Below are 56,236 nucleotides of genomic sequence, written 5' to 3'. Positions count from 1 at the left end.
AGTTGACGACCGTCATCAGCGGGACGACGGCGGTGAAGGCCACCAGCACAAGCACCGGCAGCACCAGGAACCAGGCCTTGTTATTCCAGGTCTTGTCCATCTATGCCCCCATCTCGACACGCCAGGAATCGGCATAGATGTTGATGCCGGCCGGATCGAACCGCACCTTCGGTTCGGCCGGAACGGTTTCGTCCTCCCCGATGACGGCCGCGATCTCGCGGCCCTCCAGCTTGGCGCGCACCACCTTGTGGCGGCCTACATCCTCGACCTTGGTGATTGAAACGGCCATGCCGTCGCGGCCGAGCCGTACATATTCCGGGCGGATGCCAAGCTCGACGGCCCCGGCGCTGGCCTTGGGCACTCCAGGCAATTCGATCCGTTGCGAGCCGAGCGTCGCCGTCCTGCCTTCGATTGCCACCGGCACGACATTCATGCCTGGCGAGCCGATGAAATAGCCGACAAAAGTGTGACGCGGCCGCTCGAACAGTTCCGCCGGCGTGCCGATCTGCACGATGCCGCCATCATACATGACGACCACCTGGTCGGCGAAGGTCAGCGCCTCGGTCTGGTCGTGCGTGACATAGACCATCGTGTAGCCGAAGCGGCGATGAAGCTGCTTCAACTGCGAGCGCAGCACCCATTTCATGTGCGGATCGATGACGGTCAGCGGTTCGTCGAACAGGATGGCGTTGACGTCCGAGCGCACCAGGCCACGGCCGAGCGAGATTTTCTGCTTCTGGTCGGCGGTCAGGCCCCTCGCCTTCTTCTTCGCCCATGAGGCCAGGTCGATCATCTCCAGCGTCTCGCGCACCTTGCGGTCGACGTCGGCCTCCGGCACGCCGCGATTGCGCAGCGGGAACGCCAGATTGTCGTAGACCGTCATGGTGTCGTAGATGACCGGGAACTGGAACACCTGCGCGATGTTGCGCTCCTGCGTCGACAAATTGGTCACGTCCCTGCCGTTGAACAGCAACTGGCCATGCGAGGGATGAAGCAGCCCTGAAATGATGTTGAGCAGCGTGGTCTTGCCGCAGCCGGACGGCCCAAGCAGCGCATAGGCGCCGCCATCCTCGAACGTGTGATGCACTTCGCGCAACGCGAAATCGGCATCCGTGCGCGGGTTCTGCAGATAGGAATGCCTGACATGGTTGACGTCGATGCGTGCCATATCGCCCCTCCTAAGCCGCCAGCTTCGGCGCGGTCATAGCCCGGCCGTGCTCGTCGAAGACCATGATGTGACGCGGATCGATGAACACTTCGACCACCGCATCTGTCTCGAAATCCCTGATGCCGTGGGTCAACATCACCCAGCGGGCATCGGCAAAGTCGAGATGGATGAAGCTCTCGGACCCGGTGATTTCGGTGATGGTGACCTTTGCCCGTACCGGCACCGCGGCGGCATTGGGCCGGTCGAGCGAAAGATGGTGCGGCTGAAAGCCGATCGTATAGTTCGTATCGGCGATGCCGACGAGTTCCGCGGGCACCGGCAGCTTGACGCCGCCCTCGAGCAGAAAGTCCGCGCCCTTCTTGGCCAGCACGATGCTGTTGAGCGGCGGATCGGCGAAGGTCCTGGCCGTCACCAGATCAACCGGCTTGCGGAATACGTCGATGGTCGGCCCGAACTGGGTGATGCGGCCTTCCGACAGCGTTGCCGTGTTGCCGCCGAGCAGCAGGGCCTCATGCGGCTCGGTGGTGGCGTAGACGAAGATGGTGCCGGCAGCGGCAAAGATCCTCGGCAGTTCGGCCCGCAATTCCTCGCGCAGCTTGTAGTCGAGGTTGGCAAGCGGCTCGTCGAGCAGCACCAGGCTGGCATTCTTGACGATGGCGCGCGCCAGCGCGGTGCGCTGCTGCTGGCCGCCCGACAGGCTGAGCGGGGTGCGGTCGAGATAGGGTGTCAGCTTGAGGAGAGCTGCCGCCTCGCGCACCTGGCTGTCGATCTTGCCTTGCTCGACACCAGCCACCCTTAGCGGCGAGGCGATGTTGTCATAGACCGTCATCGCCGGATAGTTGATGAACTGCTGGTAGACCATGGCGATCTTGCGCTTCTGCACCGGCGTGCCGGTGACATTCTGGCCGTCGAACCAGACCGAGCCGGATGTCGGCACATCGAGGCCGGCCATCAGCCGCATCAAGCTGGTCTTGCCGGAAAGCGTGGGCCCGAGCAAAACGTTGAGCGAGCCGTGCTGAAGCGTCAGCGACACGTCGCGGATGTGTTCGACCGCACCGACCGTCTTGGTGACGTTCCTCAGTTCCAGCATGACGCCTCCTCCCAGGCTTTCCGCATCAGCTCAAAACCTCTTCATTCGGCGGCCGCGACATGCTGCCGGCTTATGCCACGCATGAATTCATCGAGTACCGAGACCTGCTCGCGGCTAAGATGCAGGCCGCGCTTGGTCCGTCGCCACAGCACATCTTCCGCCGTGACGGCCCATTCGTTTTCAACGAGATAGCGCACCTCGGCCTCGTGCAGATCGCCACCGAAATTGCGGCCGAGATCGGCAATCGACTTGGCCAAGCCGAGCAGAACCTGCGCACGCGTCCCGTAAAGCCTGGTCAACCGGCGCGCCAAACGCTGGTCGAGGAAAGGGTAGGCGCTTTTCAGCTTCGCCACCTGCGCATCGAAACCGGTGGCCGGAAAATCGCCGCCAGGCAGCGGCGCATCCGATGTCCACGGCTTGCCGCGCTTGCCGAGAAAACCTTCGATCTTCTCCAGCATTGATTCCGCCAGCCGGCGGTAGGTGGTGATCTTGCCGCCAAACGCGTTGACCAGCGGTGCGGCGCCCTCGCCGCCATCGGCCTTCAGCACATAGTCGCGCGTCGCTTCCTGCGCCTTGGAGGCGCCGTCATCATAGAGCGGACGCACGGCCGAATAGGTCCAGACAATGTCCGAACGCTTGACGGGAACCGCGAAATACTCGCTCGCCGCGGCACAGAGATAGTCGATTTCGGTGTCGCTGATCTTCACATCGTGCGGATCGCCGGGATAATCCCGGTCGGTGGTGCCGATCAGCGTGAACTCGTCCTCGTAGGGAATAGCGAAGATGATGCGGCCATCCCTGTTCTGGAAGAAATAGGCGCGCGGATCGTCGAACTTCTTGGCGATGACGATGTGGCTGCCCTGCACGAGGCGGACGTTGTGAACGTCATTCTGCCCGACGACGCCGGACAGCACGTGGTCTACCCAGGGCCCCGCCGCATTGACCAGCAACCGTGCCTTGACCTCTTCGGTCTCGCCGGTTTGCAGGTTCTCGATCTTTATCGTCCAGATCCCGCCTTCGCGGCGGGCTCCAACCACTTTCGTGCGGGTCCGGATGGTTGCGCCCCGGTCAGCAGCGTCACGTGCATTCAGCGCCACCAGCCGCGCATCGTTGACCCAGCCATCGGAATATTCGAAGGCCTTTTTGAACAGCGGCTTCAAAGGCTTGCCCGCCGGGTCGCTTGCCATGTCGAGCGTCCTGGTCGCCGGCAGCAATTTGCGCCCGCCAATGTGATCGTAAAGGAACAGGCCAAGCCGGATCAGCCAGGCGGGTCGCAGGCCCCTGGCGTAGGGCAGCACGAAGCGCATCGGCCAGATAATGTGCGGTGCGTTCTTCCACAGAACCTCGCGCTCCATGAGCGCCTCGCGCACCAGGCGGAATTCGTAGAATTCGAGATAGCGCAGCCCGCCATGGATCAGCTTGGTCGAACCGGACGAGGTTCCGCTGGCGAGGTCATTCATCTCGGCGAGAAAGACCGAAAACCCGCGGCCAACGGCATCACGAGCGATTCCGCAGCCGTTAATACCGCCGCCTATGACGAAAATGTCCCGGACTGAAGATGGGTCCACTTAATTCCTCCACGATTTCGCACTGCACCATTTTGGGTCTTTTGCGAAACCGTAGCGGAATTATTTCGAACTCATAACGAATGTCAAACGAAATATCACAAGCCGGTGAACAAGCCGGCGAGAAGACGATAAAAGACCTCAGGCGGGCGACGTCTCGATCAGCTGAACCTCGGCCTCCTGGCAGATCTTGCGCACCGAAGCGATCTCGCAGCGATCGGTGATGAAGGTGTTGACCTGCGACAGATGACCGATGCGTACCGGCGCCGTACGCTCGAATTTGGTCTGGTCGGATACCAGGATGACATGCCTGGCATTGGCGATGATCGCTTGCGCCACCTTCACCTCGCGAAAATCGAAGTCGAGCAGCGCTCCATCATGATCGATCGCGGAGGCACCGATGACAGCATAATCGACCTTGAACTGCCTGATGAAATCGACCGCCGCCTCACCGACGACACCCCCGTCCGAGCCGCGGACCACACCACCGGCAATCACCACCTCGATCGAAGGATAGATGCGCATCCTATTGGCAACATTGATGTTATTGGTGATGACCATCAGGCCGTTATGATCGAGCAACGCCTTGCTGACCGCCTCCGTCGTGGTGCCGATGTTGATGAACAGCGAGGCGTTGTCGGGGATCAGCCTCGCCGCCGCACGGCCAATCGCTTCCTTCTCGTCGGCCGCGATCTTGCGCCTGGCTTCATACTCCATGTTCTCGATGCCCGACGGGAACAAGGCGCCGCCATGGATGCGCGAAAGCAGCCGCTGGTCGCACAAATCGTTGAGGTCCTTGCGTATGGTCTGCGGCGTCACATTGAAATGCGTGGCCAGATCGTCGACCAGCACGCGGCCGTTGTCCTTAGCCATCTGGATGATCTCGGCATGGCGCGGCGACAGATACATCAAGCAAGCTCCCGTTTTCGTTTTTCTTGCTTATAGTCGAAAACGAAACCGATGAAAAGGCACAAGCCGGCTAACGAAATCCGATGATTGTACGAGGGAACCTCGGCGCGACCTTGATCCAGCCTTTTTCAGGCCACGGCGCGTGCAATTTCGGTAATGGCGGTGAAAGCCGCGTCGACGTCTTCCGCCGTCGCATCGAACTGGCCCACCTGGAAGCGGATCGCCACCCTTCCATCGACTTTCGTTTGCGTCAGGTAGATGCGGCCATCGTCGTTGATCGCATTGACCAGCCGCAGATTGTGCTCGTCGGCATCGGTGTCCGAAGCCGCCTTGTGCCGGAACGAAAACAGCGACAGCATCGGCTCGCTGACGATCTCGAAATCCACCTCCCTTGCCAGACGCGTGGCGAGGCCTTCGCTCCAGGCGACATGGTTGCGGATCATGGTTCGCAGGTTTTCCAGTCCATGGGCGCGCAGTAGGAACCACAGTTTCAGCGCGCGGAAGCGCCGGCCGAGCGGCACCGACCATTCCGAGTAGTTGATGATGCCGTCATGGCCGTGCGTCTTGAGATAGTCGGGCTTGATGGCCAGCGTCCTGACATGGCTCGAGGGGTCGCGCAGGAACTGGATCGAACAATCGAACTGCGCGCCCAGCCATTTGTGCGGATTGAAGACGATCGAATCGGCGCCTTCGACGCCAGACCAGAAATGCCGGTATTCCGGGCAGATCATCGCCGACCCGGCCCAGGCGGCATCGACATGCAGGTAGAGCCCGTGCCGCCTGGCAACCTCCGCAACCGCTGCAATATCGTCCGTGCCACCGGTGCTGGTGCCGCCGACACAGGCGATAATACCAGCAGGCAGCATGCCGGCTTTCCGGTCGGCGATGATGGCTGCTTCCAGGGCTGCCGTGTCCATGGCGCGAAAACGGCCGGTGACCGGAACGCGCACGAGATTGTCCTCGCCGATGCCCGAGACCCAGATCGCCCGGTCGATCGATGTGTGCACCTGGTCGGAAGAATAGATGCGCAACCGCCCCTGCCCGGCCAAACCCTTTTTGTTGCCTTGCCAGCCGAGCGCCCGCTCGCGCATGGTCAGCACGGCGTTGAGTGTCGCCGACGAGGCCGAATCCTGGATCACGCCGGAAAAGCCCTCTGGCAGGCCGAGCGCCTGGCGCATCCAGTCGACGGTGCGGGTTTCAAGCTCGGTCGCCGCCGGTGACGTTTGCCAAAGCATGCATTGCGCGGCCATCGCCGACACCAAGTATTCCGCCACCACCGAAACCGGCGCCGCGTTGGCCGGGAAATAGGCGAAGAAGCGGGGGTGCTGCCAATGTGTCATCCCCGGTACGATCTTGGCTTCGAAATCGGCGAAGATTCTGTCCATCGGTTCGGCGTCTTCGGGCGGCGACGCCTCGATGCTCCTGAAAATGTCGCCCGGCTCGACCAATGGCCGCACCGGCCGCTCACGCAAATTGTTGCGATAGTCGGCACCCCAGTCGGCGGCGCGTTGCGACCATTGCCGGAAATCGTCATTGTTCATCTTGTTCCTCCCGACATGATCTTTCGTGGCCGGCGGCAGCCGCCCGCTCTTCAAGATCATATTAATTAACATGTGAAATATTTGCAACCGCCGTCGAATGGCGAGATAGGCAAAACTAGCCGGGGAAATCCGGCAGGCTGGCGAACGCCGTCTTCAGGGCATTCGACCATCCATCGGAGATTGTGCGGTAATACTGATCGTCCTGGCCGATCCGCTTTTTCAGGCCGACCTGAAAGGCGTCCCGTTCCAGGAAAAGCAAGTCGAGCGGCAAGCCGACCGACAGGTTCGATTTCAACGTCGAATCGAACGACACCAGCAAGAGTTTAACCGTCTCGGCGAGGCTCATCGTCTTTTCATAGGCGCGGATGATGATCGGCTTGCCGTATTTGGTCTCGCCGATCTGGAAGAACGGCGTGTCGTCGGTCGACTCGATGAAATTGCCTTCGGGATAGATCATGAACAGGCGTGGCGGGCTGCCCTTGATCTGCCCACCGAGGATGAAGGAGGCATTGAAATAGGAATCGGCCTTCTCGCCGGCGGGCGACGATTGCGCGATCACCTCTTTCACCGTGTCGCCGACCAGCCGCACCGTCTGGTACATGGATGGCGTTTCGAGCAGCTTCTCGTGGCGGTCGGTCACCGCCTTGGTGCGCTCGTCGAGCAGGCTGACCACGGCCTGTGTCGTCGCCAGATTGCCGGCCGACATCAAGACGATGACGCGCTCGCCCGGCTGCTCCCACACATGCATCTTCTTGAAGGTCGAGATCGAATCCATGCCGGCATTGGTGCGCGTGTCCGACATGAACACGAGCCCGCGATCGATCTTGAGGCCGACGCAATAGGTCATAGAATCTCTTGAGGCAGCAATCCTGGGGGGATTACTGCTCTACCGTGACGGTGACCGCAAGCAGTTCTTCCGCCTGTCCCATCCGAATTCCCGACACCGGCGAAGCGTCACGGTAGTCGCGGCCGGTAGCCACCTTCACATAGCGTTCATCGGGAGAAATACCGTTGGCGGGATCGAAGGCAACCCAGCCGAGGCCCGCGACATGGGCTTCGGCCCAGGCGTGGCTCGCCGCCTGCTCCACCGCCGCATCCATCATCAGATAGCCACTGACATAGCGGGCCGGAAATCCCATGGCGCGCGCGGCGGCGGCAAAGATGTGGCTATGGTCCTGGCAAACGCCGGTCTTCAGCGCCAAGGCTTCCTCGGCCGCGGTCGTCGCATTGGTGGCGCCGGGCGTGTAGGCGACGCGCTCACCGATGGCGGCCATCAACCTGTGCAGCCTTTCGAGGTCGGTGCCCTTGCCGACCGCCTCGGTAAGATCACGAATGCCGCCGCCTATGGTGGTCAAGGCAGTCTCCTGCGCGAACAACCAGAGCGGCGCGAAGCCTTGATGCGGCCCGCAAACGCCTGATGTATCGCGCGTCACCACCTCGCCCAAGGCCTCGACGGTGATGAAATCGTGGTCACCTTCGACGCTCAACAGCCTGTTATCGTTGCCGTAATGGTCGGTAAATCGCACTTCCTCGCGCGCGCCTTCGACCTTCAGCGCCCAGGACAGCACTGTCTGTGTCGGCCCGCTCATGGGAAGCAGCCGCAGCCTCTGAAGTAGATATTGCACCGGCGCGTCATAGCGATATTCGGTCCGGTGAGTGATTTTCAGCCGCATGGCTTCCTCAATAAAACCTGTAGTCCTGCGCGATCTCGTCGCCGAGCCTGGTGTTGTCGCGAATGAACCCGGCCAGGAACTCGTGCAGGCCCGCGTCGAATATGTCCTTGATCGATCCCGCGCGCAGCATCGTCTGGGTCTTCTCCGCGGTCGCGTGGCAGGCATGACGCTCGCCATAGTCGTCGCCGAGGAACTTAAGATGCTCGGCCAGGAAGCGATAGCAGAAGGTCAGCGACCTCGGCATGCGCACATTGAGGATCAGGTAGTCGGCGATGTTGGTGGGCTTGTAGTCGGCATCGTAGACCCAGCGATAGGAGCGATGCGCCGACACCGAACGCAGGATCGATTCCCACTGATAGTTGTCCAGGCTCGATCCGACCCATGAAATCGACGGCAACAGCACGTAGTATTTCACGTCGAGAATGCGCGCCGTGTTGTCGGCGCGCTCGACATAGGTGCCGAGCTGCGAGAAGTCGAAAATCTCGTTGCGCAGCATGGTGCCGTAGAACGAGCCACGGATCAGCGCTGTCTCGCGCTTGATCGCATCGAGCACATTGGGCAGGTCGCGCTCGTCGATCGGCCTCGCCAGCATCCGTTTCAGCGCCATCCAGGCTTCGTTGATGCTCTCCCAGGTCTCGCGCGTCAGCGCGGTGCGCACCATGCGCGCATTGTTGCGGGCGGTCTCGATCGACGACATCGTGCTTGAAGGGTTCGACGTGTCGCGCAGCAGGAAATCAGCGACATTCGCCGCCGAATAGTCCGAATACTTCTGCGTGAAGGCAGCGTCGGAGCCGGCGCTGAGCAGCACGGAGTTCCACTCCTCCGAGGCGCTTTGAGTGCGGGTCAGCGCCATGCGCAGGCCGGCATCGACCAACCGCGCCATGTTTTCGGCCCGCTCGATATAGCGGTTCATCCAGTAGAGCCCGTTGGCGGTGCGGCCGAGAAGCATGGAATGGCCCTTCGGGCTAGTGCGCAGGGAATAGCGAGTAGGGAATGGCAAGCGACTGAATCTCAACGGAATATGGCATTTCCCTGTCCCCTCTGCTTCCACTATTCACGACTGACTATCCCCTACTCACCCATCTCAATCATCCAGCACCCAGGTGTCCTTGGTGCCGCCGCCTTGCGAGGAATTCACCACCAGCGAGCCTTCCTTCAGCGCAACGCGCGTCAGCCCACCAGGCACGATCTGGATGCGATCGGAAACCAGCACATAAGGCCGCAAGTCGACGTGGCGCGGCGCCAGGCCCTTGTCAGTCAGGATCGGACAGGTCGAGAGCGCTAGCGTCGGTTGGGCGATGTAATTAGACGGCTTGGCCTGCAGCTTCTTGGCAAAATCCTGGCATTCCTTCTTGGTTGCAGCCGGGCCGACCAGCATGCCGTAGCCGCCGGAACCGTGCACTTCCTTGATGACGAGCTCATCAATGTGTTCGAGCACATATTTCAGGCTGTCCGGTTCCGAACAGCGCCAGGTCGGGATGTTGCCGAGGATCGCCTTGCGGCCGGTGTAGAATTCGACGATCTCCGGCATGTAGGAATAGATCGCCTTGTCGTCGGCAATGCCGGTTCCCGGCGCATTGGCGATGGTGATGTTCCCGGCGCGGTAGACATCCATGATGCCGGGTATGCCAAGAGCTGATTCCGGCCTGAAGGTCAGCGGGTCCAGGAAAGAATCATCCACGCGGCGGTAGAGAACGTCGATCTGCTTGTAGCCTTCGGTCGTACGCATCGCGACATGGCCGTCGACGACGCGCAGATCCTGTCCCTCCACAAGCTGCACCCCCATCTGGTCGGCAAGGAAGGCGTGTTCGAAATAGGCAGAATTGAAACTGCCGGGCGTCAGCACCGCGATGGTCGGGGCGCCCTTGGTGCCTTGCGGCCGCACCGCCGCCAGCGACTGGCGCAGCAGCTGCGGGTAGTTCTCCACCGGCCGCACCTTGATCTTCTGGAACAGCTCGGGGAACAGTTGCATCATCGTTTCGCGGTTCTCCAACATGTAGGAGACACCGGACGGCGTGCGTGCATTGTCTTCCAGCACGTAGAACTCGTCCTCGCTGATGCGCACGATGTCGACGCCGATAATGTGGGTGTAGACGCCGGCCGGTGGCCGCACGCCGATCATTTCCGGCAGGAAAGCCTCGTTCTTGGCAATCAAATCCCTTGGGACGCGGCCGGCGCGAAGGATTTCCTGGCGATGGTAGATGTCGTCGAGGAAGGCGTTCAGCGCCTGTACGCGCTGCTCGATGCCTTGCGTCAGGCGGCGCCACTCATTGCCTGAAATGATGCGGGGAACGATGTCGAACGGGATCAATCGCTCGGATGCTTCCTGCTCGCCGTAGACGGCAAAAGTGATGCCGGTCTTGCGAAAAACGCGTTCGGCGTCCTGCATCTTTTCGGTAAGTCTGGCTGGATCCTGCTCCTTCAGCCAGCGATCGTAAGCCGAATACGGTCTTCTAAGTCCGGAGACCTCCGGAAGCATTTCATCGAACGCTGCCAATCGCATACTCCCCTGTGACGCCATTTCACTGGCGTCGCCGGAGAAAATCAAGCGCAATCGGCGATTTGGGAGAACCTGACGATGAGTATGTCGCGGCTGCCTAAAATTGAGGCAGCTGAAATATGCGCTTGATCAGGCTTTGCCTCGTGCCCGGGCAAATCCGCTTCGCGACTAGAAGGCGCGGAAGGTGACGACGGTGAAGGTGTCCTTGATGCCGGGAAGAATCTGCACCTTCTCGTTGACGAAATGGCCGACGTCTTCCTCATCATCGACATAGAATTTGGCGAGCAGATCGTAATTGCCGGCGGTGGAGTAGATTTCCGAAGCGATCTCGGCGTCGGCAAGCGCGCTGGCAACCTCGTAGGATTTGCCCAGCTCGCATTTGATCTGCACGAAAAACGCCTTCATGGCTTCGTCCCGCTAAACGTCCACGTTCAAGCGGCCCTTCTGGCAGACTGGAGGCGGGCTTTCAAGCGCTGGAATGCGCACTTAGCCGGCGCGGGCCTTGGCCACGGCCTCGCGCATCTTCGCAACCGGCATGCCGCGCTCGAGGAATCCGCCTAGCCGGGACGAATATTGGCGGCCGCTGAAACCGTGAAGCGCCGTCACCCGTATGTTAGGATGCCTCCTCAACAGCTTTTCTGGAGGCGGCTTTTCGAGGGACGGTGGAGACAGGCCATGCGCCGCGGCTTTTTCGCATTCGCGTTCGTTTCGCTCATGCTGGCTTCCCAGGCGTTTGCCGGCGATGCCGAGATCAAGGCTGGCCAAACCGTCATCGACGGTCAATTGAAGGCCCTCATCGCCGATGACGGCGCCAAGGCCTACAGCTTCGCCGCTCCGAACGTGAAGCAGGTATTCCCGACCGTCGATGCTTTCATGAACATGGTGACCAACGGCTACCCGCCTGTGCGCAAGCCACGGTCCTACTCTTTCGGCAAGGTCGAGCAGACGGGCCCGGGTTCGATCGTCCAGCAGGTGCTGATCATTGGCCCCGACGGCAAGGACTATGAGGCGGTCTACACGCTTCAGCAGCAGCCCGACGGCACATTCCAGATCACCGGCTGCAGCCTGCGCGCCTCGAATTCGCTGAGCACCTGAACCAGTTCGCTCACTTCAATCCTGGCGCTGATAGAGCGTCCAGCCCTGCCCCGACAGTCCCCAACTCGTCGAGGCATCGACGCGATCATAGGTCAACAGGCAGCCGGACGGGGCCGCGACATGCTCCGGCTGCTGGTCCACGGCGCCCTCGAGGATCAGCCAGGACGGACGCTCGTCACATATCTTGTCGGCCGCGACGAGCAATGACTGGCGTCCCAGCCGTTTGGCAAAATAGTTGACAATCACGGCGATCCGAAAATCTTGATTGCTGGCGTAGCTCGTTGCGCCATTGCGTGTCATCTCCTCAACGATGACGGCATAGGATCCGCGTCCCTTTTCGTAGAATGGCAACAGAAACGTCATCGTGCCGGCTAGGATTGCCACCAGCCCCCCGACGGCAACAAGCCGATATATGCCAGCGGCGGCGAACCCGAGCGCAAGCAACTCGCCCGCGCAAAGCAACAGCAATGTTGCACTGACCAGAAAGTAGCGCGGGAAATCGAGGGTCGGCAGCTGTGCTGCCGCCATCAGAACAGGCAGTCCGATAATCCCGATGACATAGAGACTGGCCCGCCGATCGCGCCGAATACCGGCAAAGACGCAGACAAGGCCGCAGGCCAAGGCAATACAGGCCAAGTCGCTTATCCAAGGCGGCAAGCCGAACAGACAGCGGATCATTCCGCCGTAGCCTTGGACGAAGGCCTGGAGCGAGAACGGCGAAACGCCGCCAACCTTGAAGCCAAACGTCTGGCTGCCGATCGTTACGCAGGCGGCTAGCGGCAGCAAAGCAAGGAATGCCGGCGTGAAAATCTGCCCCAGTTCGACATTGACGCGACCCAGACTGCCGGTGCGCCGCCAGATGAGCCAGGCGCTCCAGGCCACCAGAACCACCACCGTTTCTACCATCGTGAGGTGGGACAAAAACCCGAGAAGGACGATGACCGCGAATGCGATGCCTGAACGGCCTGTGTCGAACCGGCGTTCCAGGAACACGACTGAGAGGAGCGTGAACAGCACCAGCCCGGCATAGCCTCTCGCCTCGGAGCCGTAATGGACCATCGGATAGCTCACCGCAAACAGCATGCTTGTGATGACACCAGCCCATCGGCCTTGCGCAGCCACGGCTGCGGCAATGATTGTGCCGACGCCGAGCGCAATCGACAAGCCGCGCTGAAGCAATGGCGAGGCATAAGGACCGATCAGGTACAGGTAGATCGAATTGAGGAAATGATTGTTGTCGTGGTTTACGCGCCAGAATATCTGATCGATCGAGGTAAGAGGCTCGAGCAGCAAGAAGCTCCAGATCTCGTCCAGCCAGAGATCGCCGCGCGCACCCAGCAATCGCAAGACAAGGCCGATTGCTGCGATCGCGGCAATCGCCAGGCCGACACCCCGATGCTTGCGCGTTGCCGAACGCAGGACACTAGCATGCAAATTAGGCAGTGCTAATTTAGAATTGTCGACAGATGCATCTGCTGTTGTGGACAGTTTCTTGCCCCTTGCCTGAATATAGCTCGGAACAATTACTCTTGGTTATGTTTAGAAAGAGTGTGTTCGGATCCCAATTCAAAGTACGGGCAGGTCGCCTTTGGCCCAACCCTCGGATATCTCGCCCGAGCGCAGTTCGAAGACACCGATTTCGATCGCGGCCCGGATGTCCTGCATCAGCTTCTGGTAGTAGGAAAGATTGTTCCAGGTCAGCAGCATCGCCCCGAGCGCCTCCTGCGAACGCACCAGATGGTGCAGATAGGCGCGCGAATAGTCGCGCGCAGCGGGGCAATCACTCTCTTCGTCGAGCGGGCGCGGATCGTCAGCGTGACGGGCGTTGCGCAGATTGACCTTGCCGCGCCTGGTATAGGCAAGACCATGCCGGCCGGCTCGCGTCGGCATCACGCAGTCGAACATGTCGATGCCGCGCGCCACCGATTTCAGGATATCGTCCGGCGTGCCCACGCCCATCAGGTAGCGCGGCTTGTTGTCAGGCAGTTCCGGGCACGTGATGTCGAGCATGTCGAGCATCACCGCTTGCGGCTCGCCGACAGCCAGGCCGCCGACGGCATAACCCTTGAGGTTCATCGCGCTCAGCGCCTGCGCCGAACGCACCCTGAGCGCGGCGTTGTCGCCACCTTGCACGATGCCGAACATCGCCTTGCCAGGCTGGTCGCCGAACGCTGTCTTGCAGCGCTCCGCCCAGCGCAGCGACAGGTCCATAGCGCGCTCGATCTCTTTCAACTCGGCCGGCAGCGCCGTGCATTCGTCGAGCTGCATCTGGATGTCGGAATCGAGCAGTCCCTGAATCTCGATCGAGCGCTCCGGCGACATCTCGTAGGGCGCACCGTCGATGTGGGAGCGGAAGGTGACGCCTTTCTCTGTCAGCTTCCTCAGCTTCGATAGCGACATCACCTGGAATCCGCCGCTGTCGGTCAGGATCGGGTGCGGCCAGCGGGCGAATTCGTGCAGACCGCCAAGCCGCGCGACACGCTCGGCGCCAGGGCGAAGCATCAGGTGATAGGTGTTGCCCAGGATGATGTCGGCGCCGACGCCGCGCACCTGGTCCATGTACATGGCCTTGACGGTGCCACCGGTGCCGACCGGCATGAAGGCCGGCGTGCGGATTTCGCCGCGCGGCATGTCGATCAGGCCCCGCCGCGCCTTGCCATCGGTCGCCAGCACCTTGAAGGTGAACGTCTCAGCCATTGAATTCCTTGTCGTGCACCGGCGCATCCGGCGCCTGCCTGTCGAGCGACTGGCGGTATTGGATGCAGCCGCGCATGAATTTGGGCCAGGGTGGCACGGCGATCGCCGGCTCGGTCTTTTCAGGCAGCAGGTCCCACAGATCGGGGTGATGCCAGCACAGATCATGGCCTGATGTATCGCGGTGCGCGCGAATACCGGCGCGCAGCTTTTTCACTTCCGCGACAAGGCTTTCGCGATCGAGGGTTTGCAGATCATCGTCCATCGCTCATCTCCGCTCGGTAAAGCAGGCTTGCGTCGCCATAGGAGTAGAACCTGTAGCGGTTCGCGATGGCATGCGCATAGGCGGCATGCATCGTATCGAGACCGCTGAAGGCCGAAACCAGCATGAACAGTGTCGAGCGCGGCAGATGGAAATTGGTCATCAGCATGTCGGCGGTGCGAAAGCGGTAGCCGGGCGTGATGAAGATGTCGGTCGGTCCGGACCATGGCGCCACCGTACCGTCGTCACGCGCCGCGCTTTCCAGCAGACGCAGCGAGGTGGTGCCGACGGCAATGATGCGCCCACCCCTCGCCTTCGCGGCGTTGAGCGCGCTGGCGGTCGCCTCGCTGACCGAGCCGATCTCGGCATGCATCTTGTGGTCGGCGGTGTCGTCCGCCTTCACCGGCAGGAACGTGCCGGCGCCGACATGCAGCGTGACGAAGCGGCGCTCGATCCCCTTGGCGTCCAACGCCGCAAAAAGCTCCGGCGTGAAATGCAGGCCAGCGGTGGGCGCCGCTACCGCACCTTCTTCCCGGGCATAGATGGTCTGGTAATCGGCATGGTCGCGCTCGTCGTCATCGCGCTTCGAGGCGATGTAGGGCGGCAACGGAATGTGGCCGACCGCGTGCAGCGCCTCGTCGAGGAAGGGCCCGGATAGATCAAAGCCGAGCAACGCTTCGCCGCCCTCGCCCTTTTCGATCACCGTGGCATCGAGCTGGCCAAGGAAACAGGAATTGCCGTCATGACCGAAATGGATGCGGTCACCGGCGGCGATGCGCTTTCCCGGCCGCATGAACGCCAGCCAGCGGTCTGGAGCCATGCGCATGTGCAGCGTGGCCTCGACCTGCGCAGCCGCTTCACCGCGCCGCCTGATGCCTTTCAGTTGCGCTGGAATGACCTTGGTGTCGTTGAAGACCAGCACGTCGCCGGCGCGGAGCAACGACGGCAGATCGCCAACCGTCCGGTCCTCCAGCCGCTTGCCCGGCTTGACGACGAGCATTTTGGCGCTGTCGCGCGGCTCTGCCGGGCGAAGCGCGATGCGCTCTTCCGGCAGGTCGAAATCAAAGAGGTCGACGCGCATCGGGAATCAAAACAGCCGAACGAGCAGCGCTCCGGCCAGCAGAAGCACGGCGCCGGCCACGCGGCCGACCGAGATTTCACGCACCGCGACACCGAGGAAGCCGACGCGGTCGATGAGCATGCCGGCGAGCAACTGACCCGCCACCAGGAACGCCATAAGGGCGGCGGCGCCGATGCGTGGCGTCAGGATGGTGGAGAGCGTAACATAGAAGCCGCCGAGCATGCCGCCGGCGACGAACAGCCACGGCGCCGGCGCCTTCCAGTCGAGCGAAATGCCTTGCAGCTTCACCACCGTGAAGGAGATGATGCCCAGCACGACCGCGCCAGACAGGAACGAAAACGCTGCCGCCGCGACCGGGAGACCCAGGCCGCGCGCCAGCTGCGAATTGATCGGCGCCTGAATCGCAATGAAGGCGCCGGACAGGATGCCGAGAAGCGACCAGACGACGCCCATCATTGTCGTTTCGCCTTACTTGACGTCTGCCGCGACCTTCAGCGACACGATCTTGTCGGGATCCTGCACCGGCTCGCCGCGCTTGATCTTGTCGACATTCTCCATGCCTTCGATGACCTGGCCCCAGACCGTGTACTGGCGGTTGAGGAAGGCGGCATCGTCGAAGCAGATGAAGAACTGCGAGTTGGCCGAGTTCGGGTTCTGCGAACGGGCCATCGAGCAGGTGCCGCGGCCGTGGTTCGCGTTGGAGAACTCTGCCTTCAGGTCAGGCTTTTCCGAGCCGCCCATGCCCGCGCGGGAAGGCGCGAACGAGGGCTTGCTCGAGTTGCCGAACTTGACGTCGCCGGTCTGCGCCATGAAGCCTTCGATGACGCGGTGGAAGACGACGCCATCATAGGCGCCTTCGCGCGCCAGTTCCTTGATGCGGGCGACGTGGCCGGGGGCCAAATCGGGAAACAGTTCGATGACGACCTCGCCCTTGGTCGTTTCCATGATGAGCGCGTTCTCGCGGTCCTTGATCTCAGCCATGTCAGCTATCCTTTTGTAAAATGGAACTATTTGTCGGCGGCAATGCGCACTTTGATCATCCGGTCGGGATCGGCGACCGTGCCATTGTCCGCCTCGTCGCCCTTCTTGATCTTGTCCACCAGCTCCATGCCGCTGACGACATTGCCGACGATGGTATATTGGCCGTCGAGCGGCGGTGCCGGCGCGAACATGATGAAGAACTGCGAGTTGGCGGAATTCGGATCCTGCGAGCGGGCCATGCCGACCACGCCACGCTTGTAGTGCTCGGTCTGAGAGAATTCGGCCGGCAGGTCGGGCAGGTCCGAGCCGCCGGTGCCGACGGCCTGGGCGTTAAATCCCTTTTCCATGTTGCCGAACTTGACGTCGCCGGTCTGCGCCATGAAGCCGTCGATCACGCGATGGAAAGCCACATTGTCATAGGCATGATCGCGCACCAGCTTCTTGATCTGCGCGACATGCTTGGGTGCCAGATCGGGGCGCAACGCTATGGTGACGTCGCCACCCCTGAGCGTGATGATCATGGTGTTTTCCGGGTCTGCAGCATAGGCGGAAACGGACGCGGTCACCAGACCGGCGAGCACAACAAGGAATGAGGCGAGCCTTTGGAGCTGCATGAGGATTTTCTCCGAGCTTATTTCGCGAATTTTGCGGTGAGCGCACCGGCCACGGCCGCCGGCACGAAGGGACGGATGTCGCCGCCCATCGAGGCTATCTGGCGCACAAGTGTGGCGGTAATGGTTCGCACCGACGGGCTGGCGGGCAGGAAAACCGTCTGCAACTCCGGCGCCATGGTTTCGTTCATGCCCGCCATCTGCATTTCGTAGTCGAGGTCGGTGCCATCGCGCAGACCGCGGATCATGATCGAGGCGCCTTCCCTTCTGGCGGCATCGATCACCAGCCCATCGAAAGCGACCACTTTGATGCGGGCGCCATCGCGGCCGAATTCGGCTTTCGTGGCGGCTTCAATCAACCGCACCCGCTCCTCGAAGGAGAACAGCGGCTTCTTGCCCGGATGAATGCCTATCGCCGCATAGACAGTGTCGGCAACCGCCAGTGACGCTTTCAGCACATCGAGATGGCCGTTGGTCAGCGGGTCGAAGGAGCCGGCGTAAAGGGCGATGCGTTCGGTCATGCCGGAGCTTCTAGCGAGCCTCTCTCACAAAGGCAAATCCGATCGGCAGGCGGCCCGTGAACCTTTTCCGGCACATGAACGACAGATGAATACGCTGATCACGAAGCCTTCACGCAGCGTTCACTAGGTTGCACCCTTAATAAGATGAAACCAAAGCCCCATATATCCGTTGTAAGGCGCAGGAGAACACGCACATGCTGATCTACATGCTCGCCACCGCAATGACCGTCGCCATGCTGATCGCCACAGTATTCGGGCTGCATCAGGAGGCGCAGCGCATTCGCGTCAAGGCAACCACCAAACGCTTCGAAGGCTTCGGCCTGCGCAAGCCGTATCGCCACTACTAAGCTATTGTCGACTTGCTGCCGCGCCGGCCACAGGCCGGCGTTACTATGCTAACCAACGACTATTCGCTGTTATCCGGACTGCCGTCAGGCGTCGAACCGGGCTCCGCGCCACCCTCGACCTCTTCCGCTTCCTCGTCCGATTGTGGCTCCGAAATCCGTTCGACCGAAACCACCTTTTCACCTTCAGCCGTGTTGAAGATGGTCACGCCCTTGGTGGCGCGGCTAGCGAAACGGATGCCATTGACGGGCACACGAATGACGGTGCCGCCGTCCGACACCAGCATGATCTGATCGTCATTGCCGACCGGGAAAGTTGCCACCAGACGGCCGATTTCGGCCGTCTTCGACACGTCTGTGGCGCGGATGCCCTTGCCGCCGCGTCCAGTCAGGCGGAAATCATAGGACGAAGAGCGCTTACCGTAACCGTATTCGGTGACCGTGAGCACGTACTGCTCATGCGCCTTGAGGAACTCGTAGCGCTCGTCGGAAAGCTCCGTCTCCTCGCCGACCTCTTCATTGGTCAGCGCGATCTCTTCCTCTTCACCGGCGGCGATGCCCGCGGCAAGCCGCCGTTCGGCCGCGGCACGCTTAAGGTAGGCGGCGCGTTCAGCCGGCGGCGCATCGACATTCTCGATCACCGACATTGAGATGATGCGGTCGGTGTCAGCCATGGTGATGCCGCGCACGCCGACCGAGTTTCGGCTCTGGAAGACGCGCACGTCACCGACCGAGAAGCGGATGCACTGTCCCGAGCTGGCGGTCAAAAGCACGTCGTCATTGTCGGTGCAGGTCTCGACGCCGAGGATCTCGTCGCCCTCCTCCTCCAGCTTCATGGCGATCTTGCCGTTGCGGTTGACCTGGACGAAGTCGGAAAGCTTGTTGCGGCGCACGGTGCCCCGCGTGGTGGCGAACATCACATCGAGTTCGCCCCAGCTCGTCTCGTCCTCGGGCAGCGGCATGATCGTGGTGATGCGCTCGCCCTGCTCCAGCGGCAGCATGTTGATCAGTGCCTTGCCGCGTGACTGCGGGTTGCCGATCGGCAGGCGCCAGACCTTTTCCTTGTAGACGATGCCGCGCGAGGAGAAGAACAGCACCGGCGTGTGCGTGTTGGCGACGAACAGCCGGGTGACGAAATCCTCTTCCTTGGTCGACATGCCGGAGCGGCCCTTGCCGCCGCGGCGCTGCGCCCGGTAGAGCGAAAGCGGCACGCGCTTGATGTAGCCGGAACGGCTCACCGTCACGACCATGTCCTCGCGCTGGATCAGGTCCTCGTCTTCCATGTCCGCGCCACCGTCGGTGAGCTCGGTGCGGCGTGGCGTGCCGAACTCGTCGCGCACGGCGGCGAGTTCGTCCTTCACGATCTGCTGAATACGCGCGCGAGACGACAGGATGTCGAGGTAGTCCTTGATCTCGTCGCCGATCGTGTTCAACTCATCGGCGATTTCGTCGCGGCCCAGCGCTGTCAGGCGCTGCAGGCGCAGTTCGAGGATGGCGCGCGCCTGTTCCTCGGACAGATTGTAGGTGCCGTCCTCGTTGATGCGATGGCGTGGATCGTCGATCAGCAGGATCAGCGATTCAACGTCACCCGCGGGCCAGCGCCGCTCCATCAACTGCTCGCGCGCCGACTGCGGATCCGGCGCGGTGCGGATAAGCTTGATCACTTCGTCGATGTTGGCGACGGCGATGGCTAGACCAACCAGCACATGGGCGCGGTCGCGCGCCTTGCGGAGCAGGAACTTAGTCCGCCGGCTGATCACCTCCTCGCGGAAGGTGACGAATGCCGTCAGCATGTCGGTCAGGTTCAGCAGTTCCGGCTTGCCGCCGTTCAGAGCCACCATATTGGCGCCGAAAGACGTCTGCAGCGGCGTGAACCGGTAGAGCTGGTTGAGGACGACGTCGGCAACGGCGTCACGTTTGAGTTCGATGACGACGCGATAACCCTGACGGTCGCTTTCGTCACGAATGTCGGAAATGCCCTCGATGCGCTTGTCGCGCACCAGTTCGGCCATCTTCTCGATCATCGAGGCCTTGTTCACCTGATAGGGAACCTCGGTGATGATGATCGATTCACGGTCATTGCCGCGCTGTTCGATGTTGACCTTGCCGCGCATGACGATTGAGCCACGGCCGGTCGAATAGGCGCTGTAGATGCCGGAGCGGCCAAGCACGATGCCGCCGGTCGGAAAATCAGGGCCCGGAATGATCTCCATCAGCGCCGGCAGGTCGATCGCCGGATTGTCGATGACGGCAATGGCGGCGTTGCAGACCTCACCGAGATTGTGCGGCGGGATGTTGGTCGCCATGCCGACGGCAATGCCGCCCGAGCCGTTGACCAGCAGATTGGGAAAGCGCGCCGGCAGAACCTTCGGCTCGGTGTCCGACGCATCATAAGTGTCCTGGAAATCGACGGTGTCCTTGTCGATATCCTCCAGAAGCTCATGCGCGACCTTGGTCAGGCGCGATTCGGTATAGCGCATCGCCGCCGGCGGATCGCCGTCAATCGAGCCGAAATTGCCTTGCCCGTCGATCAAGGGCACACGCAGCGACCAGTCCTGCGCCATGCGCACCAAGGCGTCATAGATCGAGGCATCGCCATGCGGATGGTATTTACCCATCACGTCGGCGACAGGACGCGCCGACTTCACGTATTTGCGGTTCCAGTGGTAGCCGCTCTCATGCGCCGCGTAGAGAATGCGGCGGTGCACGGGCTTCAGGCCATCGCGCACATCTGGCAACGCACGGCTGACGATCACGCTCATGGCGTAAGAGAGATAGGAACTCTGCATCTCCTCGATGATGGAGATGGGTTCGATGCCGGTGGGGCCGCCGTCGGCGCCGCGCGGTGTCTTTTGGTCGGTCAAATCGGATCACAATCTAATCAGGAATCACTGACCGCTTATATAGGAAGCACGGCCGAAACTCCAATGTTCACGGCACTTTTCCAGTGTCATTTTTAGTGGTAATTTCAAAAGGATACCGCTAATTGCGACGATATGGCCGTTACGCTTTTCGCCGCCACCAAGGCAAAAGCCTGTAATGGACCAACTCCCCAAGCAAAAGCCGCGATCACCATGAATTGGAGCTCATGGCTGCCTTTGCGGGCGCTGCACGGTTGGACGCCCCGGGATTTCAATGGCGATCTGATCGCGGGCGTGACACTGGCCGCGATCGCCATTCCCGAGCAGATGGCGACAGCCAGGCTCGGCGGCTTTGCGCCCGAGGTTGGATTTTTCGCCTTTGTCGCCGGTTCGGTGGCGTTTGCGCTGTTCGGCGCCAATCGCCACCTTTCGGCCGGCGCGGATTCGACCATCACGCCTTTGTTTGCCGGCAGCCTGGCGCTGCTCGCATCATCAGGCTCACCGCATTATCTGGCGCTGGCCGCCACGCTGGCGCTGATGGTCGGGCTGATCGTGATGCTGAGCGGCGTCTTTCGCCTCGGCTGGATTGCCGACCTGCTCTCGGTGCCGGTCACGACTGGCTTTCTGGCAGGCATCGCCGTCCATATCATCGTTTCACAATTGCCTGGACTGCTCGGTCTGCCGGCGGAAAGCGGCGAAACCGTGCAGCGCATCGGCGAAATCGCCAGCAGCCTCCATCTCACCAACCCCTGGAGCCTGACGCTCGGCCTTGGGGTATTCGCAATCGTGTTGTTTTCCGAGCTTATCAGCGCCCGCATCCCCGGCGCGCTGATCGGCATGGTGCTTGCCACGACAGCGGTCGCCATTTTCGGCCTCAAGGATCATGGCGTCGAGGTGCTTGGTGCCTTGCCGAATGGCCTGCCGCGGGCAGGGTTGCCACTGGCCGGTCTCGACGACGTGCAGGCGCTCGTTCCGCTGGCATTGCTGATCGCCATCGTCGTCATGGTGCAGACGGCCGCCACGTCCCGTTCCTTCGCTCCGCGGGGCGACGCGCCCGACGTCAATCGCGATTTCGTTGGTGTCGGCGCCGGCAGCATCGCGTCGAGCCTGTTCGGCGCCTTCGCCGTCAACGCCAGCCCACCACGCACGGCAATCGTCTCCCAGTCGGGCGGCCGCTCGCAACTCTCGAGCCTCCTTGCCGCGGCGCTCGTTGTGGCGCTGGGCGCCTTTGGCGGCGGCCTGCTCGCCGATGTTCCGCAGGCCGCCCTCGCCGGGGTCCTGATGTTCGTCGCCCAGCACATTCTGCGCTGGAAGGTTTTCGCCAGTGTCTACCGGCAAGCGCCGGTCGAATTCGCATTGATCCTGATCACCATGGCGGCCATGGTCGTGCTGCCCATCGAGACCGGCGTGGCGGTCGGCATCGGTCTGTCGCTGCTGCACGGAATCTGGAGCGCGACCCAGACGCTGCCGATCGAACTTGAACAGGTCCCGGGAACCTCCGTCTGGTGGCCGCCGGGCAAGCCGAGCGCTGGTGAACAACTCCCCGGCGTGCTGGTCGCGGCGTTCCAGGCGCCATTGTCCTTCGTCAATGCCGACGGTTTCAAACGCGGCTTTTGTGATCTGGTCGACGCCCGCAAGGGCGATGTGAAACTCGTCGTGCTGGAGGCCAGTAACATTGTCGAGATCGACTACACCGCCGCCCAGGCATTGATCGAAACCATCACCCATTGCCGCAATGCGGGCGCAATATTCGCCATTGCTCGGATGGAATCGGTGCGTGCCCAGGCAGCCCTTGCGCGGTTCGGCATCATCGATCTCGTCGGCCCGCAGCGGATCTTCCACAGCGTCGATGCCGCCATCAGGGCTCTGCATTCCGGCCCGCCGGAAAACCAGGAGAGTACACCATGATCGTCCTGAGAGAGCCGCTGGTGACCCCGGTCCCGGTCAAGGAACTGCGGCCAACGCAAATTACGGTCGGGATGCGCGAGGTGGATCTCAAGCGCCAGCTGATCCGCTCGCAGAGCGCCGCGAACACAGGCGCCTTTCTGGGCAAGCACATGATCCCGGTCGTGTTGGGCCCGAAAAACCGCAACTACGTCACCGATCACCATCATCTCGCCCGCGCCCTGATCGAGGAAGGCGTCAAGGATGTGCTCGTGACGGTGATCAGCGACCTGTCGGCACTGGACAAGGACGCGTTCCTTTTCATGCTCGACAACCGCGGCTGGATGCATCCATTCGATGAAAACGGCCAGCGCCGCGACTATGCCGCCCTGCCGAAGACCATCGGCGAACTGGTCGACGACCCTTACCGGAGCATGGCTGGCGAACTGCGCCGACTGGGTGGCTACGCCAAGGACACCACGCCGTTCAGCGAATTCCTGTGGGCGGATTTCCTGCGCCGGCACATCGACAAAGGCGCGGTGGCGAAAAATTTCGACAAGGCGATGAAGGATGCACTCGTGCTGGCCAGGGGCAAGGACGCCGACTATCTGCCCGGCTGGTGCGGGCCGACCATGGACTGATGCCACGGGTGGTGACGCAACTTTTCAGCCGCTGCCCGCGCGCATGGCGCGATAGCGGCCCGGAGTCTCGCCCATGACCCGCCGAAACCGACGGTTGAAGGTCGACAGATCGTTGAAGCCGGTCTCGAAAGCAATTGCCGAGATGGCATCGTTCGACGTGCGCAATCGCACTGCCGCGCGATGCAACCGGGTCCTGAGCAGGTACTGATAGGGCGTCATGCCGGCGACCTGCCGGAAGGTGCGCAGGAAATGATAGGGGCTGGTCGCGGTCTCATCCGCCAACGCCGGAAGCGAGATCGGTCCGTCGGCACCCAGTTCGATCCGCCGCACCGCCTCGGCAACCCTTTTCTGATCGCGGCGGCTTGGGCCGCACCCGGCATGCGTGGCGCCGGAGATTGTAGCCACGGCGGCACCCGCGATGCGCAAGGCGAGTTCCTCGAAGGCGTCCGCGTCGGCCAGGTCGCGTGCGGCTTCCGCCTCGGCCAGCAACGGCGCCAGGGCCGGTAACGGCGGCAGGCGTGGCGCCGCGAAGGTGAGCGTCCTGGCGCCCGGCACATCAGCCACGATCCGGTCCATATAGGCCGGCCCGAAATGGAAGGAGAGGCAACGGTCACCGCTGCCATGCTCGTGCCCGCATTCGTAGCAGGTGCCGGAATTGCCGAGCAGGAGACTGCCTGGCGCGAGCATTGCCGTGCCTTGCTGCGCGCGGTAGCGGAACGAGCCGCCGGTGACCGCCGCGACGCAAAAATCCCGATGTGCTTCCTCGAACGGCCGATCGCCGGCGCTGGCCGTGCAGATGACATCCGCCACATGCCAGTCAGGTCCGGATGCAAGGGTATTCGCGGTCGCCGTCATGACCGAAATATAGCAACTTTTCCCAAGCCCAGAACCCTGCCAGCGCCTATTCCTCGCGGTCTCCTGACAAGAAGAGGCCGCAGCCATGGTCGACCAATCCTCATTTGCCGAAGCCTTGCACAGTCCCGGACCGATCGAAGGGCTCGCTGAAAAACTGGCCCTCTACGGCCGCTTCGTCGGTGCCTGGACATTTGACGCCTCACGCCATCTCGAGGACGGCACGGTGCTGACCGGCCGCGGCGAGGTGCATTTCGGCTGGGTGCTGGAAGGCCGGGCGATCCAGGATGTCTGGATCCTGCCCGCGCGTGACGCCGGCCCCTCGCCTTCGCTCGGCAAATGGACTTTTTACGGCACGACATTGCGGGTCTATGACCCAAGCGCCGATGCCTGGCACATTTTCTGGAGCGACCCGCGCAACCAGTATTACAGCCGCCAGCTTGGCCGCGCAGAGGGCGACACCATCGTACAAGTGGGCGCCGACGGCACCGGGTCGTCGGTGCGCTGGAGCTTTTCGCGGATCACCGAGAATTCCTTCCGCTGGCTTGGCGAGCGCTCGCAGGACGACGGCGTGACATGGCGGCTGGAAGTCGAGTTCCTGGCGCGGCGAGCCGCAACAAGATGAGGCTGTAATACATTGTAAGAATGGAGAAAAACATGTTCGATCATGTCTCGATCGGCGTCCGCGACGCCCAATGTGCCGGATGCGAAACGGCCTCGTGACAATGGCCATTTCTTCGTTTCTCACTGCTCTCGTATCCGAAGCTCCCCCAGCCGACCGAGCGAAAGACATGGACCTCTATGGATGGTTGATCGGAAGCTGGGAAATGGACACGGTCCACCACCTTGACGACGGCACGATCCAGAAATGGACCGGAGAATGCCATTTCGGCTGGGTACTCGAAGGCCGCGCGATTCAGGACATCTGGATCAGGCCCAGGCGCCCTGCGCGGTCCACTATGTATGGCACGACTTTGCGCATCTTCGATCCTGGGATCGGTGGCTGGCACATCATCTGGAATGATCCGCTCAACCAAGATTACTCGCGCCAGATCGGACGGGCCGAGGGTAAGGACATTGTCCAGATCGGCGATGACTCGCGCGGTCTGCAAACTCGATGGCGTTTCACCGAGATCACTGCCAACAGCTTCCATTGGATCGGCGAGGAAAGACCTTCCGAGAGCCACCCTTGGCAAATCACCTATGAGCATTTTGCCCACCGGACAAAGCGCGTCGCCTGAATCCGTTTCGCCGCGACGCGCCCTACCGCATCGAAGTCTCCGGCCCCTCCGACAGTTCCCATCGACCGGGCTTTGCTCTACCAATATCGGAGTGCGGGCTCCGCCCGGCGGGAGGGGTCAGCGATGCCGAGTTTCGACAGCCTGTTCAATGCCTTCGTCACCATTCTCGTGACCATCGATCCGCCCGGGCTGGCACCGCTGTTCCTCGCCGTGACACGCGGCATGAATCGCGACGAGCGCCAGCAGGTCTCCGTACGCGCCTCGATCATCGGCTTCCTGGTGATGGCGCTGTTCGCGATCGCAGGTGCCTCGATCCTGTCGGTGTTCGGCATCACGCTGCCGGCCTTCCGCGTAGCAGGCGGTTTTCTGCTGTTCTTCATCGCCTTCGAAATGGTGTTCGAGCGCCGCCAGGACCGCAAGGAGAAGATCGGCGACGTCGCCATCACCAAGGACATGATCCACAACATCGCCGCCTTCCCGCTGGCGATCCCGCTGATCGCCGGTCCCGGTGCGATTTCGGCGACTGTGCTGCTCTCCGGCTCGTTTCAGGGCTTTGCGGCACAGGCGGCGCTGGTCGGCATCATCTTCGTCTGCCTCGCCATCACCTATCTGGTGTTCGTTCTGTCGGAGCGCATCGACCGCATCCTCGGCCAGACCGGCCGCTCGATCCTGACCCGCCTGCTCGGCGTTATTCTGGCGGCGCTGGCGGTGCAGTTCGTCGCCGACGGCATCAAGGCGCTGATGGCTAGTTGAACGGTATCCCTGCGGCCCTACCGCGCTGTCGTATCGACGATCTCGAAGTCATGCGTAAGCGTGGCCGTCTTGGCGATCATGGCGGAAGCCGAGCAATATTTGTCGATCGACAGATCGATCGCCCGCTTGACCTTGTCGCGCGACAGCGCGCGGCCCTTGACGATGAAATGCATGTGGATGCGGGTGAACACCTTCGGGTCGGTCTCGGCCCGGTCGGCGTCGAGTTCTACGACACAGTCCTCGATCGCCTCGCGTCCCTTTTCAAGGATGTGGACGACATCATAGGCCGAACAGCCGCCGGTGCCGATCAGCACCAGTTCCATCGGGCTCGGCCCCGGGGTCTTGCCGTCCGGGCTGGACGCGGTTCCCAATACGACCTTGTGGCCGCTGCCGGATTCGCCGACGAAGGTGCGCTCCTCGACCCATTTTACCCGTGCCTTCATCGCCCTGTCCTTTCAGTCCTTTGTTCCCAAATCAACAATGCAAAACCCCGAAAGTCCATGCAGGACCCTCGGGGCATATCAAGCACAAGCATTCGCCGTTTGGTGCGGCTCCCGATCAGAACGGAATTTCGTCGTCCAGTTCGCGCGACGAACCGCCGCTACCGCCGCCCCTGGGAGCATTGCCGCCACCGCGGTTGAACCCTTCATTCGGGCTCGACTGGCCAAAATCCGACCCGCGGCTGCTGCCGCCACCGCTGTAGCCGCCGACCTGGCCGCCCTCACCCTGGCCGCGCGCGTCAAGCATCTGCAGCTCGCCACGGAATTTCTGCAGCACGACTTCGGTCGTGTATTTGTCGGCGCCGGTCTGGTCCTGCCATTTGCGGGTCTGCAACTGGCCCTCGACATAGACCTTCATGCCCTTCTTCAGATATTGCTCCGCCACCTTGGCGATGCCCTCATTGAAGATGACGACGTTATGCCACTCGGTCTTTTCCTTGCGCTCGCCGGAATTCTTGTCGCGCCAGCTTTCCGAGGTGGCGATGCGGATGTTGACGACCGGCTCGCCCGAATTCAGGCGGCGGATTTCAGGGTCCGCGCCGAGATTGCCGACCAGAATGACCTTATTGACGCTACCCGCCATGATATTTCTCCGCGCTCATCCGAAACAAATTTTTGTCGCAGCACCTTACAGGCTACGGACGTCAGCCGCCTGCCAAGGCTGGCTTTTCCCACAAGGTTTTTGTTCCCTTTTCGTTCCTATATGCACCGCCGCTGATTGTCAAGGAATGGCAGCAATGGCCAAGGCCTTCATATGGGTTGCAAAACAGCGCTTGCCAAATCAATAAGTATCGACTTATGCTTTTGCCATGATCGAAGCAGAGATTTTCCGCGCCCTGGCCGACCCGACACGCCGCGCCGTCTTCGAGCGTCTCGCGACGAGCGAGATGAGCGTGTCGGAACTGCGCAGCGGCCTGACTGTGTCGCAGCCGGCCGTCTCCCAGCATCTGGCGGTGCTGCGCGGTGCCGGTCTCGTGGTCGAGCGCCGGGCCGGCCGCAACGCCTATTACCGCGCCGATCCGCAGGGGCTTGCCCCGCTGCTCTCCTGGATTGAACGCTACCGGACGTTCTGGCCGGAGCGCATCGAAAGGCTGAAGGCGGTTTTGAAGGACATGGATCAATGAAGAGCCAACGCGAAGTCGCACCGGATGCGATCGAATTCGAATATGACCTAGCCGAGCCGCCGGAAAAGGTGTGGCGGGCGCTGACCGTGCCGGAACTGCTCGCCGCCTGGATGATGCCGAATGATATCAGGCCACAGACCGGTAGCCGCTTTGCCTTCGCCGGGCCCGACGCGGCGATCGAGTGCGAGATCCTCGACGCCGAGCCTGAGCGTCTGCTGCGCTATTCCTGGCGGGAACAGTCGGACGATGCGGCGCGACAGCACCCGCTCGACAGCACCGTCACCTTCACACTCGCCCGCACCGTTTCGGGCGGCACGCATCTGCGCATCGTCCATGACGGCTTTGCTCGCAAGGCGGCCGTTACCATGACGAGCGCCGGCTGCCGGCTTTCGATGCGGGGAGCCGGAAAGCTCGCCGCGAGCAACACGCCGCATCTTCTGCTGCGCGCGGCCTGAACACGGAAATTGGAGAAGGAAAATGAGCGGTGTTGCCAGTCTTGTGCCGATGGTGATCGAGCAATCGAGCCGCGGCGAACGTGCATTTGACATTTTTTCGCGGCTGCTGCGCGAGCGCATCGTCTTCATCAACGGCGAGATCAACGACGACGTCTCGGCGCTGGTCTGCGCGCAGCTTTTGTCGCTGGAGTCGGACAATCCCGAGAAGGAGATTTCGCTCTACATCAACTCGCCGGGTGGCATGGTGACCAGCGGCTTCGCCATTTACGACACGATGCAATATATCAGTTGCCCGGTGTCGACCGTGTGCATGGGCTTTGCCGCGTCGATGGGATCGTTCCTGCTGATGGCGGGCACGGCCGGGCGCCGGATCGCGCTGCCCAATGCCACCATCCTGCTGCATCAGCCGCTCGGCGGCTTCCAGGGCCAAGCTTCCGACATCCAGCGGCATGCCGAACGCATCGGCCAGACCAAGCGCCACATGACCGAACTCTACGCCCAGCATTGCGGCCGCAGCTATGAAGAGGTCGAACGCACGCTCGACCGCGACCATTTCATGACGGCCCGCGAGGCCCAGGCATGGGGCCTTGTCGACCATGTTTTCGACACCCGCAAAAAGGCGGCGTGACCCGAGAACGAAGATTTGACGATACCGGTCTGGTTCAAGTGGCGGCAGGTCCCTATAACAGGGGGATGACCGACGCACATCGATCAAGACCATTGCACCGTGTCACAGCCACCATGGTGCTCGCCATCGTCGGCCTTTTCTCCTGTGCGGCACTTGCCGACGGCGCCTCGTCGTCGGCGCAGAAAGGCGCCCTGCCCGGCGTGAGCGGCGACTATCGCATCGCCAAGCCAGCCCCGGTGCCCGAACCCGACGACGCATTCCCTAGCAGCGGCAACGGGCAGTTCAAGATCGGCGATACGGATGTCAGGATTTCCGGCAGCATCACGGTCGATGTCGGGGTTGGCGGGATCAAGCCGCCCAGGTAGGGCAAAAGATCGGTCCTGCAAACTCGAGCCCGCCCAAAAGAATAGCCCCGCCGTGCCTGGGGCAAACGGACGGGGCTTTTCTGGATCTCAAATCCATTTTTTGCCGGGAGTGTACTGCCGGCGTTGGATTTCGGATGCTTCGCGGCATTCAGCCGACGATCCGACTAACAGTCTCTAATTTTGGGGGATATGGCAGGTCACGGTTTGTCTGGTGGCGCAAACGCTATACCCTGGCACTTATGCCTGCTTCGGCTCCAACGAGACGTGGAGCCCTGGGGGACTATCCGGTGGCGTCATGCTCCGCTCCTTTGTCCGTTACGACATTGCCATCGCGAAGCGCAAATCGCAAATGCCTGCGGCGTCTCGCAGGCCGCCTTGGGGCGGCGAGGCCATCGAAAGACGGCCGGCTTCGCTGACCTCTGGAGACTGCCCCCGTGAGCCGGTCGCGTCAACCATCAATAGCCGGTTACGGAAAAATGTGATCGCCGGGAGGTTACGTCAGGGTCAGTTTCCGCACAGCTTTGTCAGGAGCGTGTTCGGTCTTTGTTCTTTCCGCTTGCCCCTTCGCGCGAAAGACGGTTAAACGACTTCTGTCGGGAGTTGTGGCGTCTCTCGACGTGGCGGCAAAAAGACCTACATAGGGGATGGCCGGGAAAAACCCGCCAATCCCACGAATTCCAGATCTGAGGCGGCGACCGGCGATGGCCGACCATAAATTCCTTTCCATTCGCGGGGCGCGCGAACACAATCTGAAGAATGTCGATCTCGACCTGCCGCGTGACAGCCTGATCGTCATGACCGGCCTGTCGGGCTCCGGCAAATCATCGCTCGCCTTCGACACCATCTATGCCGAGGGCCAGCGCCGCTATGTCGAGAGCCTCTCGGCCTATGCACGGCAATTCCTCGAAATGATGCAGAAGCCCGACGTCGACCAGATCGACGGCCTTTCGCCGGCCATCTCCATCGAGCAGAAGACCACCTCGAAGAACCCGCGTTCGACGGTCGGCACCGTCACCGAGATCTACGACTATATGCGGCTTCTGTTTGCCCGTGTCGGCGTGCCCTATTCGCCGGCCACCGGCCTGCCGATCGAGAGCCAGACGGTCAGCCAGATGGTCGACCGGGTACTGGCGGTCGAGGAAGGCACGCGCCTGTTCCTGCTGGCGCCCATCGTGCGCGGCCGCAAGGGCGAATACCGCAAGGAACTGCTGGAGTTGCAGAAGAAGGGGTTCCAGCGCGTCAAGGTCGACGGCGTCTTCTATGAAATCGCCGACGTGCCGGCGCTGGACAAGAAATACAAGCACGACATCGACGTCGTCGTCGACCGCATCGTCGTGCGCGGCGACCTTGCCACGCGTCTCGCCGACTCCATCGAGACGGCATTGAAGCTGGCCGAGGGGCTGGCGGTGGCCGAGTTCGCCGACAAGCCGCTCGACGCCAGCCAGACCGGCGAGGATTCGGTCAACAAATCCAAGAACGAGACGCATGAGCGCATCCTGTTCTCGGAAAAATTTGCCTGTCCGGTGTCCGGCTTCACCATTCCGGAGATCGAACCCAGGCTGTTCTCCTTCAACAACCCGTTCGGCGCCTGCCCGACCTGCGACGGTCTCGGCAGCCAGCGCGCCATCGATCCCAACCTCGTCGTGCCCGACGAGAACGTGTCGCTGCGCGACGGCGCCGTCAGCCCGTGGGCGAAGTCGACCTCGCCCTATTACTCGCAGACGCTCGAGGCATTGGGCAAGGCCTACAACTTCAAGCTCGGCGACAAGTTCAAGGATCTTTCCGCCGAGGCCCAGGAGGCGATCCTGCGCGGCACCGGCGAGCGCGAAATCACCTTCCAATATGATGACGGCCTGCGCTCCTACAAGACGACCAAGACCTTCGAAGGCGTCATCCCCAATCTCGAGCGACGCTGGAAGGAAACCGAATCCGCCTGGATGCGCGAGGAGATCGAGCGCTTCATGTCGGCAACGCCCTGCCCGGCCTGCAAGGGCTATCGGCTGAAGCCTGAAGCGCTGGCGGTGAAGATCGGCGGCAAGCATATCGGCGAAGTGACGGAACAGTCGATCCGCAATGCCGATCGCTGGTTTACCGACCTGCCGGCGCAGCTCAACGACAAGCAGAATGAGATCGCTGTCCGCGTCTTGAAGGAAATCCGCGAGCGCCTGCGCTTCCTCAACGATGTCGGTCTCGACTATCTCACTTTGTCGCGCAATTCCGGCACGCTGTCGGGCGGCGAAAGCCAGCGCATCCGGCTGGCCTCGCAGATCGGCTCGGGCCTCACCGGCGTGCTCTACGTTCTGGACGAGCCGTCGATCGGCCTGCACCAGCGCGACAACACGCGTCTGCTCGACACGCTCAAGCATTTGCGCGACATCGGCAACACGGTGATCGTCGTCGAGCATGACGAGGACGCCATCCTGCATGCCGACTATGTCGTCGACATGGGTCCGGCCGCCGGCATCCATGGCGGCGAGATCATCGCCCAGGGCACGCCGCAGCAGGTGATGGCCAACCCCAATTCGATCACCGGCAAATATTTGTCGGGTGCGCTCGAAGTAGCGACGCCCGGCGTGCGTCGCGAGGCGAAGAAGAACCGGCGCCTGAAGGTTGTCGGCGCACGCGGCAACAATCTGAAGAACGTCACCGCCGAAATCCCGCTCGGCACCTTCACCGCCGTCACCGGCGTGTCGGGCGGCGGCAAGTCGACCTTCCTGATCGAGACGCTGTTCAAGGCGGCCTCGCGCCGCATCATGGGTTCGCGCGAGCATCCGGCCGAACACGACCGCATCGAGGGGCTGGAATTCCTCGACAAGGTCATCGACATCGACCAGTCGCCCATCGGGCGGACGCCGCGTTCGAACCCCGCTACCTATACCGGCGCCTTCACGCCGATCCGCGACTGGTTCGCCGGCCTGCCGGAAGCCAAGGCGCGCGGCTACCAGCCGGGACGTTTCTCGTTCAACGTCAAGGGCGGCCGCTGCGAGGCCTGCCAGGGCGACGGCGTCATCAAGATCGAGATGCACTTCTTGCCCGACGTCTACGTCACCTGCGATGTCTGCCACGGCAAGCGCTACAATAGGGAGACGCTCGACGTCCTGTTCAAGGGCAAGTCGATCGCCGACGTGCTCGACATGACCGTCGAGGAAGGCGTCGATTTCTTCGCCGCCGTGCCTGGCGTGCGCGACAAGCTCGACACGCTGAAGCAGGTCGGCCTCGGCTACATCCATATCGGCCAGCAGGCGACGACGCTGTCGGGCGGCGAGGCGCAACGCATCAAGCTGGCCAAGGAACTGTCGCGCAAGGCGACGGGCAAGACGCTCTACATCCTCGACGAGCCGACCACTGGCCTGCATTTCCACGACGTCGCCAAGCTGTTGGAAGTGCTGCACGAATTGGTCGACCAGGGCAACACGGTGGTGGTCATCGAGCACAATCTCGAAGTGATCAAGACCGCCGACTGGGTGCTCGACCTCGGTCCCGAAGGCGGTGATGGCGGCGGCGAGCTGGTTGCGTCTGGAACGCCGGAAGCAATCGTGCGGGAGAAGCGCAGCTACACCGGCCAGTTCCTCAAGGAGCTTCTGGAACGGCGCCCGGGGGGCAAGCGCGAAGCGGCGGAGTGATGGGTAGGGATGGTCGCATCACGGTCCAGAGTAGCTTTGGCGTGAGGCTTGCCCGCCCAGAAGATCTCGCCGCGATCGTCGCGCTGACTCAAGCGGCCTATGCCCCCTACAACGCGATACTCGACGCGCCACCGATCCCGGTTACCGAGGACTACGCACCGCGCGTCGCCCAGGGCGAGGTCTGGCTGCTGGAGAGGGACGCCACGCTTGCCGGGCTAATCACGCTGGAGCGCCATCCCGACCACGTCATGATCTTCTCCGTCGCGGTCGCCCCCGGCTCCCAAGGCAAGGGATTTGGCATCGCGTTACTCAATCACGCGGATGAACAGGCAAGTCTGTGGGGCCTGCCGGAGGTGCGGCTCTACACCAACGCCAAGATGGAACGGAACATCGCGCTCTATCTCGCCTATGGTTTTCACGAAACGGGTCGCCGACCCAATCCCTATCGGCCAGGGTGGGTACTGGTCGACATGGCCAAACCCGTCGACAGGCCCACCGCGGCTTGATCGCTTTTGAAATCGGGGAGGACGACGATGAGCAAATCGGGAACAATCCGCGCCGGCATGGGCGGCTGGACCTTCGAGCCTTGGGACACGTCCTTCTATCCGGACAAGTTGTCGAAGGCCAAGCAACTGAACTACGCCAGCCGGCAAGTGCCGAGCATCGAGGTCAACGGCACCTATTATTCGAGCTTCAAGGAGCCGACCTTCGTCAAATGGGCCAACGAGGCGCCAGACGGTTTCGTCTATTCGCTGAAAGGCAACCGCTTCGTCACCAATCGGCGTGTGCTGGGCGAAGCCGGCGAGTCGATGATGCGTTTCCTCGGTTCCGGCGTGGCCGCGCTCGGTGAAAAGCTCGGACCGATCCTGTGGCAGTTCGCGCCGACCAAGAAATTCGACCCTGACGATTTCGAGGCGTTTCTGAAACTGCTGCCGGAAAAGCAGGACGGCGTCGCGCTGCGCCACGCGCTCGAAGTGCGCAACGACAGCTTCATCGTGCCGGAGTTCGCCGCACTCGCGCGCAAATACAAGGCGGCGATCGTCTATGCCGACCATGCCAAATATCCTGACATCGCCGATATCACCGGCGATTTCGTCTATGCGCGGTTGCAGACCGGCAGCGACGACAATCCCGATTGCTACACGCCAAAAGGCCTCGATGAATGGGCGGCGCGCGCAAAAATCTGGGCGGAAGGCAAGCAGCCGGCCGATCTGCGGCGCGCCGGCCCCGCCACCGACGCCCCGGTCCAGCCGCGCGATGTGTTCGTCTACTTCATCACCGAGGGCAAGGTGCGCGCGCCGTTCGGGGCAATGGCGCTGATGAGGCGCGTAACCGACTGAAAAAGAATCAGTCGGTTTCCAGCACCCGCTATAAGTGCGTCGCCTATGCGTTTTGGGCGTAGCAAAGCGCCTATTCCTGGGCATCTTCGCCGTGATCGTAACCTTATCGACACTTCCTTGCCGCATGAATACTCCGACGCCAAGCTGCAGAGCTGGAGCCGTCGCCGGCAGGGAAAGAGGGGCATGTCGCTCGACTACACTTCACTTCTGCTCGCTGTCGGTTTCTCCGCCGCTTGCCTCAGCCTGACGCTGTTCGGCATGTGGCTGACCGCCCGCTCGGAAAAGTTCCTGCTGACATGGGCGATCAGCCTGGTGTTCGTGGTTGGCGATATTTTCATCTATGACGCCTATATCGACATGCCCGGGCGCCTGCTCGGCATCGCCACCTCGGCGTTCCTGCTGATCGGTTTTTCGGCCATGCTGGGTGCCGCCTATCAGTTCCGCACCGGCGGCTCGCCGCTGCTGCGGGCGCTGTGGGGTTGCGTTTCCCTGGCGATAGCGCTGCCTCCCATGGCTTTGGGCTATGACGGCCTCGGCTTCATTTTCGAGAACATGTTCGCTGCCTTGCTCCTGTTCGCCACGGCGTTCGAATATTGGAGAGGCCGCGATGAGGCGCCCGCCTTGACGATCGGCATCACCACGCTCTATTCGGCCACGGCCACGTCCTTCGCGCTCTGCGCCATGGTTCTCGCTTGGGACGGAAAACTGGTGCTCGGCCACGCGCCAAGCAATTGGGCAGAAGAGCTCAGCCTGATCGTGGTGATCGCCAGCATGACGGGTATTGGCGCACTCTCGCTTGCCCTCAACCAGGGGCGTCTGGCGCGGCACCACCACCGCAACGCCCTGACGGATCCCCTGACCGGCCTGCTCAACCGGCGCGCCCTGTTCGACATGCATGGCCATATTCCGGTCGGCGCCTTTACCGCCGTGGTCGTCTTCGACCTCGACAATTTCAAAGCCATCAACGACGAATTCGGCCACGCGGCGGGCGACGAGGTGCTGAAGGTGTTCGCCAGAGAGTTGGCAGCCAACCTTCGATCGGCCGACGTCGCCGCGCGCATGGGCGGCGAGGAATTCGCACTGGTGCTGAGGCGCACTCTGCCGGAGACGGTCGAGGAATCAGCTGAGCGCATCCGGGCGGCTTTCGCGATGCGGTTGATAGAAACCGAAACCGGCTCGCTCACTTGCACGGTCAGCGCCGGATTTGCGTTTGGCAGCAAGGAGGGCCTCAGCTTGGACAAGGTGCTCAGCGCCGCCGACAAGGCGCTCTACGACGCCAAGCGCGGAGGCCGCAACCGCGTCATCGCCTCGCCATTCCGGCGCGCGAGCTGATCACTCGCATCATGGCGACTCTGTGATTGTTGAATAGCGAAGACTGCCCCTAGGCCGCCATGACGATTTCATTGAAGGCATCGAGGTCGACGTAGAAGACCTTGGTGATCTCCTCGATCAGATCATCGTAGTCGCAGCCCTGTGACCTCAAGATGTTGATGGCGGCGATGATGTCGACACGTTCGGTAAGCCGCCGCTTCTGGTAGTCCTCGACGTAACGTTCCATGGCTGTCCCTTAGCCTGTGTGCCCAAACGCGTTTGAACGACAGAGATCGGGAAGCTAGGAAGCCTTGCTTGCGTGGAACTTGCAGAACCTTCGCCGCGCCTCGATCTGCTATAACCAGACTGATACGGAAGCGGCCGACTCACAAAGCCTGGAAAAGACTAGCATGCGACATCGCGTGTGCCAGAGACGCGGATGATGGATGGAAGAAATATTGGACTTGCCAAGAACTTCAAATCTTCAACTGAAGTCCAGTGCCGATTCTAGACCGTGAGGAATTTGCGAACATCAGCCCGGTCTAAATCTTGCGCCGGGCCGGTGTGGACGATCTGGCCGCGATCCATGATGTTGACCTCGTCGGCAAGCTCTCGGCAGAAGTCGAGATACTGTTCGACCAGCAACACAGCGATGCCGGCCTGGTCGCGCAGATAACGTATGGCGCGGCCGATGTCCTTGATAACGGAGGGCTGGATGCCTTCGGTCGGCTCGTCGAGCACCAGCAGCTTCGGCCGCATTACCAGTGCCCTGCCGATGGCCAACTGCTGCTGTTGACCGCCGGAAAGATCGCCGCCACGGCGGCCAAGCATCTGCCTCAGCACCGGAAACAGCTCGAAGACGTGCGCCGGCACGTCGCGGTCGGCGCGCCTCAAGGGCGCGAAGCCGGATTCGAGGTTTTCGCGCACGCTGAGCAGCGGAAAGATCTCCCTGCCCTGCGGCACGAATGCGATGCCCGACCGGGCGCGGTCATACGCCGCGCTCCGGTCGAGCGCCTTCCCCTCGAAGGCAACGCTTCCGCTCGTCAGCCGGTGATGGCCGACGATCGATCTCATCAAACTTGTCTTGCCGACGCCGTTGCGGCCGAGCACGCAGGTGATCTGGCCGGCAGCCGCCTTCAGCGACACGCCACGCAGCGCCTGGGCGGCGCCGTAATGGAGCGTGGCATTGGAAACTTCGAGCATGTCAGCGCCTTCTCCAAAACCGGAGAAACGACATGTCGAAATGATGGAATTGCACCCGCCAGACCATGCTCATCTCCCCAAATAGACTTCGACGACGCGCTCGTCGGCCGATACGAAATCGAGCGTCCCTTCGGAGAGCACCGAGCCCTCATGCAGGCAGGTGACCTTGACGCCGAGCTCACGCACGAAATGCATGTCGTGCTCGACGACGATGACCGAATGGTCACGCGCGATGTCCCTGAGCAGCCGCGCGGTTTCCTCGGTCTCGGCATCGGTCATGCCGGCGACCGGCTCGTCGACCAGAAGCAGCTTCGGGTCCTGCGCCAAGAGCATGCCGATCTCGAGCCACTGCTTCTGGCCGTGGCTGAGATTGGCCGCAAGGTCATGACGCTTGTCGCCCAACCGGATGATGCCAAGAATCTCGTCGATCCGTCGCGTCTCGGCGGCCGATTGGCGGTGGAACAGCGCCGGGAAGATCGAGCGCGGCCCCTTCAGCGCCAGCATCAGGTTTTCCTCGATCGTGTGGCTTTCGAAGACGGTCGGCTTCTGGAATTTGCGGCCGATGCCCATCATGGCGATCTCGGCTTCGTCATGCCTGGTGAGGTCCACCTGGCCGTCGAAGAACACTTCGCCTTCGTCGGGTCGCGTCTTGCCGGTGACGATGTCCATCATCGTTGTCTTGCCGGCGCCGTTAGGGCCGATAATGGCGCGCATCTCGCCCTTGTCGAGCACCAGCGACAGATTGTTGATGGCGCGAAAGCCGTCGAAGGAGACCGAGACGCCGTCGAGATAGAGGATTGTGTTGGACTTGCTCATGGCCGCTTACTCCGCCGCCTGCGGTTCGGGGTCGGACCAGGACCATTCGCCTGGATTTCTCGCCGGCGATCGAGCAGGCTTCGAGGTGGCGGATGCGACTCTCGCCTCGGTACCGGCTTCGTCAGCGAGGGAAGCCGCGCGCAACGCCCTGGCATTGCCGCGCCAGCTGTCCCACATGCCGATTATGCCCTTCGGCAGGAGCAAGGTGACAGCGACGAACAGGCCGCCCAGCGCGAACAGCCAGAATTCCGGCAGCACACCGGTAAACCAGGATTTGCCGGCATTGACGAGCAGCGCGCCGATGATCGGCCCGACGATCGTGCCGCGTCCGCCCACCGCCGCCCAGATCACCACCTCGATCGAATTGGACGGTTCGAATTCGCCGGGATTGATGATGCCGACCTGCGGCACGTAGAGCGCGCCGGCAATGCCTGCCATGACGGCCGAAACGGTGAAGGCGAACAGTTTCACGTTCTCCGCCCGCCAGCCGAGGAAACGCGTACGGCTTTCGGCATCACGCACGGCCATCAGCAGCTTGCCGTATTTGGAGCCGACGATCGCCCAGGTGACGAAAACGGCGAGCGCGAGCATTACCGCGCTGGCCGCGAACAGCGCCGAACGGGTCGCGTCGGCCTGCACGTTAAAGCCCAGAATATCCTTGAAATCGGTGAGCCCGTTGTTGCCGCCGAAGCCCATGTCGTTGCGGAAGAAAGCGAGCAGCAGCGCATAGGTCATCGCCTGGGTGATGATCGAGAGATAGACGCCGGTGACGCGGCTGCGGAAGGCGAACCAGCCGAAGACGAAGGCAAGCAGGCCGGGCACCGCCAGCACCATGATTGCCGCGAACCAGAAATGATCGAAGCCGGTCCAGAACCACGGCAATTGCTTGTAGTTCAGGAACACCATGAAATCAGGCAGGATCGGATTGCCGTAGACGCCGCGCGAGCCGATCTGGCGCATAAGATACATGCCCATCGCATAGCCGCCGAGCGCGAAGAAGGCGCCGTGGCCAAGCGAAAGGATGCCGCAATAGCCCCAGACCAGATCGAGCGACAGCGCCAGCAGCGCGTAGCAGAGATACTTGCCGGTCAGCGCGACTATGTAGGACGGCACGTAGAAGGCGCTGGTTGGCGAAACAGCCAGGTTGAGCAGCGGCACGATGACGGCCACCGCCAGCAGGGCGAAAATGGTGATGGCGATGCGGCGGTCGGCACCCGCGGCGAAGAAGCGTCCTGACATCATGCTTCCACCGCCCTGCCCTTGAGCGCGAACAGGCCGCGCGGGCGCTTCTGGATGAACAGGATGATCAGCACCAGCACGACGATCTTGCCGAGCACGGCGCCGGCATAGGGTTCGAGAACCTTGTTGACGATGCCGAGCGAGAAGGCGCCGACCAGCGTGCCCCAGAGATTGCCGACACCGCCGAAGACGACGACCATGAAACTGTCGATGATGTAGCCGCGACCGAGATTGGGCGAAACATTGTCGATCTGGCTGAGCGCGACGCCTGCAATACCGGCAATGCCGGACCCCAGCGCGAAAGTCAGCGCGTCGACCCACGGCGTCCTGATGCCCATCGAGGCGGCCATGCGCCGATTGGCGGTGACTGCGCGCATCTGCAGGCCCCAGGGCGTGCGCTTCATCACGTAGAGCAACATGCCGAACACCGTGAGCGCGAACACCAGTATCCACAGCCGGTTCCAGGTGATGGCCAGTTGTCCGACGTCGAATGAGCCGGACATCCAGGACGGATTGCCGACCTCCTGGTTGGTCGGTCCGAAGATCGAGCGCACCGCCTGCTGCAGGATCAGCGATACGCCCCAGGTCGCCAGCAGCGTCTCCAGCGGCCGGCCGTAAAGAAAGCGGATGACGCCGCGCTCGATGATGAGACCGACGAATGCCGCAACCAGGAAGGCAAGCGGCAGCGCGATCACCAGCGACCAGTCAAAGAGGCCGGGAAAGGACGTGCGGATCACCTGCTGGACGACGAAAGTCGTGTAGGCGCCGAGCATCACCATCTCGCCATGCGCCATGTTGATGACGCCCATGACGCCGAACGTGATCGCAAGCCCGATCGCTGCCAGCAGCAGCACCGAACCCAGCGATATCCCATACCAGATGTTCTGGCCGGCATCCCACAAGGCCAGCGTCGAATTGATGTTTGCGATCGCAGCCGTCGCCGCGTCCTTGACCGCTCCAGAGGCGTTGGCCTCGACCGAGGTGAGCAGCGAAACAGCATCGCGGTCGCCGCGCGCACCGATCAGGGCGATTGCGGCGAGCTTGTCTGCGTCGGGCTTGTCCGAAACCAGTATGGAAGCGGCACGCGCCTGTTCCAGCAAAGCCTTGACGCTCGCCACGCTTTCACTGGCGATGACTGCGTCGAGCGGGCCGATATTGGCGGCGTCCGGTGTCTTGAACATGGTGTCCGCGGCGGCGATGCGGACCGTCGGATCCTTGGAACCAAGCGTCAACGTGCCCAATGCATCGCGGATCGTGCGGCGCAACGTGTTGTTGACGCTGATCTTGGTTATGTCGTCCTCGGGGGCCTCGCCTGCTGGCTCGCCGCTCAGCGGGTCGAAAAGCTGGACGTTTTCGTCGCCTTCCTTGCCGACAAACACCATCGAGTCGGCCGTACGAACGTAAAGATTGCCGTCCGCCAGTGCAGCAAGCGGCCGTTCGACAGCCGGATCGCCTGTGGCCGTCAACTCTTGAACGACAGCTCCTGTCTCGGAAAAGTCCGTTACTGTCGCGAATTTGGCGATGATGGCACGCAGATCGGCTTCCGCAGCGCCCGAAGACGACAGCGTCGTCAGCAGAAACAAAAGCATCAGGCCAATCGCGTGGAGAATCTTCATCGGCGTTCGGTGACCATTGAAGGTTGAAGTGGGCGTCCGGACAGTGGAGGAACTGTCCGGACGCGCGCGGTCTTGGGCGTGGACCCGAAGGTCCAGCCCGGGGAGGATCAGTTCGTGCCCTTGCCGCCGCACTTGCCGGTTTTGACGTTGAAGTTGCCGCAGCTGAGCGGCGCGCGCCAATCGGAAATCAGGTCCTTGGAGTCGGGCAGGTAGTCGGACCATTCGTCACCCATCACCAGGCCCGATGTCTTCGAAACCGTTTCGAATTGGCCATTGGCCTGGATTTCACCGATCAGCACCGGCTTGGTGATGTGATGGTTCGGCATCATCGTCGAATAGCCGCCGGTCAGGTTCGGCACCGAAACGCCGACCATGGCATCGATGACCTTGTCCGGATCGGTGGTGCCGGCCTTTTGAACCGCCTTCACCCACATGTTGAAGCCGATATAGTGGGCTTCCATCGGGTCGTTGGTGGTGCGCTTGTTGTTCTTGATGAACTTGTGCCAGTCGGCAATGAACTTCTTGTTCTCGGGCGTGCTGACGCTCTCGAAATAGTTCCACGCTGCAAGATGGCCGACCAGCGGCTTGGTGTCGAGACCGGCAAGTTCTTCCTCACCCACCGAGAAGGCCATGACCGGGATGTCTTCGGCCTTGATGCCCTGGTTGCCGAGTTCCTTGTAGAACGGAACATTGGCGTCGCCATTGACGGTCGAGACGACGGCGGTCTTCTTGCCGGCCGAACCGAACTTCTTGATCGCCGAAACTTCGGTCTGCCAGTCGGAAAAACCGAACGGCGTGTAGTTGGTCATGATGTCTTCGGCCGCGACGCCCTTAGACTTCAGATAGGCTTCGAGGATCTTGTTGGTGGTACGCGGATAGACGTAGTCGGTGCCTTCCAGCACCCAGCGCTTCACCGAGCCGCCGTCCTTGCTCATCAGATAGTCGACGGCCGGAATGGCCTGCTGGTTTGGAGCCGCACCGGTGTAGAACACGTTGCGCTCGCTTTCCTCGCCCTCATACTGGACGGGATAGAACAGGATGTTGTCGAGCTCGGAGAACACTGGCAACACCGATTTGCGCGACACCGAGGTCCAGCAGCCGAACACCGCCGCGACCTTGTCCTTGGAGATCAGTTCGCGCGCCTTTTCGGCGAACAGCGGCCAGTTGGAAGCCGGATCGACGACGACGGCTTCAAGCTTCTTGCCGAGCAGGCCGCCCTTGGCGTTCTGCTCGTCGATGAGCATCAGCATGGCGTCCTTCAGCGTCGTCTCCGAAATCGCCATTGTGCCCGACAGCGAATGGAGAATGCCGACCTTGATCGTGTCGTCGGCAGCCCTGGCCGGAGCGGATATCATCAAACCGGCGGCGACCGCGCCCGCCGAGACCATTTTTGTTATTGTCGAGAAATTACCCCTCATACCGAAGACTCCCAAGCTGGTTGATTGTACCGCAACACTACGATGCAACCCCCGTGCCAACCGCTACCGGCTTGCTGAAAATAGCAAAATAACCGAACGTTATCAGTTAGTTGATACATTAGAATGAACAGAGGTAAGAGAGCCGGTTAAAAAATGATTGAGGGAAATTTGCGCAGCGCACAAGGCGTATGCCTAATTTTAGTTCATTTTTGACACGTGCCTATATTTTGACCTTGGCGCACGTGTCGCGGACGACAAATGTTGCGGCGCGGCACGAAAATAGGGCAAGCTTGTCGTTCAAACGGACGACGTCATGACATCAGGCATTTCACGCATATTCATCGGCATTTTGTCTGTGGCGGCGGCAACCGGAGCGGCACGAGCCGATTTCAGCGATGGCAAGATGCCCGATGGCACTTATCACTGCGAAGTCTATCTGCTCGGCCTGTTCCTCAACCTCGGCGACATCACCATCAAGGGAAACGTCTACACAGGCCCCGTCACCTTCGGGACCGCCCAACAGGCTTACAACTATCAGATGGATGCAAACGGTGTGATTTCGTGGCTGGGCCCGCTCGGCGGCTATACCGCCGGCGGCAACGCGCTCTCGATGACCCAGGCAACCCTGGACGGCCAGAACCCGCCCTCCTTCGACATCATCATGAAGCAACCCGACGGGGCCTTCACCGCCTCAACCTGCACCAAGGGAGGCAATCGGTAGGCCTTCGCCTCCCTTCGGGGCTGCCTTGGGAGTCTGCACGTCTGCCGTGTCATCTGGATGTTGCCGAAACTGGATAGGCAGCGGTGCGCCGTCACATCCACCTCGAGAGGCAGACACCATGGCCAATTCCCCGTCTTCATCCTCCCCCTTCATTCGCGACGCTTCAACTCGGGAAAGCCGAGTGTCGAAAGAGCGGCGACCGCATGTGTTTCGCCGGCAAACAACGAGCCGACAAAGCTGCCGCCGGCGATCAATGCGCTGGATGCAAGGCTGCCTTTCAGGAGCGTGCGGCGCGAAACGCGCTCGGCGATGACGCGTCTACGACAAGACCCACGCCGCCGCCGATGGCTATGAAACAACGATCGTTGCGCGACGCCGCCTAGCGCGCTTCCGTGGCAATTTCGAGCGCCAGGCGGCTCATGTCGGTGAAAAGCTCCTGGCGTTCGGAATAGTCGGTCTGTTCGCCGGTGAGCAGATTGTCGACCACGGTCAGCAGCGATAATGCCCTCGCGCCGAAATGCGCCGAGATGCGATAGAGAGCGCTGGTTTCCATGTCTACGGCCAGCGCTCCGAGCGCCCTGGCGTCGGCATAGCGGGCACGTGGGTCGGGATGGTAGAATATGTCGGTGCAGGCTGTCAGGCCGGCGTGGTGGTCGATGCCGAGTTCGGTTGCCTTGGCCAATGCGCAAGCGAGCAGCGCCGGATCCGGGCCGACGTCAGCCTCGTAAAGGCCAAAGACCCGGCCGTTCTCAGTGTCTTCAGGCCGTGCCGATTGCGAGATCACAAGGCTGCGCAGCTTTGCCTCGGCGCTCAGGCCACCGCAGGTACCGGTGCGGATCAGTGTCCGGGCGCCATAATAATCAAGCAATTCATGCGCATAGATCAGGAACGATGAAACACCGATACCCGTCGCCTGAATGCTGATGGGCCTGCCTCGAAACGAGCCGGTAAAGCCAAGCGCACCGCGACGACGATTGACACAACGCGGCGTGTCGAGAAACGTGCCGGCCATCCACTCCGCGCGCTGCGGGTCGCCCGGCAACAAAATCGTGTCGGCGTAGTCGCCCTTGCTTGCCTCGATGTGTGGCGTCAACAGCTGCTCCCCCAAGCCCGCCTGCTATATTGCCAATAATCATGGCGTTGTTACCGCGTTATGCAAGGGGCGCGGCATTGGAAATACCTAAGATTCAAGCACATCCTTGACGATCGTAGCCAGTTGCTTGAGCGAGAACGGTTTTGGCAGGAAGCCGAAATGCGCCTCCGCCGGCAGGTTTCTGGCGAATGCGTCCTCGGCATAGCCGGAGACGAAGACGAACTTGATGTCCGGCTGGCGTTTGCGCAATTCACCGAGCAGCGTCGGCCCGTCCATTTCCGGCATCACTACGTCGGAAACGACGATGTCGACCTTGCCGCCGAGCGCTTCGAACACTTCCAGCGCCTCGACGCCGGAGGACGCCTCGTGGACGGTGTAACCGCGCGAGGTCAGTGCCCGCATGCCGCCCATGCGCACGGCGTCCTCATCCTCGACCAGCAGTACCGTCGCCGACCCGGACAGGTCCTTGGTGCTATCGGCCAATTTGACTGCCGCGGCGGCCGGTGCTTCACCGGGTTCGGCCGCCTTTTTCGCTTCCGCGATGTGACGTGGCAGGAAAATGCGGAAAGTCGATCCCTTGCCGACTTCGGAATCGCAGAAAATGAAACCGCCGGTCTGCTTGATGATGCCGTAGACCATGGACAGACCGAGGCCCGTGCCCTTGCCGACCTCCTTGGTGGTGAAGAACGGCTCGAAGATCTTCTTCAGCACGTCGGGCGCGATGCCTGAGCCGGTGTCCTCGACCTCGACCACCACATAGTCGGCGGCCGCGAGTTCGCGATACGGGAAGGTCTTGGACTCCTCGGCGGTCACGTTGCGTGTGCGCACGGTGAGATCGCCTCCCGCCGGCATCGCGTCGCGCGCGTTGACCGCCAGGTTGACCACCACCTGCTCGAACTGGCCGATATCGACCTTGACCGGCCACAGGTCGCGGCCGTGGTCGACCTTGAGCTTGATGTCGTTGCCGACCAGCCGGGCAAGCAGCATCCTGAGATCGGCGAGCACGTCGGTGAGGTTCAGCACTTCCGGCCGCAGCGTCTGCTTGCGCGAGAAGGCCAGCAACTGCCTGACCAGCGAGGCGGCTCGGTTGGCGTTCTGCTTGATGTTCATGATGTCGGGGAAGGACGGATCCGACGGCCGGTGATTGGTCAAAAGCAGGTCCGACGCCATGATGATGGCGGTCAGCACATTGTTGAAGTCGTGCGCGATGCCACCGGCGAGCTGGCCGACGGCCTGCATCTTCTGGCTTTGCGCCATCTGCCCTTCGAGCGCCTTTTGCTCGGTCGTCTCGACGGCGTAGACGATGGCCGATTCCTCGGCCCCTTCGCCGCCAGTACCGTCGGCGACGGCGTTGACGTAGAAACGGATGTGCCGGTCTTCATTGCCGGGCAGCACTGTGTCGATCGGTTCGATATCGGCCTGCCGCTGCCGGGCTTTCTCGAACGCCGCGGCAAAGGCCGGCCGGTCGCGGTCATGGATCACCGTATCGAGCCGTACGCGGCGATCCACGGCATCGCGGTCGACGACCGAGGAAAACAGCGACAGAAAAGGTGCGTTGGTGCGCAGGATGCGTCCGCTGGCATCGACACCGGCGATCGCCATCGGTGTCGAATTGAAGAAGCGGGTGAAGCGCACTTCCGAAGCGCGCAGATCGGCCGAGGCATCCTCGCCTTGCGTACGGTTGAGTACGATGGTGCGCGTCGGGCCGCCGAGGCCCTCGCGGCTTGCCGAAACGCGGTGCATGAAGCGCACTGGCAGCGCCTCGCCGGTCATCGTCGTCAAGTCGAGATCGATGACCGCATTGCGCGTCGTGCCGGGATCCGCCTTGACGGAGCGCACCAGCGCCATGCCGTCGCCGGCAACGATATCGGGCAAGGTGACGGCGCCGGGCGTGAAGCTGGCAAGGTCGATGCCCAGCCATCCGGCGAGCGTGGCGTTGATGTAGGTGACGCGGCCGTCCTGATCGGCCGAAAAGAAACCGGCCGGCGCGTGGTCGAGGTGATCGATGGCCTTCTGCAGATCGAGGAAGAAACGCTCCTGCTCGGCCCGCTCCTGCGAAATATCGGCGAGTTGCCAGGCCAGCATCGGCAACCGCTGGCCCGGAACGCTGAACGCGCGGGCGCGCGCCCGGTACCAGCGGGCGCCCGGTTCAGCGCCGGGCCGGATCGATTGCGCCAGCCTGAACTCGCCATCGCCCGGCTGCCCGTCACGCAAGCCGGACGCCAGCCGGTAAATGGTCACCGAGGCCTCGGGGACATCCGAGAGCAATCCTTCGACGGTCTTCAGATCGGCGGCCGAGGTGGCCCCGGTCATATCGGCATAAGCCCGGTTGGCGTAGACGACGCGACCCTTGGTGTCCGTGACCAGCAGGCCTTGGCCCATCGAATCGACGAAAGCCTTGGACAGTTCGTCGCCCGTCGAGCGCGGTGTGATCTGCACGAAGCCGATCGCGGTCGCGAACAGGAAGCCGACACCGATCATCGCCAGCACGCCGAGCATGCCAAGCAGGAAGGGGTCGCCGAGGCGCTCGCGGAAAAGGCCGAAGACGATGGCCGCGCCCGTCAGAACGACGATGAAGATGATAAGCCGGGTGACCGCGCCCGGTCGCGTATTCTGGTCGACGATCGGTACCGGATAGAAATCGCCGCGCGCTTCCTTGGCCATATGCCCCCTGCTCGTGAAATCCGAGGTTCCGACACCCGCCCCTAATGCATGTCGCCCAAAAGTGACTTCGGTTTTGGGAAAACGTCACGCATGAAAAACAAGGACCTGAAACGCGTCGCATGAATCCGTTCAGCGCGACGCGCTTTAGCCGGTTGAATCATATTCTCCTAGTCCGGAAAAGGCCCGGGCGGCAAATGTCAGATAAAAATGATGTCGACCGGCCTTCCCTGTGTTTCAAGCTGTTCACGATGCGTGAAAGGCAACTTGCGGTGGCCAGTCGCAACGGTCTAGTGTCGCGTCACTTTCCAAAACCGATCAGGGGAAACCAATGCAGTGGCTGGATAGCGTGGCGGGTCCCGGTTATGCGGCGGCACTCCTGTGGACCTTCGCGGCGCTGATCCTGCTGGTCATCGTTCTCATCATCGTCAGGCTCGTGCGCAACCTGACCTTCGGGACGTTTGTCGCCGGCGGCCGCAACCGCAAGACGCGGCTCGCCGTCATGGACGCCACCGCCGTCGACAGCCATCGCCGACTGGTGCTGGTGCGACGCGACGACATCGAACATCTGCTCCTGATCGGCGGCCCGACCGACGTCGTTGTCGAACGCGACATCCGCCTCGCCGCGCCGCGCCGTCCGGCCTTGACCGGGGATGGCGGCCCGCAGCCTGTCCCGGCGGCCGGGACCCCGGTCGCGAAGCCGCGGCCGCCGCAGCCCGCTCCCGCGCCTCCCAGACAAGCACCCGCTCCGCAGCCGGTGGCAGGGCCCGCCCGCCAGCGCCCGGCGGCACCGCCACCGGCTCCCGCAGCGAAACCGGCGGCGCAAATCTATCAGTCGACCAATGTCACGCCGCTGCCCGCCTACGGCTCCGCCAATGCCAATGCCGTCAGGCACGCGCCACCGCCGCCGCAGGACAGCATCGACGACACGCTGATGAAGGAACTCGAGGTTTCGCTGGACCAACCACGGTCCGGCGGTCCGGCGGCCAAACCGGCAGCCAAGGCGCCGCCGTCGCTCGATGATGAAATGACGAGGCTTTTGGGCGAACTCTCAAGCCAGAAGAGATGATTTGCGCCCAGGGTGGCCTGCCGGTGAATTGAACCGGTCGACGGTCAAGCGCGCTTTGGCATGCGCGGCGACATCGAACAAAAATGGCCGGAAAACCGGCCATTTGGAAATCGATGCAGCGCTATCTGTCAGTCGTCGCGGTAAACTTTTTCACGGCGCTCATGCCGCTCCTGCGCTTCGATCGACAAGGTAGCGATCGGGCGGGCGTCGAGCCGCTTCAACGCGATCGGCTCACCGGTCTCCTCGCAATAGCCATAAGTGCCTTCGTCGATGCGCTGTAGTGCCGAATCGATCTTCGAGATGAGCTTCCGCTGACGGTCGCGGGCCCTGAGCTCGATGGCGCGGTCGGTTTCCGAAGAGGCGCGGTCGGCGAGGTCGGGATGGTTGGCGTTTTCCTGCTGCAGGATTTCGAGGGTTTCGCGCGCTTCGCGCAAAATGTCATTTTTCCAGGTGACGAGCTTTAGGCGGAAGTAGGATTTCTGCCGTTCGTTCATGAACGGCTCGTCTTCGGAGGGTACGTAATCGGCGGTAACGATGTCGTTCATTCGACTCACCCAAACAGCCCCAAATTTGGCGCCTATATATTCGCCGCCAGACGCCTGCACAAGCGCAATCAGCCACCGGCTCACGCAATTGTTAAAGTGCGCCCGCAGCCTTCCCCGGAGCGGGATAGATCTGTTTCGATGGCGAAAGTAGGACGATCTTCGCCGCTTGCCCCCGCAAGTGATTCGCCGCGCCGAAGAACGTGCACCATTGTGCGCGATGCTTTTCTCGTGGCTAATCGCGGCAGGACTTCGGCTTTCGGGCGTCATTGGAGGTTGAGTGAGCAGGCTTTATCTGTTGCGACACGCCAAGGCCGGCTGGGCCTTGCCGGGCATGCGTGATTTCGATCGTCCGCTCGATGCATCCGGCCGCGCCGATGCCGAAAAGATGGGGGCCGCGATGCGATCCCGTTCCTATGTGCCGGACCTGACGCTGTGCTCCAACGCCAAACGCGCCAAGGAAACGCTCGAGGGACTGGCCGGTCAGACGGACACAGGCAAGGTGCTGTTTTTCGACACGCTCTACAGCGAAGACGCGGCCGGCTATCTCCGGCTCGTCCGGGATCATGGCGGATCAGGCTCCTTGCTGGTCATAGGCCACAACCCGATGACGGAGGATCTCGCCATGGCGGTGTCGGGCGATGGTGGCGAGACAGAGCGGGCAATGCTCAATCATGGCTTTCCGACCTCGGGCCTCGCCGTCGTCCGTTTCCCCGGCAATCTGGCGAAAGCGGCCCAGGGAGCGGGCTATCTCGAAGCCTTCCTGACACCGGCCGATCTCTGATGCCGATGTCCAGCGCCATTTCAAAGCCGGGTTCCACCGCCTATATCGGGCGGACGCAAGTCCGAGAGAGCATATTTTGGCATCATCGCTGACCACCTTCACCGACGAGGCAAGAATTGCCCTCGACACATTGTCGGGACGTGCCACCGGACTTTTTTCTCCATCGCTGCGCTTGGGTGTCACGGGTCTATCCCGCGCGGGCAAGACCGTCTTCATCTCGGCCTTCGTCCACAATCTGATCCACGGCGGACGCCTGCCGCTGTTCGAGGCGCAGAAATCGGGGCGTATCGCGCGCGCCTTCCTCGAACAGCAGCCCGACGACGCCGTGCCGCGTTTTCAGTACGAGGACCACATCGCCGCTCTGGTCAACGATCGCGTCTGGCCGGACTCGACCCGCGCCATCTCTGAACTGCGGCTGACGATCGAATATGAATCGGCCTCCGGCTGGAACCGTATGTTCTCGTCGGGCAAGCTGTTGGTCGACATCGTCGATTACCCCGGCGAATGGCTGCTCGACCTGCCGCTGCTCGGCAAATCCTTCGCCGATTTTTCGCGCGAAGCCCTTGAAATGGCCACGCTGCCGGTACGCGAGGACCTGTCGCGGGCCTGGCGGGCGATCTCGGCGGAAATCGACCCGAATGCCGACGCCGACGAAATGACGGCACGCCGGCTGGCCGAGAGCTTCGCCGCCTACCTCAAGGCATGCAAGCTCGACGAGCGAGCGCTTTCGACCTTGCCGCCCGGACGTTTCCTGATGCCGGGCGACCTCGAAGGCTCGCCCGCGCTGACTTTCGCACCGCTGGCCGGCCTCGGCGACAGGCGCGCGCGCAACGGTTCGCTGCACGCCATGATGGAACGGCGCTACGAGGCCTACAAGACACATGTCGTCAAACCGTTCTTCCGCGAACATATCACGCGTCTGGACCGCCAGATCGTACTCATCGACGCCATGCAGGCGCTGAACGCCGGGCCTGGCGCCATGGCCGACCTGGAGCGCGCCGTCACCGAGATCCTCAGCTGCTTCCGCCCTGGCCGGGGCAGCTTCCTCACCGACCTCTTCTCCCGGCGTATCGACCGCATCCTGGTTGCCGCGACCAAAGCCGATCATCTGCACCACGAAAGCCATGACCGGTTGCAGGCGATCGTGCGGCGCCTGGCCGACCGCGCCGTGGCGCGGGCGAATTTCACCGGCGCCGATGTCGACGTGGTCGCGATGGCGGCCGTGCGCGCGACCCGCGAAGGCACCGTCAAGCAGGGCCGGGAAACATTGCCCGTTATCATCGGCACGCCGATCGCCGGCGAGAAGATCAATGGCGAAACCTTCGACGGAAAGACGGAAACAGCTATATTTCCTGGTGATTTACCGGAAAAAATTGATGCTGTTTTCGATCTTTCGGGACCGGACCACAGGCAGGACTCCACAGACCCGGCAATCCGCTTCGTCCGGTTCCGTCCGCCCAAACTCGAACGCACGGCCGAAGGCGTCACGCTGTCGCTGCCGCATATCCGGCTCGACCGTGCCCTGCAGTTCCTGATCGGAGACCATCTGGCATGACAGCGCCCCGCAAACCGGCGGCATTCCGTATCGAGCCGGAAGCCACGCCGAAACAAGACGCGCCTCGACCACGCCAGGCCGAACCGCCGCGCAAACCGCGCCCGATGAAGGCCGATGTGGCGCTGGTCATCCCGGCGGAGGTCGACGTCTTCGACGAACCGGACATTATTGCCGCCGAGCCGTCGCCGTCGGTCGCCCCCCGAAAACGCTCGGTTCTCGGCAGCATCTTCTTCGGCGCCTTCGGCGTGCTGGTTTCGCTGGCTGTCGGCCTGTGGACCGACCAGTTGATACGCGATCTCTTTGCCCGCGCCGAATGGCTGGGCTGGCTCGCCGCCGGCATGGCGGCGACAGCGTTGCTGGCGCTTCTGGTGATCCTGATTCGCGAATTCCTGGCGATCGCCCGCCTCGCCGAGGTCGAAAAGCTGCAGAGGCGGGCCCTCGACGCCATCGCGCGCGACGATCCGAAAGCGGCGCGATCTGTGGTCGATGAACTGTCGGCCTTTGTCGCGGCCAAACCCGAGACCGCGGCCGGCCGGCGCGCGCTGGCCGAATTGCGCGGCGAGATCATCGACGGCGCCAATCTGGTGCGCCTGGCGGAAGCGGAAATCCTCGGCCCCCTCGATGCCAGGGCCAAGGTGATGGTCCTCGAGGCTGCAAAGCGCGTCTCGCTGGTGACGGCGGTCAGCCCGCGCGCGCTCGTCGACGTCGCCTATGTCGTCTTTGAGGCCGGGCGCCTCATCCGCCGGCTGTCGGAACTCTATGGCGGACGGCCCGGAACGCTGGGTTTCTTCCGCCTGGCGCGCAGCGTGCTGGCGCATCTGGCGGTCACCGGCTCGATTGCCGTCGGCGACAGCTTTGTCCAACAGATCGTCGGCCACGGCCTGGCGGCGCGCCTCTCGGCCAAGCTCGGCGAAGGCGTCGTCAACGGCATGATGACGGCGCGCATCGGCATCGCCGCCATGGAGACGGCGCGCCCCCTGCCCTTCAGCGCCGCCAAGCGCCCGGGACTGGGCGATTTCCTCGCCGCGCTGACGTCGTTCGCGACAAGGAAAGACACCGAAACAAACGCACCCGACAAATGACGAGCGCCTCTTTCGCGGCACGATGGGATTGCGCTTTCGAGGCCCTGAGGTGACGAAGCATTAACCAATCTTCTTCATGGTCAAACCGGTTTCAAACAGCCTCGTTGTTACCGGGTGTCGTCGATGAAAAGCGTAATTCTGTCCAGCATCTTGCCCCTGGCGGCGGCGATCACAGCAGTCGCCGGTATTGCCTCCGGGGCTTGCGCCGGAGAGCCGGACAAGCAGTTTTTCCAGTCGGCCGAAGGCAAGTGGGTCGGCCCCGGCGAAATCGTCGCCGGCAAGTACAAGGGCACGAAATTCAACTGCAGCTTCACCGGCTCCACCCCCGACGGCAAGACGGGCATGACGCTTGACGGCGGCTGCCGGGTCGGCATGTTCACCCAGCCGATGTCGGCCAAGATCGAGCGCAACGGCCGCGACTACAAGGGTTCCTTCATGGGCGGCTCGGCCGGTGCCGGGCTCGATATCATCGGCGGCAATGTCGTCGACGCCCGCAAGGTGGTCTTCACCATCAACCGCAACCAGCTGCGCGGCGTCATGCAGGCACGCATTCCCGACGACAATTCGATGACGGTGACGGTCGCCGTGCGCGTTCAGGACCAACTGGTGCCGGTGATCGGCATGAGCCTTAAGCGAGTCGATGCCGTCGAAGTCGGCTCCATCACGCCGAACTGAGGCGCACCCCGCCTCCATTTCTTTACGCAATTCCGGATGGTTCTTGGCATTGCTGGGATACCCCCAAACAAAAGAGGCGGCAGCCCATCGCCACCGCCTCCTTTGAAACAAACGAACCGGGCGTCAGCCCTTGATCGCGGCGGTCACCTCGTCATAGGCCTTGCAGGCGTCGGCCAAGGTCGTGGAACCCTGATACTTGGTCGTCACCGCCTGGACCTTGGCGGTCAGGTCAGCCGCCTTGGACGGGTCCTTGGTGATCGCCTCCTGCAGCGCGGCGGCCATGTCCTGCGCTTTCTTGGTTGCGATCTCGGTCGTGCATTCCGGCGCCTTTGAACAGGCCGAACCGGCAAGCACCGCCAGCCCGACGGCAACGAGCAAAAACTTCTTCATGTCAGTCATCTCCTCAAAAGGGCGCGACTTGATCGCCGCTCACCCCCAATGGCCGAAGCCGAGCGTGCTTAGCCTTCGATTGTGGCAAGATGCAACGCGTTACCGACGTTAACTTGTGTAACGCGCCTGCAATATCGCCAACGGCCGGATTCAGGCTGCTGTGTCGGCGGCGGCAAAGTTCAGCTACGCGGTTGTAGCAGCGCCAAGACGGCCGTCGATGCGGCAAGGATGGCCGTCACGGTCAAAGGCGCTGTAGGGCCATAGGTGTCCACAACATAACCGCCGACAACCGCACCGGTGGTGATGGCGACCTGAAAGGAGGCGACCATCAGGCTGCCGGCTGCTTCCAGCGCGTCAGGCGCCGCGCGAGACAGATTTGTCGGCAGCACCACAGGCGCCATGCCGAAGGCGAAACCCCACAGGGTGGCGAACCCAAAGGCTACGCCGATGTGCACGCCCCAAAGCACCAATGCCAGCGCCGCGAACGCCATCAATGCGGCCGTAACCACGAGAGCCACGTGGATATTGGCGTCGGCCATGCGGCCACCGGCAATATTGCCGATCACAGCCGCGATGCCAAATCCGAGCAATGCCAGGGCAATTGGCCCGGTTGCAAGGAGCGTCACGTGTTCGAGAAAGGGACGCACATAGACCGAGCCGGCAAAATGCCCCGTCATCAGCAAAAGGATGGCGAGCATACCGAGTTGAATGCCACGCCGCCGTGTCAGCCGAAAGACGTCTGCAAGACTATTGCTTGCCGTTGCAGGCAAGGTCGGCAGGCTGAGCAACTGCAGCAGCATGGCAAGCAAGGCCAACCCCGCCGTCATGGCCATGGCGCTCCGCCAACCCAGCCAATCGCTGATCAACGCGCCCATCGACGGTGCGGCAATTGTTGCGAGCGAGACGCCGAGGGTGACGATCGCCATGCCCCGCCCCGTCGCATTGGCGCCAACCAGCCTCGCCACGACGGCGACCGAAAGTGCCCAGAAAGCGCTGAGAGCGATCCCCAGTCCGGCCCGGCCCAACAATAACAGCCAGAAATTGGGCGCCAGCGCCGCAAGAATGTTGGAACCGACCGCCAGTGCCATGAGGCCGACAAGCACCGTCTTGCGGTTCAATCGGCCGATGAGGACATTGCTCAACATGGCCGTCACGGCGCCGACGGAAGCGGTGGCGGTGACCACCTGCCCGGCCGTCCCCTCGCTGATGCCGAGATCGTGCGCCATCGGCGTCAACAGAATGCCGGCAGGAATTCGGCGGACACCAGCGCAAAGCTGGTTGCCGCCAACGAAAGGACCGCGAACCATGTGGTTGCGCTCCACGTCCCCGGCGCGGCGGCATCAAGGTCTATCGCCGCGTCTTCAAGCTGTAATGTTGTGTCAGTCACGGAAGGATCTCCAAAGTTTGGAGATCTTTCATAAACGAGTCTTTTCGGATGATATGTATCTCAAAATCCGAAATTCATGTCTATTCGTCCAGGAATTGTGCGACGCACAACGCCCGGCGAGACATTGGTGATGCGCTTGAAGGCGCGAGCGAAGGATGCCTCGGAATCATAGCCCAAGCGGGTAGCAACCTCGGCCACCGACAAGCCGTTTTGTCCCAACAACTCGCGGGCAAGCTGCATGCGCAGACGGGCGAGATAGCGTGCCGCGCCTTCTCCCAATACGGCGCTGAAGCGCTCCGCGAAAATCGAGCGCGATTGGCCTGCCAGGCCGGCGAGGCTTTCGAGCGTCCAGTTATGGCCGGGGTCTCGGTGCATGGCTGCCAGAGCGCGGCCGATATGAGGGTCGCGGATGGCCGCGAGCCAACCGGTGGTCGAAGTTCCCGTGCAATTGACCCAGCAACGAATGAGCCGGGCTGTCAGCAAGTCCGCCATACGCGACAAGATGGTGGCGCTGCCCATCTGCGGTTGCGCGGCCTCCGCGGTCATTGCCGCCAGCAAAGGACCAACGACCGGGTCATTGCCTGCAACGTCGCAACCCTTGATGATAGGTGGCATCAACGCGATCAATGGGTTAAGCGCACAGGCGCCCAAGGTCATGGAGCCGCAGAACAAGGTGCTTGTCGCGCCCGTGCCTTCCCGCACGACTTCGCAGACGTTGCCCCCCAACTTGGTCACCTGGCAATCATCGAGCGAGCCGCCTGCAACGTCCGGCGCGCTAGCCAGCCGATGGGCGATGCCTTGCGGCAGCAGCACCAAATCGCCATTGCGCAACTCATGCCATCCCTGCGCTTCGGTATGGATCCAGCATGGACCCTGACTTACAAAGTGAAAACGAAGGAGCGGTTGCTCCGGAAAGGCGATGCTCCACGGATGTCGGAGCTCGCATCGGCCATAGTTGACGCCACTCAAGCGAAAGTCTTGCAGGACTTCGCTGAGCGCATCCATCGGAATATGTGGCGCCGAAGACGGCCGGGACGAATGGTCAGGCATCGGGCAGATATAGACACCAATCGTCCGACAGGCAAGCGGAGACCGTTGTTCCACCAGGGGAATCGCTTCGACGGCACCCCTGCCGGCCCTGGCAGGCTCCCCGCCCTTGCCTCCCGCTCCAACTGCATGCAAGGAGTGATGTCGGACACAGGGACAAGAGGCATGGCAGCGGAAGCATCAGGCAGCGATCTCATTCAGGTGGTGGCGCTGCTTGCCGCAGGGGTCGTCGCCGTCCCCATCTTCAAGCGCATGGGTCTCGGCTCGATCCTCGGATATCTCGCCGCAGGCGTGGTGATCGGCCCGTTCGGCATCGGTGTCTTTTCCGAATCGGGAGCCATCCTGCATGTCGCCGAACTCGGCGTCGTCATGTTCCTGTTCATCATCGGCCTGGAAATGCAGCCATCGCGGCTCTGGGGCCTGCGCCGCGAGATCTTCGGGCTTGGCGCACTTCAAGTCGGGGTCTGCGCGGTGCTGCTGACTGGTGTCGGCATGGCCGGAGGGTTTCCGATCGCGCAATCCTTCGTCGCCGGGGCCGGTTTCGTGCTGACCTCGACGGCCATCGTCATGCAGCTTCTGGAGGAGCGCGGCGAAATCGCCTCTCCCAAGGGCCAGCGCATCGTCTCCATCCTGCTGCTGGAGGATCTGGCCATCGTGCCGCTGCTCGCCCTGATCGCTTTCCTGGCGCCCGGCGGTGCCGATACCAGCCTGTCGGAGCGGCTGACCGAGGTCGGTATCGGCCTCGCCGCGATCGTCGGACTGGTGGTGGCGGGACGCTACCTGCTCAATCCCTTCTTCCGCATCCTGGCGGATGCCCGTGCGCGCGAGGTGATGACGGCCGCGGCTCTGCTGGTCGTGCTCGGGTCGGCGCTCGCCATGCAGCTCAGCGGCCTGTCGATGGCGATGGGCGCCTTCCTGGCCGGGGTGCTGCTTTCGGAATCGACCTTCCGCCATCAGCTCGAAGCCGACATCGAACCGTTCCGCGGCATCCTGCTCGGCCTGTTCTTCCTTGCGGTCGGCATGTCGCTCGACCTGCATGTGGTGGCCGCGAACTGGAAGCTGATCGCCATCTATGTCGTCGCCTACATGGTGATGAAGGCTTTCGGCATCTACATCGTCGCCCGCATCCTGAAATCAGGCCACCGCGAGGCACTGGAGCGCGCGGTCTTCATGGCGCAAGGCGGTGAATTCGCCTTCGTACTCTATTCCGCGGCCGCCGCCGTCGGCATCATCGACGGCCAGGCAAACGCGACGCTGACGGCGATCGTCATCATCTCCATGGTGCTGACGCCGCTGGCGATCATCGCCTTGCGCCATTTGACGCC

Annotated in this window: 56 protein-coding genes and 1 pseudogene (2 of these 57 running past the window's edge); 22 read left to right on the top strand and 35 right to left on the bottom strand. The window is 62.2% G+C overall.

The genetic code is table 11. The features are described 5' to 3' along the window. The 11 genes from EN850_RS19980 to EN850_RS19930 all read right to left on the bottom strand — a co-directional run. Positions 1–100: the 5' end (the start) of a sugar ABC transporter permease gene (locus EN850_RS19980; RefSeq protein ID WP_127280974.1), read on the bottom strand. It extends 767 nt beyond the left edge of the window; 100 of the gene's 867 nt are visible here — the first part of the coding sequence; it begins with the start codon at positions 98–100; the stop codon falls past the left edge of the window. Next, the gene (locus EN850_RS19975) at positions 101–1,168 is read right to left on the bottom strand and encodes an ABC transporter ATP-binding protein (RefSeq protein WP_135880435.1); all 1,068 of its coding nucleotides are present in this window, start codon (positions 1,166–1,168) and stop codon (positions 101–103) included. 10 nt (positions 1,169–1,178) lie between these two features. Further along, the gene (locus tag EN850_RS19970; protein WP_135864491.1) at positions 1,179–2,258 is read right to left on the bottom strand and encodes an ABC transporter ATP-binding protein; all 1,080 of its coding nucleotides are present in this window, start codon (positions 2,256–2,258) and stop codon (positions 1,179–1,181) included. A 41-nt stretch (positions 2,259–2,299) separates the two neighbouring features. Continuing rightward, positions 2,300–3,826, bottom strand: coding sequence for a glycerol-3-phosphate dehydrogenase (gene glpD / locus EN850_RS19965; protein ID WP_135918450.1), 1,527 nt, complete (start codon positions 3,824–3,826; stop codon positions 2,300–2,302). Between the two features lie 138 nt (positions 3,827–3,964). Then, positions 3,965–4,732: a DeoR/GlpR family DNA-binding transcription regulator gene (locus EN850_RS19960; protein ID WP_127281059.1), complete on the bottom strand. Its 768-nt coding sequence runs from the start codon at positions 4,730–4,732 to the stop codon at positions 3,965–3,967. A 128-nt stretch (positions 4,733–4,860) separates the two neighbouring features. After that, positions 4,861–6,273 (bottom strand): aspartate aminotransferase family protein, encoded by a 1,413-nt coding sequence (locus tag EN850_RS19955; RefSeq protein WP_127872520.1) that lies wholly within the window; start codon positions 6,271–6,273, stop codon positions 4,861–4,863. Between the two features lie 115 nt (positions 6,274–6,388). Beyond that, positions 6,389–7,120, bottom strand: a complete 732-nt coding sequence (locus EN850_RS19950; protein ID WP_127280448.1) for a peptidase — start codon at positions 7,118–7,120, stop codon at positions 6,389–6,391. 31 nt (positions 7,121–7,151) lie between these two features. Continuing rightward, positions 7,152–7,946, bottom strand: a complete 795-nt coding sequence (locus EN850_RS19945) for a transglutaminase family protein (RefSeq protein ID WP_135931988.1) — start codon at positions 7,944–7,946, stop codon at positions 7,152–7,154. 7 nt (positions 7,947–7,953) lie between these two features. Next, positions 7,954–8,895, bottom strand: a complete 942-nt coding sequence (locus tag EN850_RS19940; RefSeq protein ID WP_127280446.1) for an alpha-E domain-containing protein — start codon at positions 8,893–8,895, stop codon at positions 7,954–7,956. A 135-nt stretch (positions 8,896–9,030) separates the two neighbouring features. Next, on the bottom strand, positions 9,031–10,443 hold the full coding sequence (locus tag EN850_RS19935; RefSeq protein ID WP_189591175.1) for a circularly permuted type 2 ATP-grasp protein: 1,413 nt from the start codon (positions 10,441–10,443) through the stop codon (positions 9,031–9,033). Positions 10,444–10,614: 171 nt separating this feature from the next. Beyond that, on the bottom strand, positions 10,615–10,851 hold the full coding sequence (locus EN850_RS19930; protein WP_010909609.1) for an Lrp/AsnC family transcriptional regulator: 237 nt from the start codon (positions 10,849–10,851) through the stop codon (positions 10,615–10,617). Positions 10,852–11,121: 270 nt separating this feature from the next. Between EN850_RS19930 and EN850_RS19925 the strand changes: the two genes are divergently transcribed. Continuing rightward, complete coding sequence (locus EN850_RS19925) at positions 11,122–11,541, top strand: DUF4864 domain-containing protein (RefSeq protein ID WP_136092075.1); 420 nt, start codon at positions 11,122–11,124, stop codon at positions 11,539–11,541. A gap of 15 nt (positions 11,542–11,556) precedes the next feature. Here EN850_RS19925 and EN850_RS19920 read toward each other — a convergent pair whose 3' ends face one another. The 8 genes from EN850_RS19920 to coaD form a co-directional block, all read right to left on the bottom strand. Then, positions 11,557–12,882: a hypothetical protein gene (locus tag EN850_RS19920; protein WP_210237991.1), complete on the bottom strand. Its 1,326-nt coding sequence runs from the start codon at positions 12,880–12,882 to the stop codon at positions 11,557–11,559. A gap of 225 nt (positions 12,883–13,107) precedes the next feature. Beyond that, positions 13,108–14,238 carry a tRNA guanosine(34) transglycosylase Tgt gene (tgt, locus tag EN850_RS19915; RefSeq protein WP_135880444.1) on the bottom strand — a complete coding sequence of 377 codons (1,131 nt, stop codon included), beginning with the start codon at positions 14,236–14,238 and terminating at the stop codon, positions 13,108–13,110. Continuing rightward, positions 14,231–14,500, bottom strand: coding sequence for a hypothetical protein (locus tag EN850_RS19910; protein ID WP_135880445.1), 270 nt, complete (start codon positions 14,498–14,500; stop codon positions 14,231–14,233). The genes tgt and EN850_RS19910 overlap by 8 nt, the downstream gene beginning before the upstream one ends. After that, complete coding sequence (queA, locus tag EN850_RS19905) at positions 14,490–15,578, bottom strand: tRNA preQ1(34) S-adenosylmethionine ribosyltransferase-isomerase QueA (protein ID WP_136092073.1); 1,089 nt, start codon at positions 15,576–15,578, stop codon at positions 14,490–14,492. Before queA ends, EN850_RS19910 begins: the two co-directional genes overlap by 11 nt. Positions 15,579–15,584: 6 nt before the next feature. Then, positions 15,585–16,034 (bottom strand): DMT family transporter, encoded by a 450-nt coding sequence (locus EN850_RS19900; protein WP_135915850.1) that lies wholly within the window; start codon positions 16,032–16,034, stop codon positions 15,585–15,587. A 12-nt stretch (positions 16,035–16,046) separates the two neighbouring features. Further along, positions 16,047–16,559 (bottom strand): peptidylprolyl isomerase, encoded by a 513-nt coding sequence (locus tag EN850_RS19895; protein ID WP_135864486.1) that lies wholly within the window; start codon positions 16,557–16,559, stop codon positions 16,047–16,049. Positions 16,560–16,585: 26 nt separating this feature from the next. Then, entirely contained in the window at positions 16,586–17,173 is a 588-nt protein-coding gene (locus tag EN850_RS19890) for a peptidylprolyl isomerase (RefSeq protein ID WP_136092072.1), read from the bottom strand. 17 nt (positions 17,174–17,190) lie between these two features. After that, on the bottom strand, positions 17,191–17,691 hold the full coding sequence (gene coaD / locus EN850_RS19885) for a pantetheine-phosphate adenylyltransferase (RefSeq protein WP_127281064.1): 501 nt from the start codon (positions 17,689–17,691) through the stop codon (positions 17,191–17,193). Between the two features lie 194 nt (positions 17,692–17,885). On the opposite strand from coaD, the gene EN850_RS19880 reads away from it, so the two are divergent. Next, positions 17,886–18,038: a hypothetical protein gene (locus EN850_RS19880; protein WP_015317717.1), complete on the top strand. Its 153-nt coding sequence runs from the start codon at positions 17,886–17,888 to the stop codon at positions 18,036–18,038. 59 nt (positions 18,039–18,097) lie between these two features. Here EN850_RS19880 and gyrA read toward each other — a convergent pair whose 3' ends face one another. Continuing rightward, positions 18,098–20,899 carry a DNA gyrase subunit A gene (gyrA, locus tag EN850_RS19875; RefSeq protein WP_136092071.1) on the bottom strand — a complete coding sequence of 934 codons (2,802 nt, stop codon included), beginning with the start codon at positions 20,897–20,899 and terminating at the stop codon, positions 18,098–18,100. Between the two features lie 210 nt (positions 20,900–21,109). Here gyrA and EN850_RS19870 point away from each other — a divergent pair, with 210 nt between their 5' ends. Together EN850_RS19870 and EN850_RS19865 are read left to right on the top strand one after the other, a co-directional pair. Next, positions 21,110–22,804, top strand: coding sequence for a SulP family inorganic anion transporter (locus tag EN850_RS19870; protein ID WP_246689252.1), 1,695 nt, complete (start codon positions 21,110–21,112; stop codon positions 22,802–22,804). Then, on the top strand, positions 22,801–23,421 hold the full coding sequence (locus tag EN850_RS19865; RefSeq protein ID WP_136092069.1) for a ParB-like protein: 621 nt from the start codon (positions 22,801–22,803) through the stop codon (positions 23,419–23,421). The genes EN850_RS19870 and EN850_RS19865 overlap by 4 nt, the downstream gene beginning before the upstream one ends. Positions 23,422–23,445: 24 nt before the next feature. On the opposite strand, the gene EN850_RS19860 is transcribed toward EN850_RS19865, so the two are convergent. Continuing rightward, complete coding sequence (locus EN850_RS19860; RefSeq protein ID WP_136092068.1) at positions 23,446–24,276, bottom strand: AraC family transcriptional regulator; 831 nt, start codon at positions 24,274–24,276, stop codon at positions 23,446–23,448. A gap of 85 nt (positions 24,277–24,361) precedes the next feature. On the opposite strand from EN850_RS19860, the gene EN850_RS19855 reads away from it, so the two are divergent. The 3 genes from EN850_RS19855 (at position 24,362) to EN850_RS19845 (ending at position 26,267) form a co-directional block, all read left to right on the top strand. Then, on the top strand, positions 24,362–24,898 hold the full coding sequence (locus EN850_RS19855; RefSeq protein ID WP_136092067.1) for a hypothetical protein: 537 nt from the start codon (positions 24,362–24,364) through the stop codon (positions 24,896–24,898). 166 nt (positions 24,899–25,064) lie between these two features. Then, the gene (locus EN850_RS19850; RefSeq protein ID WP_136092066.1) at positions 25,065–25,514 is read left to right on the top strand and encodes a hypothetical protein; all 450 of its coding nucleotides are present in this window, start codon (positions 25,065–25,067) and stop codon (positions 25,512–25,514) included. 123 nt (positions 25,515–25,637) lie between these two features. Continuing rightward, positions 25,638–26,267, top strand: coding sequence for a MarC family protein (locus tag EN850_RS19845; protein WP_127280359.1), 630 nt, complete (start codon positions 25,638–25,640; stop codon positions 26,265–26,267). A 17-nt stretch (positions 26,268–26,284) separates the two neighbouring features. On the opposite strand, the gene EN850_RS19840 is transcribed toward EN850_RS19845, so the two are convergent. Together EN850_RS19840 and EN850_RS19835 are read right to left on the bottom strand one after the other, a co-directional pair. Further along, entirely contained in the window at positions 26,285–26,710 is a 426-nt protein-coding gene (locus EN850_RS19840) for an OsmC family protein (protein ID WP_136092065.1), read from the bottom strand. Positions 26,711–26,825: 115 nt separating this feature from the next. Next, positions 26,826–27,350 carry a single-stranded DNA-binding protein gene (locus tag EN850_RS19835; protein ID WP_136092064.1) on the bottom strand — a complete coding sequence of 175 codons (525 nt, stop codon included), beginning with the start codon at positions 27,348–27,350 and terminating at the stop codon, positions 26,826–26,828. A 226-nt stretch (positions 27,351–27,576) separates the two neighbouring features. Between EN850_RS19835 and EN850_RS19830 the strand changes: the two genes are divergently transcribed. From EN850_RS19830 to EN850_RS19795, 8 genes are all read left to right on the top strand, one after another. Beyond that, positions 27,577–27,891 carry a metalloregulator ArsR/SmtB family transcription factor gene (locus tag EN850_RS19830; protein WP_136092063.1) on the top strand — a complete coding sequence of 105 codons (315 nt, stop codon included), beginning with the start codon at positions 27,577–27,579 and terminating at the stop codon, positions 27,889–27,891. Then, the gene (locus tag EN850_RS19825) at positions 27,888–28,346 is read left to right on the top strand and encodes an SRPBCC domain-containing protein (protein WP_136092062.1); all 459 of its coding nucleotides are present in this window, start codon (positions 27,888–27,890) and stop codon (positions 28,344–28,346) included. Before EN850_RS19830 ends, EN850_RS19825 begins: the two co-directional genes overlap by 4 nt. Before the next feature lie 22 nt (positions 28,347–28,368). Then, entirely contained in the window at positions 28,369–28,974 is a 606-nt protein-coding gene (locus tag EN850_RS19820; RefSeq protein ID WP_127280361.1) for an ATP-dependent Clp protease proteolytic subunit, read from the top strand. A 113-nt stretch (positions 28,975–29,087) separates the two neighbouring features. Beyond that, positions 29,088–29,339 (top strand): hypothetical protein, encoded by a 252-nt coding sequence (locus EN850_RS19815; protein ID WP_167531436.1) that lies wholly within the window; start codon positions 29,088–29,090, stop codon positions 29,337–29,339. A gap of 701 nt (positions 29,340–30,040) precedes the next feature. Beyond that, the gene (gene uvrA / locus EN850_RS19810; RefSeq protein ID WP_127872539.1) at positions 30,041–32,962 is read left to right on the top strand and encodes an excinuclease ABC subunit UvrA; all 2,922 of its coding nucleotides are present in this window, start codon (positions 30,041–30,043) and stop codon (positions 32,960–32,962) included. Beyond that, positions 32,962–33,468 (top strand): GNAT family N-acetyltransferase, encoded by a 507-nt coding sequence (locus EN850_RS19805; protein ID WP_135864456.1) that lies wholly within the window; start codon positions 32,962–32,964, stop codon positions 33,466–33,468. Before uvrA ends, EN850_RS19805 begins: the two co-directional genes overlap by 1 nt. A gap of 27 nt (positions 33,469–33,495) precedes the next feature. Beyond that, positions 33,496–34,302: a DUF72 domain-containing protein gene (locus EN850_RS19800; RefSeq protein ID WP_135918438.1), complete on the top strand. Its 807-nt coding sequence runs from the start codon at positions 33,496–33,498 to the stop codon at positions 34,300–34,302. Positions 34,303–34,485: 183 nt separating this feature from the next. Beyond that, positions 34,486–35,634, top strand: coding sequence for a GGDEF domain-containing protein (locus EN850_RS19795; RefSeq protein ID WP_136092061.1), 1,149 nt, complete (start codon positions 34,486–34,488; stop codon positions 35,632–35,634). Between the two features lie 49 nt (positions 35,635–35,683). Here EN850_RS19795 and EN850_RS19790 read toward each other — a convergent pair whose 3' ends face one another. From EN850_RS19790 to urtA, 6 genes are all read right to left on the bottom strand, one after another. After that, on the bottom strand, positions 35,684–35,860 hold the full coding sequence (locus EN850_RS19790; protein ID WP_084636783.1) for a hypothetical protein: 177 nt from the start codon (positions 35,858–35,860) through the stop codon (positions 35,684–35,686). A gap of 260 nt (positions 35,861–36,120) precedes the next feature. Further along, positions 36,121–36,816 (bottom strand): urea ABC transporter ATP-binding subunit UrtE, encoded by a 696-nt coding sequence (gene urtE / locus EN850_RS19785; RefSeq protein WP_127278250.1) that lies wholly within the window; start codon positions 36,814–36,816, stop codon positions 36,121–36,123. 69 nt (positions 36,817–36,885) lie between these two features. Further along, entirely contained in the window at positions 36,886–37,632 is a 747-nt protein-coding gene (urtD, locus tag EN850_RS19780; protein ID WP_127872543.1) for an urea ABC transporter ATP-binding protein UrtD, read from the bottom strand. 6 nt (positions 37,633–37,638) lie between these two features. Continuing rightward, a complete protein-coding gene (gene urtC, locus EN850_RS19775) occupies positions 37,639–38,874 on the bottom strand; it encodes an urea ABC transporter permease subunit UrtC (RefSeq protein WP_136092060.1) in 1,236 nt (411 codons plus the stop codon). After that, on the bottom strand, positions 38,871–40,487 hold the full coding sequence (gene urtB / locus EN850_RS19770; RefSeq protein WP_135915844.1) for an urea ABC transporter permease subunit UrtB: 1,617 nt from the start codon (positions 40,485–40,487) through the stop codon (positions 38,871–38,873). The genes urtC and urtB overlap by 4 nt, the downstream gene beginning before the upstream one ends. A gap of 107 nt (positions 40,488–40,594) precedes the next feature. Next, positions 40,595–41,875, bottom strand: coding sequence for an urea ABC transporter substrate-binding protein (gene urtA, locus EN850_RS19765; protein WP_245525068.1), 1,281 nt, complete (start codon positions 41,873–41,875; stop codon positions 40,595–40,597). A 343-nt stretch (positions 41,876–42,218) separates the two neighbouring features. On the opposite strand from urtA, the gene EN850_RS19760 reads away from it, so the two are divergent. After that, positions 42,219–42,626 (top strand): hypothetical protein, encoded by a 408-nt coding sequence (locus EN850_RS19760; protein ID WP_135915842.1) that lies wholly within the window; start codon positions 42,219–42,221, stop codon positions 42,624–42,626. 379 nt (positions 42,627–43,005) lie between these two features. On the opposite strand, the gene EN850_RS19750 is transcribed toward EN850_RS19760, so the two are convergent. Then, entirely contained in the window at positions 43,006–43,719 is a 714-nt protein-coding gene (locus tag EN850_RS19750; protein ID WP_127278244.1) for a DeoD-type purine-nucleoside phosphorylase, read from the bottom strand. An 87-nt stretch (positions 43,720–43,806) separates the two neighbouring features. Then, positions 43,807–46,383, bottom strand: a complete 2,577-nt coding sequence (locus EN850_RS19745) for a PAS domain-containing sensor histidine kinase (protein WP_136092059.1) — start codon at positions 46,381–46,383, stop codon at positions 43,807–43,809. A gap of 328 nt (positions 46,384–46,711) precedes the next feature. On the opposite strand from EN850_RS19745, the gene EN850_RS19740 reads away from it, so the two are divergent. Next, complete coding sequence (locus EN850_RS19740) at positions 46,712–47,449, top strand: flagellar biosynthetic protein FliO (protein WP_136092058.1); 738 nt, start codon at positions 46,712–46,714, stop codon at positions 47,447–47,449. 128 nt (positions 47,450–47,577) lie between these two features. Here the strand turns inward: EN850_RS19740 and dksA are convergent, their stop codons facing one another. After that, positions 47,578–47,994 (bottom strand): RNA polymerase-binding protein DksA, encoded by a 417-nt coding sequence (dksA, locus tag EN850_RS19735; RefSeq protein ID WP_006202025.1) that lies wholly within the window; start codon positions 47,992–47,994, stop codon positions 47,578–47,580. 277 nt (positions 47,995–48,271) lie between these two features. Here dksA and EN850_RS19730 point away from each other — a divergent pair, with 277 nt between their 5' ends. The 4 genes from EN850_RS19730 (at position 48,272) to EN850_RS19715 (ending at position 52,087) form a co-directional block, all read left to right on the top strand. Continuing rightward, positions 48,272–48,775: a histidine phosphatase family protein gene (locus tag EN850_RS19730; protein WP_127872549.1), complete on the top strand. Its 504-nt coding sequence runs from the start codon at positions 48,272–48,274 to the stop codon at positions 48,773–48,775. Positions 48,776–48,851: 76 nt separating this feature from the next. Then, positions 48,852–50,330 (top strand): YcjX family protein, encoded by a 1,479-nt coding sequence (locus EN850_RS19725; protein WP_136092057.1) that lies wholly within the window; start codon positions 48,852–48,854, stop codon positions 50,328–50,330. Beyond that, positions 50,327–51,412 carry a TIGR01620 family protein gene (locus EN850_RS19720; protein ID WP_136092056.1) on the top strand — a complete coding sequence of 362 codons (1,086 nt, stop codon included), beginning with the start codon at positions 50,327–50,329 and terminating at the stop codon, positions 51,410–51,412. The genes EN850_RS19725 and EN850_RS19720 overlap by 4 nt, the downstream gene beginning before the upstream one ends. Before the next feature lie 123 nt (positions 51,413–51,535). After that, on the top strand, positions 51,536–52,087 hold the full coding sequence (locus tag EN850_RS19715; protein WP_127279123.1) for a hypothetical protein: 552 nt from the start codon (positions 51,536–51,538) through the stop codon (positions 52,085–52,087). Positions 52,088–52,210: 123 nt separating this feature from the next. Here the strand turns inward: EN850_RS19715 and EN850_RS19710 are convergent, their stop codons facing one another. From EN850_RS19710 to EN850_RS19700, 3 genes and pseudogenes are all read right to left on the bottom strand, one after another. Continuing rightward, positions 52,211–52,477, bottom strand: a complete 267-nt coding sequence (locus tag EN850_RS19710) for a hypothetical protein (protein WP_027029131.1) — start codon at positions 52,475–52,477, stop codon at positions 52,211–52,213. Between the two features lie 179 nt (positions 52,478–52,656). Further along, positions 52,657–53,864, bottom strand: a pseudogene (locus tag EN850_RS19705) (MFS transporter). 60 nt (positions 53,865–53,924) lie between these two features. Beyond that, positions 53,925–54,914: an AraC family transcriptional regulator gene (locus EN850_RS19700; protein ID WP_189521762.1), complete on the bottom strand. Its 990-nt coding sequence runs from the start codon at positions 54,912–54,914 to the stop codon at positions 53,925–53,927. Between the two features lie 162 nt (positions 54,915–55,076). On the opposite strand from EN850_RS19700, the gene EN850_RS19695 reads away from it, so the two are divergent. Further along, positions 55,077–56,236 carry the 5' portion of a monovalent cation:proton antiporter-2 (CPA2) family protein gene (locus tag EN850_RS19695; protein WP_136092055.1) on the top strand. The gene runs 676 nt beyond the window's last position, so 1,160 of the gene's 1,836 nt are visible here — the first part of the coding sequence; it begins with the start codon at positions 55,077–55,079; the stop codon falls past the right edge of the window.

This window comes from Mesorhizobium sp. M8A.F.Ca.ET.207.01.1.1, from assembly GCF_004794715.1.
Taxonomy (GTDB): Bacteria; Pseudomonadota; Alphaproteobacteria; order Rhizobiales; family Rhizobiaceae; genus Mesorhizobium.
Note: the sequence above shows the minus strand (reverse complement) of the source record. Positions and strands in the feature narration are given on the sequence as shown.

Coding starts and splice junctions, on each gene's coding strand:
- EN850_RS19870 (WP_246689252.1), top strand. CDS start 21,110: ATGAATTGGAGCTCATGGCTGCCTTTGCGGGCGCTGCACGGTTGGACG.
- EN850_RS19930 (WP_010909609.1), bottom strand. CDS start 10,851: ATGAAGGCGTTTTTCGTGCAGATCAAATGCGAGCTGGGCAAATCCTAC.
- EN850_RS19790 (WP_084636783.1), bottom strand. CDS start 35,860: ATGGAACGTTACGTCGAGGACTACCAGAAGCGGCGGCTTACCGAACGT.
- EN850_RS19845 (WP_127280359.1), top strand. CDS start 25,638: ATGCCGAGTTTCGACAGCCTGTTCAATGCCTTCGTCACCATTCTCGTG.
- EN850_RS19970 (WP_135864491.1), bottom strand. CDS start 2,258: ATGCTGGAACTGAGGAACGTCACCAAGACGGTCGGTGCGGTCGAACAC.
- EN850_RS19945 (WP_135931988.1), bottom strand. CDS start 7,946: ATGCGGCTGAAAATCACTCACCGGACCGAATATCGCTATGACGCGCCG.
- EN850_RS19955 (WP_127872520.1), bottom strand. CDS start 6,273: ATGAACAATGACGATTTCCGGCAATGGTCGCAACGCGCCGCCGACTGG.
- EN850_RS19715 (WP_127279123.1), top strand. CDS start 51,536: ATGAAAAGCGTAATTCTGTCCAGCATCTTGCCCCTGGCGGCGGCGATC.
- EN850_RS19895 (WP_135864486.1), bottom strand. CDS start 16,559: ATGGCTGAGATCAAGGACCGCGAGAACGCGCTCATCATGGAAACGACC.
- EN850_RS19865 (WP_136092069.1), top strand. CDS start 22,801: ATGATCGTCCTGAGAGAGCCGCTGGTGACCCCGGTCCCGGTCAAGGAA.
- EN850_RS19900 (WP_135915850.1), bottom strand. CDS start 16,034: ATGATGGGCGTCGTCTGGTCGCTTCTCGGCATCCTGTCCGGCGCCTTC.
- tgt (WP_135880444.1), bottom strand. CDS start 14,238: ATGGCTGAGACGTTCACCTTCAAGGTGCTGGCGACCGATGGCAAGGCG.
- EN850_RS19835 (WP_136092064.1), bottom strand. CDS start 27,350: ATGGCGGGTAGCGTCAATAAGGTCATTCTGGTCGGCAATCTCGGCGCG.
- EN850_RS19950 (WP_127280448.1), bottom strand. CDS start 7,120: ATGACCTATTGCGTCGGCCTCAAGATCGATCGCGGGCTCGTGTTCATG.
- EN850_RS19760 (WP_135915842.1), top strand. CDS start 42,219: ATGACATCAGGCATTTCACGCATATTCATCGGCATTTTGTCTGTGGCG.
- EN850_RS19820 (WP_127280361.1), top strand. CDS start 28,369: ATGAGCGGTGTTGCCAGTCTTGTGCCGATGGTGATCGAGCAATCGAGC.
- EN850_RS19745 (WP_136092059.1), bottom strand. CDS start 46,383: ATGGCCAAGGAAGCGCGCGGCGATTTCTATCCGGTACCGATCGTCGAC.
- EN850_RS19855 (WP_136092067.1), top strand. CDS start 24,362: ATGGTCGACCAATCCTCATTTGCCGAAGCCTTGCACAGTCCCGGACCG.
- EN850_RS19840 (WP_136092065.1), bottom strand. CDS start 26,710: ATGAAGGCACGGGTAAAATGGGTCGAGGAGCGCACCTTCGTCGGCGAA.
- EN850_RS19805 (WP_135864456.1), top strand. CDS start 32,962: ATGGGTAGGGATGGTCGCATCACGGTCCAGAGTAGCTTTGGCGTGAGG.
- EN850_RS19710 (WP_027029131.1), bottom strand. CDS start 52,477: ATGAAGAAGTTTTTGCTCGTTGCCGTCGGGCTGGCGGTGCTTGCCGGT.
- uvrA (WP_127872539.1), top strand. CDS start 30,041: ATGGCCGACCATAAATTCCTTTCCATTCGCGGGGCGCGCGAACACAAT.
- EN850_RS19800 (WP_135918438.1), top strand. CDS start 33,496: ATGAGCAAATCGGGAACAATCCGCGCCGGCATGGGCGGCTGGACCTTC.
- EN850_RS19830 (WP_136092063.1), top strand. CDS start 27,577: ATGATCGAAGCAGAGATTTTCCGCGCCCTGGCCGACCCGACACGCCGC.
- urtA (WP_245525068.1), bottom strand. CDS start 41,875: ATGGTCTCGGCGGGCGCGGTCGCCGCCGGTTTGATGATATCCGCTCCG.
- urtE (WP_127278250.1), bottom strand. CDS start 36,816: ATGCTCGAAGTTTCCAATGCCACGCTCCATTACGGCGCCGCCCAGGCG.
- EN850_RS19815 (WP_167531436.1), top strand. CDS start 29,088: ATGGTGCTCGCCATCGTCGGCCTTTTCTCCTGTGCGGCACTTGCCGAC.
- dksA (WP_006202025.1), bottom strand. CDS start 47,994: ATGAACGACATCGTTACCGCCGATTACGTACCCTCCGAAGACGAGCCG.
- EN850_RS19940 (WP_127280446.1), bottom strand. CDS start 8,895: ATGCTTCTCGGCCGCACCGCCAACGGGCTCTACTGGATGAACCGCTAT.
- EN850_RS19795 (WP_136092061.1), top strand. CDS start 34,486: ATGTCGCTCGACTACACTTCACTTCTGCTCGCTGTCGGTTTCTCCGCC.
- urtB (WP_135915844.1), bottom strand. CDS start 40,487: ATGAAGATTCTCCACGCGATTGGCCTGATGCTTTTGTTTCTGCTGACG.
- EN850_RS19880 (WP_015317717.1), top strand. CDS start 17,886: ATGCTGATCTACATGCTCGCCACCGCAATGACCGTCGCCATGCTGATC.
- EN850_RS19925 (WP_136092075.1), top strand. CDS start 11,122: ATGCGCCGCGGCTTTTTCGCATTCGCGTTCGTTTCGCTCATGCTGGCT.
- EN850_RS19720 (WP_136092056.1), top strand. CDS start 50,327: ATGACAGCGCCCCGCAAACCGGCGGCATTCCGTATCGAGCCGGAAGCC.
- EN850_RS19850 (WP_136092066.1), top strand. CDS start 25,065: ATGGACCTCTATGGATGGTTGATCGGAAGCTGGGAAATGGACACGGTC.
- EN850_RS19825 (WP_136092062.1), top strand. CDS start 27,888: ATGAAGAGCCAACGCGAAGTCGCACCGGATGCGATCGAATTCGAATAT.
- urtC (WP_136092060.1), bottom strand. CDS start 38,874: ATGATGTCAGGACGCTTCTTCGCCGCGGGTGCCGACCGCCGCATCGCC.
- EN850_RS19890 (WP_136092072.1), bottom strand. CDS start 17,173: ATGCAGCTCCAAAGGCTCGCCTCATTCCTTGTTGTGCTCGCCGGTCTG.
- EN850_RS19960 (WP_127281059.1), bottom strand. CDS start 4,732: ATGTATCTGTCGCCGCGCCATGCCGAGATCATCCAGATGGCTAAGGAC.
- coaD (WP_127281064.1), bottom strand. CDS start 17,691: ATGACCGAACGCATCGCCCTTTACGCCGGCTCCTTCGACCCGCTGACC.
- EN850_RS19975 (WP_135880435.1), bottom strand. CDS start 1,168: ATGGCACGCATCGACGTCAACCATGTCAGGCATTCCTATCTGCAGAAC.
- EN850_RS19910 (WP_135880445.1), bottom strand. CDS start 14,500: ATGGACGATGATCTGCAAACCCTCGATCGCGAAAGCCTTGTCGCGGAA.
- queA (WP_136092073.1), bottom strand. CDS start 15,578: ATGCGCGTCGACCTCTTTGATTTCGACCTGCCGGAAGAGCGCATCGCG.
- EN850_RS19860 (WP_136092068.1), bottom strand. CDS start 24,276: ATGACGGCGACCGCGAATACCCTTGCATCCGGACCTGACTGGCATGTG.
- EN850_RS19740 (WP_136092058.1), top strand. CDS start 46,712: ATGCAGTGGCTGGATAGCGTGGCGGGTCCCGGTTATGCGGCGGCACTC.
- EN850_RS19700 (WP_189521762.1), bottom strand. CDS start 54,914: ATGCCTGACCATTCGTCCCGGCCGTCTTCGGCGCCACATATTCCGATG.
- urtD (WP_127872543.1), bottom strand. CDS start 37,632: ATGAGCAAGTCCAACACAATCCTCTATCTCGACGGCGTCTCGGTCTCC.